The organism is Lactobacillus fornicalis, from assembly GCF_055362665.1.
In genome coordinates, this window is record NZ_JBLTIM010000005.1 from 57,672 (window position 1) to 115,342 (window position 57,671).

Here is a 57,671-nt window from a genome sequence, read left to right on the forward strand (position 1 = left end):
TCTTCCTCTCAATTTTATCAATAAATTGCAAAACAATTCCAGCTAAGCTAAAATACAAGCTTAGGAGGATTTTTCATGGCACGTAAAAAGAAGTCTAAATTTCAAAAGCTTACAATTGTAATGGCAGTATTAATGGCATTGATTACTCTCTTAGCCATTTTAATTCCTGTATTACAAGGCTTAAATATTTTCTAATAGTTTAAATAAAAAAGGTTGTTGCCAATTGCAACAACCTTTTTATTTATAATAATTCATTTTTATTGCAAAAGGATATTCTCGACCCAAAAGATTAAATAAAGGATAGCTCAAGCTTGCTAAAATCAAAGCTAAAATAGCATTAGCAATCATCCCCCATAGAACTTGGGAAAAAGAGATAGAAATCGTACTTGCAATTGTCAAAATAAACCAAAAGAATGCATCAAAAAGCAAATAACAAATAACAATTACTGGAACTCTAACCACAAAAACATCAGGTAATATACGGGTAACCTTTTGACATAGCCATGAAACTAATGTTAGTCCAACTGTATAAGGTCCAATAAAGCCTAGATAATAAATATCCGCTATCAATCCTATAAAAAAGGCTAAAATAATTTCATTATTGTTATTTTCGTCAATTAAGCTACATGCCGCTACAGCAATAACAACTAACCAAAAACTGGCGCTCACTCCACTTAGCCCTAATAACGAATGAGCATAAATACTAGCAACACCATCAATAATTAACGCACCAAATTCTGCAATCGCAATATACCATCTTGATAACTTAGATCTAGAATTCATTATTCTGAGACCTTTCTTTCAACTACAGACACAACTGAGGCATCTCCAATAGAACCAGCTGGTTTAATTTCAATTAAATCAGACAATCCAAATGAATCTCTAGTAGTTTTTGCAACAGTACCTACTAATAGCCCCTTTGGAGAACGCCCACCTAAGCCACTAGTATAAACTTTAGCACCCTTCTTGAGCTTTTTACTATCAACAACTTGCGTGAAATACAAAGAATTTGTGTCATCACTATTAACAGTAATAATACCATGGACTTTTTTACCATTAGCAGCATCAGCTTCAACACTAAATCTATTGGCTGATTTATCAGTGGTAGTAATCAATTCAACTTTTGACGTTGCTGAATTAACCTCGAGTATTCTCCCAATTACACCACCACCAGACATAACTGCCTGATTTTTCTTAATACCACTACTTGAACCTTTATCAATAATTAAAATATCTGACCAAGTATCAGGTGAACGTGAAATCACTGAGGCATTAACTATAGTGTAAGTTGTTAATGTATTTTTTAAGTTGAGAGCTGATTTAAGTTGCTTATTTTCTGCTTCTAAACTTGAATTTCGTGCTTTGGTTTGAGCCAAGTTAGATACTTGGCTTTTTAAATGATCATTTTCTTTTTGCATATTAATAATACTATTGATATTACTAATGCCATCAGATGCTAAAGAAACTGGCCAATTAACTACTCGACTAGCAACTGAAATAATATCATTACCCATTTTTTGGAAGAACAGTGGACTATTCCGTTTACTTCTTAAACTAACTGTAATTCCTAAAATAATAACAACTAGCAAAGTAGTCAAAAAACTAACAAGTATCTTTTTATTTTGTAAAAACTTCTTCATTAATCTAATTTCTTCAATTTCATAAAATAAAAACCGGCTTTCGCCGATTCATTATTTATGTGCTCTCCGCATTACTTCAATATTCTTCAAAGATTCACCAGTCCCAATGGCTACACAGTCAAGTGGATCTTGAGCAATAAATACAGGAACCTTAGTAGCTTCTGAAATAACTTCTGAAAGGTTCTTAAGTAAAGCACCACCACCAGTTAAAACAATACCGTGGTCAATAACATCAGCTGCAATTTCAGGAGAAGTTTCTTCTAAAGTTTCTTTGATTGCAACAATAATATCTTGAACTACTTCTTGAATAGCTTCTGCTACATCAACTGCATTAACATCAACAGATTTAGGTAATCCAGTAATTAAATCTCGACCTCTAATGTTCATAGATTCAATTTCCTTTGCCTTTTCAACAGAAGCAGAGCCAATTTGAATCTTAATATCTTCAGCAGTTCTTTCACCAATTAAGAGATTAAACTTTTGGTGAATATAGCTTGAAATTGAGCTATTGAATTTATCCCCAGCTTGGCGAGTTGAACGACTTGATACGATCCCACCTAAAGAAATAGTAGCAACATCAGTAGTTCCCCCACCAATGTCAACAACCATTGAACCTGTTGGATCCATAACTGGAAGTCCAGCACCAATAGCTGCTGCAAATGGTTCTTCAATTACATATGCTTCTCTTGCACCAGCAACACGGGCGGCATCAATTACTGCACGCTTTTCAACTTCAGTAACACCAGATGGAACACAAATCATAACTGCAGGCTTAGAATTACCTACTGTCTTTTCCATAAAGTATTTAAGCATTGCAGCAGTTGTATCATAATCTGCAATAACCCCATCCTTCATTGGACGAATAGCTCTAATAGTACCCGGTGTTCTACCAATCATTTCCTTAGCTTCTGAACCAACAGAAATAACTTCACCAGTTTGGGTATTCTTGGCAACAACAGAAGGTTCACGTAAAACAATACCTTTACCTTCCATGTAAACTAATGTGTTAGCTGTACCAAGGTCAATCCCGATATTCTTTGATCCTAATCCAAACACGAATATCTCTCCTTAATAATTGTGGTCTCAATAAATCTTGAACTATTATAGCATATTAAACAAGGAAGCGGCCGGATTTAACGGGATTTTAATAACCCTTAAATTAATTGCTCCTCTTTAAAGCTTAAATAGCTTCGATCAGCAACAATAATGTGATCTAAAAAATTAATCCCCATCAAATCACTTGCTTTATTTATTTGTTTAGTAAATTCAATATCTTTTTGTGAAGGGTTGGCATCCCCACTAGGATGATTATGGGCTATTAAGATACCAACACTATTGTAAAATACTGCCCACCTAAATATGTCTCGTGGATGAACAACAGATCGATTAACCGTTCCTTGAAAAAGCAAACGCTCTCCTAGAACCTTATTTTTATTATCAAGATATATAACAACTAATTGCTCTTGTTCCACTCCTAAAAATCTGTCAATTAAATATTTTCCAACTTCATGACTGGAAACAAATTGAATTAACTTTCTAGTTCTAACTGCTTTTAATCTTTTTAATAAAGTTATCGTTCTGCTTAAAAGTTCATCATCTATCTGACAACTTGTCAAATAATCATAAATTTGTCCAAAATTTTCTAACTTTTTATTTAATAAAACATTATTAAGCTCAGCGAAGCTCTTAATTCCAGCTTCTTCAAGCAAAATAAAAATTTCATTTAATAATTCTTGATCTGTTTTTAATAAGTAGTGGTCCTTATCTGCAATCTGCATTAAATCGCTCCTTCCACTACTTATATACAAAATTTTAAGCGATTTTTTCTAAAAAATCCAAAAAGCTTGTACAGATTAAACTAGCATTCTTCTTATCCTTTAAACTAGGACTTTTCAAGTCTGGAATCATTATTCCCTGAATGCCAGCATCTTTACTAGCAGCAATGCCAGTTGATGAATCTTCAAAGATTATCAGCTCTTGTTTATTCAACTTTAATTCTTTTGCTGCTAATTCATAAATATCTCCAGCTGGCTTAGGGGCTAATTCAAATTTTTCAACATCATCATATGATAAATAAAAATCAAAATATGATTTAATGCCCGTTTTGGTAATAGCGTGTTCAATTACCCTTTTATAGTTACTTGATGCAATTGCAAGATGCAAGCCTCTGCTTTTAAACTCATCTAGAGCTTCCTGTACACCTTTTTGTAACTTTAACTTTCCCTCATCTGTCCATTGCCAAACCAAGTCATCTGTTCGCTTAATAAATGCATCACGTTCTATTTCACTAGCAAAATATTTATGATAAAAATTCTGCATATCTTTAGCCGTTGCACCTGTCAACTTTAGATATGAATCTTCTGGAATATCAAGTTTTGCTTCTTGAGCTGCTTGAATATTAGCTTGCCAATATAATTTTTCTGAATTGACTAATAATCCATCAAGGTCAAAAATCACACCCTTAATATTACCAACTAATCCTTTAACTTGCATCTATCTTCTCCTGAAAATTTAAAATCTGACTAACTAAATAAAATGAACCAGTTACAACAAGAGTATCATTTTCTTTCAAATTTTTCTTTAAATCAATATATGCTTGGATGGCATTTTTTCTATACTTATATTTTTCTAAAACTTCAGCTGGAAAGTCTGCTTTTTTAGCAGCCCGTGGATAATCAATTGTTGTTAGAGTTATTTTTTCATTGTGATTAAACAAAGTAAAAACCTCTGACAAATCTTTATCTTTCATCATAGTTATCAAAACATAAATTTGTCCTTTATTTTTCTCAGCATTAACAAAATCAATCAAATTATTCATTGCTTGCATGTTATGAGCTCCATCCAAAATTATTGTTGGTTTAGTTTTAATTATCTGATAGCGCCCCGGAATTTTCGTCAAATTAATTATTTTTTCAATTTCAGTTGGTAAAATTGATAAATTAAGTAAGCTCAAGACCTGACAAGCTATTGCTATATCAAATCCTTCTACTAGGGGACGTGATTCAAATTGATATATCCCCATCTTTGTGTGAACTAGCAATTTATTTTCTGCACTCATAACCGAAAAATCTTTATTCAATTGGTACATTGGAGCTGATTTTACTTGGGCTTCTTTTTGAATTATGGGAAGTATACTCTCAGGTACATTACCTAAAACTACTGGTCGCTTATCTTTTATTATTCCAGCTTTTTCAAAAGCAATATCTTGCAGCGTGGGGCCAATAATCTTTTCATGATCCAAACCAACTGTTGTAATAACACTTACTTCAGGAATTATGACATTTGTTTTATCATGACGGGCGCCGATTCCTACTTCAATTACAGCATAATTACAACGTTTTTTTGCAAAATACCAAAACGCTAAAGCGACCTCATACTCGAATGTTACTAACTCAATTTTAAGTTTTTGCAAAATTTGATAGATATAATTAGCCCCAACTAAAAGATCTTCAATTGAAATATTTTGGCTATTTAATTGGATTCGTTCATTAAATTCGCGAATATATGGTGAGACAAAAAGGCCAGTCTTTTGACCGGCCTTTTCTAGTAAATTACTAATGTAATAGCACGTAGAACCTTTACCATTAGTGCCTGTAACATGAACTGTCTTCACCTTATCTTGTGGATTATCCATTTCTGCCAAAACCTGCTTAATATAACTTAAATCACTTTTTTTATGCAAACGTGGTAACGCATAGAGATAATTTAAAAAATCAGATAAAGTATTAAATTTATTCACATTAACGACTTTCTTTTAATTCTTGCATCCGTGCTTTAACAGCTTCAAGTTGACTTTCATAATCAGCTTGTTTTTCCTTTTCCTTAGCAATTACTGCTTCGGGTGCATTCTTGACAAATCCTTCATTTGAAAGTTTCTTGCTTGCACGCATAACTTCGCCTTCGAGGCGCTTAGCTTCTTTTTCCATTTTAGCTAATTCTTCATCTAAATCAACAATATCAGCCAATGGAACGAAGATTTGAGCTCCTGGAATAACGGCAGTCTTAGCTAATTTTGGAGCTGAAACTTGAGTTGATACTTCCATATTCTTAGGATGTAAGAAGTTTTGGACGTATTCTGCATTATCCTCTAAAATCTTCTTATCTTCTGCTTTATCAAGTTGAATCAAAATATCAATTGAGCTTGACATTGGTGCATTAACTTCCATTCGAATATTTCTTACAGCCTTAATAACTTCAATCATGAAGTTCATTTGGTTATCAGCATCATTGTTTTCAAATTCAGTATGAGTTACAGGATAACTTGCAACTGAGATACTCTTGCCTTCATGTGGCATTGATAACCATAGCTTTTCAGTTACAAATGGCATAATTGGGTGCATCAAACGCAAAATTTGATCTAAAATCCAAATTAAGTTTTCTTGCTTTCTAGCCTTTAAATCTTCGTCATCACCATTTAAGGCAACCTTAGAGATTTCAATGTACCAATCACAGAAGTCATTCCAAATGAAGTTGTACATTTCTCTGCCAGCTTCACCAAATTGGAATTCATCAAATAAGCGGTTTACTTCTTTAACAGTGTGGTTCAAACGGTCGAAAATCCACTTATCAGCCAAATCAAATTTGGCAACATCCGGCATATGAGCAGGCTTAGCATCACTAGGTAAGTTCATGATTACGAATCTTGAAGCATTCCAGATTTTATTGATAAAGTTCCAAGCTGAGTCCATCTTAGTGTAGCTGAAACGAGTATCTTGACCAGGTGCTGTTCCGTTAAGCAAGAACCAACGCAAGGCATCAGCACCATATTTATCAATTACATCCATTGGGTCAATCCCGTTACCCAAAGACTTACTCATCTTACGTCCTTGTTCATCACGAATTAAACCGTGAAGCACAACATGGTCAAATGGCTTTTGCTTAGTAAAGTGCAAACTTTGGAAAATCATTCTAGATACCCAGAAGAAAATGATGTCATAACCAGTTACTAATGCATTAGTTGGGAAGTAACGCTTGAAATCTGCTGCGTTTTCATCAGGCCAACCTAAAGTTGAAAATGGCCAAAGAGCTGAACTAAACCAAGTATCAAGCACATCTTCATCTTGACGCCAATTTTCAATATCTTTAGGAGCTTCTTCACCAACATACATTTCGCCAGTTTCTTTATTGTACCAAGCTGGAATTCGGTGCCCCCACCATAATTGACGAGAAATTACCCAGTCATGAACATTTTCCATCCATTGTTCAAAAGTTTGGCTAAATCTTTCTGGAACGAAGTCAATCTTGCCAGCAGTCTTTTGATTTTCAAGTGCTTTTTCAGCAAGTGGCTTCATTTTAACAAACCATTGAGTTGAAAGACGTGGTTCAACTTGAACGCCACTTCTTTCAGAGTGACCCACTGAGTGAACGATTGGTTCAACTTTAATTAAGTAGCCTTCTTTTTCCAAGTCCTTAACTAATGCTTCACGGCAATCAAATCGGTCCATTCCTGCATACTTACCACATTCTTCATTCATGGTACCATTAGCATTCATAACATTGATGCGTTTAAGGTCATGCCGGTTACCCACTAAGAAGTCATTAGGGTCATGAGCTGGTGTAATTTTAACCAACCCAGTACCAAATTCTGGATCAACATGTTGATCTTCAATAATTGGAATGTGACGACCAACAAGTGGCAAGATTAATTCTTTACCAACTATGTCCTTGTATCTTTCATCCCCAGGGGCAACAGCAACAGCAACGTCACCAAACATAGTTTCTGGACGAGTGGTTGCAATTTCTACAAAACCACTACCATCTGCAAATGGATACTTAACATGGTAAAAGGCTCCCTTATCATCTTGGTGAATAACTTCAATATCACTTAAAGCAGTTTCAAGTTTCGGATCCCAGTTAATGATATATTGACCGCGATAAATCAAGCCTTCATTGTAAAGTTGAACGAAGACTTTTCTTACAGCCTTTGAAAGCCCCTTATCTAAAGTGAAACGTTCACGACTGTAATCAAGTGACAAACCTAATTTTGCCCATTGAGACTTGATAATATTTGCATATTCATCTTTCCAGTCCCAAACTTGCTTAACAAACTTTTCTCTACCCATTTGATGACGGTCTAAGCCTTGCTTACGCAATTTTGCTTCAACCTTTGCTTGCATTGCAATTCCTGCATGATCCATTCCTGGCAAGTAGAGCGTATCATAGCCTTGCATCCGCTTGAGTCGAATTAAAGTATCTTGAATAGATGTATCCCAAGCATGCCCCAAATGAAGCTTACCTGTTACATTTGGTGGCGGAATCACAATAGAATATGGGTGAGCTTTTTTATCACCAGATGGCTTAAATAAATCTTCATCAAGCCAAGTTTGATATCTACCTTCTTCAACCTCATTAGGGTTGTATTTTGGCGCTAAATTTGTCATTTTTACCTCCATAAAAAAAGTCCTAGACAAAAGTCTAGGACGATTAACTGACCGCGGTACCACCTATATTAAGTATAGAAAAAATTTCCATACTTCTCTTTAAGCGATAACGGTGCTAATCCGGATAAACTTACTTAATTTCAATCTACCAGCTGACCAAGCTACCCGAAATCCTCTGGCCTCTCAGAATTAATGGCTGTTCTCTGTAAACGAAGATTCTCCTCTTGGCTATGCTGTTTTATAAAAGAAAGTATAACATAAAAATTCACTACTAACTATCTTTTAATGCAGATATCTCTGCTTTAGTTAATTTCCGATACTTCCCTAATAATAAATTTTCATCTAAGCTCAAATTTCCCATACTTATTCGTTTGAGCCTTACTACACCTAAATCAAACAAACCAAACATTCGTTTAATTTGGTGGAATTTTCCTTCATGAATTGTAATAAAGCCTTGCTTTTTATTACTTTTATCAATCTTTAATTGAGATGGACTAACTTTTGTACCATCAGCTAAAGTGACTCCCTTAGCAAAGTTGACAATCAACTCATCAGATACCTCATAATCTAACTCAACAAAATAAGTCTTAGCAACGTGTTTTTTGGGACTAAGTAAATTGTGGTTAAGTTGACCATCATTAGTAAGCAACAATAACCCTGTAGTATCTTTATCTAGACGTCCTACAGGGCTTAACCCTTGATAGCGATCCTTATGCTCGATTAAATCAAGTACAGTCTTTTGTTGTGGGTCCTCGGTTGCGGTAATTACTCCCGCTGGCTTATTTAACATAAAATAATGAAATTGTTCATAAGCTATAGTTTCATCAGCTACTTTAACTATATCTGTATCAGCAACTTGTTGTTTTGCCTGCTTAACCAGTTGACCATTTACAGTAACTTTTTTTGCCTTAATTAAATCATGAACCTCTTTTCGAGATCCAACTTTCATATTCGCTAAATACTTATCAATTCGCATTAAAGTAAATCCTGATCTGCTGTTTGATCATCAATAAACTTTTCATTAGGCTTAATTGTGCTAATTTCAATACCTTCCATTGCTCTTTGCAAAAGCCCTTCAACATCTAAACGTTTTTCATATTCGATTGCTTTTTCAATCTTAGGTTTAGTTTTTGGACGTGGTGGGGCAAAAATAGTACAACAATCTTCAAAAGGCATTACTGAAAGATCAAAAGTTCCAATTTCTTCTGCCAAACGAATGATTTCTGTCTTATCCATCGTTGCAACAGGACGAATTACAGGAGTTGTTGTTACATTATTTATTGCTGCCATAGATTCTAGAGTTTGTGACGCAACTTGTCCAACTGATTCACCATTAAAAATTGCTAACCCTTTGCGCTTTTCTCGAATCATATCAGCTAAACGCAACATAAAGCGTCGTTGAATTGTCATCAAATACCCTTCTGGCAGCTTTTCTTTAATTGTTTCTTGAATTTCAGCAAAAGGAACCGCAATAAAAGTAATTTTTCCACAGTAATTTGCTAAAATACCTGTCAATTCTTTAGCTTTTGCTAAGGCTTTATCGCTAGTGTATGGTGGGCTGAAAAAGTGTACCATTTCAATATCAACGCCACGCTTTAAAGCAAGATATGATGCAACAGGCGAATCAATTCCCCCACTAAGCATCATTACTGCCTTACCAGCTGTACCTACTGGCATTCCACCTGGTCCATGTAATAATTGATTAGATATATAAACAGCATCCTGACGAACTTCTAAACGCAATACAACATCAGGATGTTTCATTTCAACCTTAGGATTTGGTAAGTTATCAAATAAATAATCTCCTACCATTAAGTTAAGTTGATTGGTGTCATATTCAAAACGATGATCCGCTCTTTTAGTATTTACCTTAAAAGTCATCCCAGATTTATAAACTGCCTGCATTATTTCAAGGGCAGTCTTTTTGATTGCTTCAAGGGTTTTCTCAGTTCTTATAACTGGTGAATAAGTTTGGATACCAAATACTTTCTTTAAGCGGCGATCAACTTCTTCAAATGAAGCGCCATTCAAGACAATATGCATTCGATCATGTTTGGGATAAATTTTTACATTTTCTAAATCCGCAAGAACTTTTTCTACGTTACCGGCCAAACGACCAATAAAATCCTTTCTATTCTTGCCTTTAGTTGATAATTCGCCATAACGAACCATAACTTCAGTATATTGCATTATTTACTCCTATCCTAAATGATTAACTTTAGCAAAATGACGATAAATTTCATCAAATACCTTAATAAATTTATCTGCTTCTTGCAAGGTATTACTTGCGTCAAAACTCAATCTAATTGAACTAGTTGCAACTTTTTCATCAACTTTCATACTTGCCAAAGTACTTGCTTCATCGCTAACTTTCGAAGCACAAGCACTTGTAGTAGATACATAAATTCCTTTTTGCTCTAAAGTGTGAACTAAAGTTTCTCCTCGAATTCCTAGCAATGAAAAAGTTAAAACATGGGGTGCAAAATTAGATTTTAAAGGTGAAAAAATTGTAATTCCTGGCTTATCAGCAAGATAATTATAAATTTTTTCTTTAACAGCATACTCACGTTCATAATTTTCTGCCTCTTTTTCACTAACCAAGCGCATTGCCTTGGCAGTAGCTGCAATTGCAGGAAGATTTTCAGTGCCAGACCGCAATCCCTTTTCCTGGCCTCCACCATCAATTAATGGAAGTAGCATTTTACCAGCTTTTTTATAAAGGATACCAACTCCTCTTGGAGCATGATATTTATGAGCTGACAAACTCATTAAATCAACTCTTGGACAAAATACCTGCTTCCAAATATTTTTTCCAAAAGCTTGAACATTGTCGACGTGAAAATGAATATTAGGGTAATTTTCTAACAACTCACCTGCTTCAATTATAGGCTGAATAGTACCTATTTCATTATTTACACCCATAATTGATACCAAGGTTGTATCGCTATCAAGACTATTCCTCAAATCATTGATATTAATTCGCCCTTCACTATCAACAGGAAGTCGTGTTACCCTATACCCCATATTTTCAAGGGCAGTAAAAGTATTGGCAACAGAAGCATGTTCAACACTGGTAGTTATAATATGTTTACCGAATTCTTTCTTAGTAAAAGCTGATTCTTTAATAGCTAAATTATTAGATTCTGAGCCACAACTAGTAAAAAAGATTTCATTAGGCTTTACATCTAACAAGCCTGCAATCTGCTTACGTGATGCTTCTAAAAGTTGATGAGCCCGATCTCCTAATTTATGTAAGCTTGAAGGATTCCCCCAGATATCTTCACTTACCTTATTGTAAGTTTCCAAAGCAGCAGGGAAAATTCTTGTAGTTGCACTATTATCAAAATAAATCACAATAATAATCTCCTCGAAAAAACGACCAAAATTTTGGTCGTTTGTCTAACTATTTGATTTTAGCTTAAAATTGCTAAATGAGCAATTTAATCGTCTTGCTCATCATCAGATGCACTCAGTTGTGAATAATATGCACTTTCAATTCTTTGATAACTTCCAGGTTCAACTTGTTCCATAGCAGTTGCAATGGTGTCCAAAGCATCTTTATAATTGTAAGCTCTACTATATAAATCCATCGTAGTTCTTCTTGCCTTAGCTACTTTTGGATTAGTTCGATATTTATTAGAATATTGAACTGTCAATTCAACCAAAGCTGCATAATTGATAATTTGATCGGCCTCTTTTTTTAAGCGATCAACATCATCTGATATCTGAATCATTTCTTCAGAAATCTTTTCCATATTAATTCTAACCTGGTTCAATTCTTGACTAGTATGAGAAATTTCATTAACAACCAAAGTGTACATCTGAATAAAACTATCTGGTTTTCCAGGTAAGTTTCTTCTTTGCAGGCGTCGATAGATTAATGCAACATCTTGCTTAAAGCCGGCAATAGATTCATTAGCCATCTTTTCAGCTTCGTAAAGTCCATCTACTTCATCTACTAGCTCTTTTTCACGCTTTTCAATCTTACTAATTCGTTCAAGTTGTTTTAACCAGCGCTCTTTAATTTCTGAATATACACCTTTTCCATCTGCCAAAGCTTGTACATCGTGATTATATTTTTCTTCCATTTGAGAGACTTCTTTTGATAAGTCCTTAGCTTCTTGAAGTTCACCATGTGTTAATTCATAACTTTGATCAATGTGCTCAAGTTTATCAATTAATTGATTCGAGCCGTTTTCTAAATGTGATAATAATCGTAATATCTTATCTTGATTTTGCTCGACAAATGGCCGAGCTGAATATTCTTTCGTAATAACGTCATATAAGCCATCTATCTTTTTAGCTAATTGAGCATTATTAGATTCTAATTCATTAATCTCTAACCGTGCTTCCAAATCCCGTGATTTTTCTAATAGTGTTTGTAATTTTTTGACTTCTTCTAAGAAATCAATTTCAGAAACTGCTAACTTATCAACTCTCATTTTCCGATAAGCACTGGTAAGTTCATCTAGTTGTTCAGGATAGACATCTTGAATAGCATTCTGGGCTTTCTTAATTCGCGGTAATAAGTCTTTTAAATGAGCTAAACGTTTGTCGATTTTTTCAAGAACACGCTTGCCTTCAACATAATCACCTTGAGCAGACAAGTTCTTAGCATTATTGAAATGTCTTTCTAATTCACTAAGTTCATCTTCAATTTTTTCCAAAGCAGGACCATAATAAAATGAAGCTGCAAGTACTTCTTTTCTAATATCCCGATAAATCTTAATTAAAGAATCATATTGCAACTTATTAGCCCGATTAGACTCTAACAATTGTCGAAAAACTTCTTTAGTTTTGTTTAAATCTTCCGATACTGAATCAATTGCAGAATCAATTGCCTTAATCTCTTTTCTTGCTCTTAATAAGTTATAGTGAGTATTTATTTCTTGGCACTGTTCGATTCTTTCATGTAAATCTGGAATTATCTTATCATTAGCCTTTTCATAAACTTTTTTCCAACTATTAAACGTTTTTAGGCTTTCACCAGCTAATTCCATTTGAGCAAGATTTTTAATATCAGCAGAAATGCCAAGATCTTCTAAATCGTTCAAATCTTGTTCAAAAAAAGATAAAATTTTACTTTGTCGGCGATTGAGCATCAACATACTTCCAGTTGTGGCAATCAACAAAACGACAATACTAATTATAATGAGTGATTGTATTGACGACATAATTTTCCTCCAAAACTACCATTAATTATAACAGACAACTTGATTTTTTCATTCATAAAAGATAGTTTTTAATGCTATTCCTTGCAAAAAAGTTTAAAAATCTCTATAATGGTCTTCGTGTAAAATATTTGCAGCGATAAGTTGGCAAGCTCGTCAACATCTGTGGACGTTTTAGTGAATTAGTAACTCGTGCTGCAATGAGCGAAAATTCAACTGCAGATGAACGAATGCAGAGCTTATTTCAGATATTTTACTCCATCAATATTTTTTATTTATTTAATGGAGGATTTTTTATGTCAAGATACACTGGCCCAAGTTGGAAACGTTCAAGACGTTTAGGTATTTCACTTTCAGGTACTGGTAAGGAATTAGCTCGTCGTAATTACGCACCAGGTGAACATGGTCCTAACAACCGTGGTCGTCTTTCAGAATATGGTATGCAATTACACGAAAAGCAAAAGCTTCGTTGGATGTTCGGTTTAAACGAACGTCAATTTAGAAACTTGTTCAACCGTGCTGGTAAGATTCGTCAAGGTGAACACGGTACTAACTTTATGGTATTGCTTGAACGTCGTTTGGACAACATCGTTTACCGTTTAGGTCTTGCAACTACTAGAGAACAAGCTCGTCAATTGGTAAACCACGGTCACATTTTAGTTGATGGCAAGCGTGTTGACATTCCTTCATACGAAGTAAAAGTTGGTCAAGAAATCAGCTTGAAGGAAAAGTCAAAGAACTTACAACAAGTTAAAGATGCTTTAGAAGCAGTTGTAAGTCGTCCATCATTTGTTTCATTTGATGAAAACAAATTAACTGGTAGCTTAGTTCGCTTACCAGAACGTGATGAAATGGAACCAGAAATCAACGAAGCCCTCGTTGTTGAATACTACAACAAACTTCTTTAATTTTTGGTTGCTTTTGGAAAAAGTCTTTCCTACTATTGTGTGGAAAGGCTTTTTCTTTTTCTCTAACAGGAGGTTGGTTATATGTCAGAAAATTTGAATGAACGCCTAGAGCAATCATCTCACGGTCCATTACAGACTAAACCAGATGAACGCCGACGGTATTTAGGAAGTTTGCGTGAACGTGTTTATTTAAAAATGACAATCACCGATTTAGAAAATCCAACAAGTCGTCAGATTTTCTTAAACCATATTAATGAATATAAAGATTATCAAATTTTAATAAATGGGAAAATGGATCAAAATGAAGCAATTGATCAAATAGAAGCTTCATGCGCAAAAGAAAATATTCCGTTTACCCTTATTTCAGATGAAAACGCACAAACCAATCCAGATTCAGCTGCGATTTTAGTTGTGGCTAAATCAGCAATAAACAAAGATAGGATTGCAATTAAACAAGTATATCCACCTGAATTTCCTAAAGAGCAATTAAACCAGCCGAAAAAAGAAAGTTTTTGGCATAAGCTATTTCATAGAGGTGATACTGAATGAAGCCACTTGCCTATCGAATGAGACCCCAAGACTTAACTGAGGTTGTTGGTCAAAGTCACCTTGTAGGTCCAGGGAAAATTATTCGCCGTATGGTTGAAGCCAAATTATTATCCTCAATGATTCTTTATGGACCACCGGGTATTGGAAAAACAAGTATCGCTTCAGCTATTGCAGGTTCAACTAAATATGCCTTTAGAATGTTAAATGCTGCTACTGATACCAAAAAAGATTTGCAACAAGTTGCTCTAGAGGCAAAAATGAGTGGAACTGTGATTTTGCTATTGGACGAAATTCATCGTCTGGATAAAACAAAGCAAGATTTTCTTCTTCCACTTTTAGAATCTGGTCAAATCGTATTAATAGGTGCTACAACTGAAAATCCCTATATTTCAATTTCACCGGCTATTCGCTCAAGGTGCCAAATTTTTGAACTACATCCTCTTTCTGCCACAGATGCCCAAAAAGCGATTCACCGCGCTTTAAACGATGAAGAACGAGGATTAGGGAAATACCATGTTCAATTACAAAAGGATGCTGAACAGCTATTAATTGAAAAAGGTAATGGTGATTTACGCGCTACACTAAATGCCCTAGAATTGGCAGTCTTATCAACATATGCTGAAAAAGGCAGAAATAAGGATCAACAGCTAATAATTACCCAGGAAATCATGGCTGATTCTATCCAAGTTAAAAGTCAAAATTTTGATGCAAATGGAGATGGCCATTACGATTTAGTATCTGCCTTTCAAAAATCAATCCGTGGTTCTGATACCGATGCTGCTTTACATTACTTAGCTAGGTTGATAGAGAGTGGCGATTTAATCTCAATTTGCAGACGTTTATTAGTCATTGCCTATGAAGATATTGGTTTAGCAAATCCTGCTGCTTGTCAACACGCAGCACTTGCTGTATGGACTGCTCAACAAATTGGCCTACCTGAAGCTAGAATTCCTTTGAGTAACGCTGTAATTGAATTATCACTCTCTCCAAAAAGTAACAGCGGAATTAGCGCAATTGATTCAGCATTAGATGTCATTCGCACCCAGAAAGTGTCCTCTATTCCTAATCATTTGAAAGATAGTCATTATTCAGGTGCTAAAAAGTTAGGACATGGAAATAACTACCTCTATCCTCATGACTATGCAAATGATTGGGTTGCTCAGCAATACTTACCCAGCTCATTAATTCATGATAGTTATTTTAGACCAAAGGGTAACTCAAAAATTGAATTAGCACTCAAAAATCAATATCAACGTCTAAAACAAATGCAAGAAAATGGATTGGATAATCACTGATATATCAAGTGTTGAAAGCGAGTACATTACTTGACTTTATTATAAATTCTGCTATTATAATAAGTGATTCGAGTTGATAGAATTAAAGTACAAAGTTGACCGATCAAACCTACGACGTGGAGGTCTGTAAATAACTACTGAATCGGAAAACTGCCATTGAGCAGGATCCATATTCACTGCGATACAGACCATATATACTTGCTATTAGCGGGATCAACAAGCGTCTTTACAGTTCGACAGTCAACTCGGATTTTTTTAGATTTTAACGGCGGTTCCTTTGGAGCCGCTTTTTTGATAGGATGATAGTTTATGATTATTAAAATAGCTGTTCTAATCTTTTTACTAATAGTTTTCTTTCTTGCATATTCTTTTATGGTCTAAAAGAAACACTAATTTTTTGATATTTGATAGCTCACAAAAAAATTATTCTTTCTGCATGACAGTTACTAGCCTCAGTTTAGGATTAATTACCCTGTTTGGAATATTTTTTCTCTTTCTAAACAATGTTTTATTAAATTTACTTACTATCTCATTGACTTGCTTAGTAATTTTATTTTTTGGAATAACAATAACTAAAAAATAATTTAAAAAGTAATCATATATTTTTAGTTTTTTGGTAAAATAAAGTTAAGAAAGAGGTGCTTATTATGTTAAAGCAATATTCACATATTCAAATTGCTGTTGATGGTTCAAAGGAAGCTGATTTAGCCTTTTCAAAAGCTGTTGCAATTGCTAAAAGAAACAACGCAAATTTAGAGATTTTACATGTTATTGATACTAGATCATTTCAAAATGTTTCTAGTTTTGATTCAGCAATGGTTGAACAAGTTTCAGCTGATGCCAAAAAGAAGTTAGAAGAATATTATGATCGCGCTGTAAAAGCTGGTATCAAAAATGTTCACTACTCTATTGAGTTTGGTTCTCCAAAAACAATCATCGCTCATGAGTTCCCACAAAAGCATCAAACAGACTTAATTGTACTAGGAGCAACTGGTCTTAATGCAGTTGAAAGGTTACTAATTGGCAGTGTAACTGAATACGTTACTAGAACAGCTGATTGTGACGTCATTGTTATTCGACAAAAATAATTTTTATAATTTAATAGAGAAAAAAGCTTTAAGTATGTAGCAACATACTTAAAGCTTTTTTAGAAGTCTCCTGCAGTTGAGAAGATATAATCTTTATTATGAAATTTCATTGATAAAATCAAGCCAATACCAATCATATTACCAATCAGGGCTGATCCACCTTGGGAAACAAATGGTAATGGAATACCTGTTAGTGGAAGCAAGTCTATACTCATTCCAATATTTTCAAAAACGTGGAATAAAATCATCATGATAATCCCAGTTGAAATATATGAGTAAAATGCATTTCTTGTATCGAAACTGATCATGACCATTTGAATTATTAAGTACAAATAAATCATTATTAATACAACGCCACCAACAAAACCGAAGCTTTCACCTAATACAGAGAAAACCATATCACTACTTCTTACAGGGACATAAACACTTGATTTCCCAAAACCAGAACCCAAAATTTGCCCCGATCCAATTGCCTTCATACTTTGCCATAATTGATATGCACCAGAGGAAGTATCACCTGAAGGATCAAGCCAAGAATTTATTCTTTCAAATTGATATGCTTTAAAGAAATGGCCTAAAAAGGCCTGTCCCCAACTTGTTGTAACCAGTAAGATTGTCGTTGTTCCTAGCACTGCAATCACAATAAAAGTTGGTACAATTATTTTCCAAGTTATCCCTGACACCAAAATAACACCGCCAACAATTGCGAAGAATACCAGCATTGTACCGAAGTCATTTTGTAATTTTAACAAAACAGCAATTGGCGCTAACCAGGCAAATATTTTCCCTAGAAGTAGCCAATCATTTCTCCATGTATGGCCATAATATTCATTATGATCTTTAACAATTCTAGCCAACATTAATATAAATGCTGGCTTCATTACTTCTGATGGTTGAAAAGTCAATGATCCCAATTTGAACCAACTTTTTGCACCATTATTAACAAAGCTACTTCGATCATAAAAAATTAAAACTAAAATTAAAAGTATTATACCTAATGCATAAGCATACGGTGCTATTTTAAAAAGTTGATCTGCATCAAATTGCATAATCACAATTACAAGTGCAATTGACAAAATATACCACACTGCCTGTCCAATCACTGCTTTAAAAGGAGTTCCCAATGTGGAGTCATTGCTTGCAGCTATCCATATTGCATAAAAACTGATTATTGCTAATAATGCAATTGCTCCAACAATTCCCCAAGCAACTCGATCGTAAATATCAGTTTTATTTTGTAGTTTTGCCATTAATTAATCACGACCCATTTTATTTTTCATGAAGGGCAAAGTAAGAAAGTAAGTCATTAATACTACTTTCCAAACTCTTTGAAAAAAGGACATTATTGCTCTTATTAGTAGTTGCGCGATAGCGACCTTCCACCTTTTCAATGATACCAATAGCCTTTTTGTTTGGAATAATAACTTCCCAACTAGGAATGGACTTTCCTTTAAGTTCATTTACTTCAATTGAAATATTTTCAAGCTTTTTAGACATAATTACTCCTATTTAGAATGAAACTTTTTGGCAATAATTGGATCCTCATATTTTTCGGGATGAGGATTTCGCCTTAAAGTAAAGTGGTCCGGAACTGGATCAACTCCACCACGAACAAAGGGATTGCAACGAATTATTCTCGCAATCCCCATTATTAAACCCTTTAACGGTCCATGCTTACGCAAACTATCAATCATATAACTTGAACATGTTGGATAGTACCGACAAGTTGGTGGTAAGATTGGCGAAATAAATTTTTGATAAGCTCGAACCAAAAAGATCAATAATTCTGACAATATTTTCTCCTAACGGCCCTGGTGCTTTTCAATATTTTTAAGTAATGCACCTGTACCTAAAGCAACCGCTTCAAGTGGGGAATCAGCCGTTAATACTGGAACTTGTAAATAATATGCAATTAATTTATCTAAGTTTGCAAGCAATGCTCCACCACCAGTAAGCATAATACCACGATCAATAATATCTGCGGAAAGTTCTGGTGGGGTTTGTTCCAATACTTCCTTAGTCGCCCGAACGATTGACATCAAGCCATCGTGTAATGATTCTTGAACTTCAATCGCTGAAATAGTGGTTTGCTTAGGAAGCCCTGCAACCATATCTCTACCTCGAACTGTAATTTTCTTTTCGGGATCTGGTTCAAATGCACTACCGATTTCGATTTTAATTTGTTCAGCTGTTCTAGAACCAATTAATAAGTTCCGATTATTTTTAATGTAACTTACAATTGCTTGATTCATCTTATCACCAGCCCAACGCAAGGACTTAGCAGTTACAATTTCACCCATTGATAAAACAGCAATATCTGTTGTTCCACCACCAATGTCAATAACCATATTTCCTTGTGGTTTAAAGATATCAAGTCCCGCTCCTACGGCTGCTACCTTAGGTTCAAAATCCAGGTAAACTCTTCCGCCACCTGATTTTTCAGCAGCTTGAATAATAGCCTTTTGTTCAATTGATGTTACACCAGTTGGAGCACAAATTAAAATGTTAGGCTTTGCCATAAAGCCCTTAACATTGAGCTTTTCAATGAAATAACTGAGCATTGCTTCAGTAATATCAAAATCTGCAATTACACCATTTTTTAATGGGCGAATAACTCTAATATTTCCTGGAGTTCTACCAACCATTTCATAAGCTTCAGTACCTACCGCCACTACTTCATTATTTTCAGTGTTAACTGCAACAACAGAAGGTTCATTTAAGACGATACCTTTACCTGATACGTTAATTAATACATTAGCTGTACCTAAATCAATTCCGATGTCTTTTGCCAATAGTATATCCTCCAATTTTATATCACGAAAAATTATACCATACTTGGCCTTATCTTGCCTGTCAGATTGCAATTGCTTTATTAATTATTAAAAAGATTAGTCAAAGTTAAAGAATAATCCATGAATGCAATAAAAAACTGCCCTACTAAATACCCTAAACCAAGTGCTAAAAAAATGTCCAAAATTTGTTCTTCAAAAATCTTTTTTATTTTAAATAGTTTACTTAAATCTAAACATTTAATTGCTTGAAAAGCTAAAGCAGTTGTTACGAAATAAATAAATAAACTTAAAAGTGCATGTAAACCCAATTGTTGCATAAACTTCTCCTTATAAAGAAAAAAGCAAACGCTTAGCGCTTGCTTTTCAATTATTTTTGTTGTGTACTTTGATGAACATTAATTCTGTTAACAGCACGCTTCAAAGCAACAGAAGCTCTTTCATATGAGCTTTCATTATGACTTGCTTTGGCTTCCTTTAAATGCTGCTCTGCACGCTTTTTAGCAGCTTCTGCACGTGACAAATCAATATTTCTAGCACGTTCAGCACTGTCAGCGATAATTGTTGCAACATTATTTGAAAAGTCGATATAGCCACCATTTACAGCAATATGATCAACACGATTGTTTAATTGCTTTCCTCTTTTTACTCTTACATCACCAATTACAAGAGGAGTTAAAAATGGAGTATGATTGTACATTACAGCTCTTTCTCCATCAATCGCTCTCATAACGACAATGCTTGATTTATGAGAATAAATTAAACCATCAGGAGTCACAACATTTACTGTCATTAACTTTTCAGATTCTGCCATAAAGCATCACCCTACTTTTCTGCTAATAAGGCCTTAGCTTCTGGGTCAGATGGTGTTACACCCATCTTTTCTGCCTTTTTGATGACATCTTCAATTGGTCCAACACCTCTAAATGCATCTTCAGGCAAGTCATCTAAATGACCATCCAAAATCATCTTAAAGCCTTTAATAGTTTCTTTTACAGGAACATATGAACCTGGAACACCAGTAAATGTTTCTGCAACAAAGAAGTTTTGTGAGAGGAAGAATTGAATCTTACGAGCACGCGCAACAATCATCTTTTCTTCGTCTGACAATTCATCCATACCTAAAACTGAGATAATATCTTGCAATTCATGGTAACGTTGCAAAACATGTTGCACACGTGTAGCAACTTCGTAGTGTTCTTCACCAACAACTTCTGGATCCAATGCACTTGATGTTGATTCAAGTGGGTCAACAGCTGGATAAATACCTTGTTCAACCAAACTACGTTCAAGATTAGTAGTTGCATCAAGGTGAGCAAAAGTAGTTGCTGGAGCAGGGTCAGTATAGTCATCAGCTGGAACATAAACAGCTTGAATTGAGGTTACAGATCCCTTCTTAGTAGAAGTAATTCTTTCTTGTAATTGCCCCATTTCAGTTGCTAGTGTTGGTTGATAACCAACGGCACTTGGCATACGACCAAGTAAGGCTGAAACTTCTGACCCAGCTTGAGTAAATCTAAAGATATTGTCAATGAACAAAAGAACATCTTGACCTTCAACATCTCTAAAGTATTCAGCGATTGTCAATCCAGTTAATGCAACACGCATTCTGGCACCAGGTGGCTCATTCATTTGACCGAAGACCATAGCAGTTTTATCTAAAACACCAGATGCCTTCATTTCAAAGTATAAGTCGTTCCCTTCACGGGTTCTTTCACCAACACCAGTAAATACTGAAATACCACCGTGTTCTTGGGCAATATTATGGATTAATTCTTGGATAATTGTAGTTTTACCAACACCAGCACCACCAAATAATCCAACTTTACCACCACGAACATATGGTTCAAGGAGGTCAATAACCTTAATACCAGTTTCAAGGATTTCACGGCTAGTAGTTAATTCAGAATACTTAGGAGCTTCCTTGTGGATGCTATCACGACGATGATCAGCAGGGAACTTAGGGCCATTATCAATTGGATCACCTAGGACATTAAATACACGTCCCAAAGTATCGTCACCAACAGGTACGGAAATTGGAGCACCTGTATCAACGACCTTCATTCCACGTCTTAAACCGTCGGTAGATTCCATAGAAATGGTTCTTAACACACCATCTCCAAGCTCAAGTGTTACTTCAAGTGTAATGGTTTCATCATCTGACTTAATAACATGCAAAGCATTGTTAATATCAGGTAAGTTTTTGTCAATTGGGAATTGTACGTCAACAACAGGTCCAACGACTTGAACGATTTCACCTTCACTCACAATATCTACCTCCTTTTCTTATTATTCTAAGGCGTTTGCACCACCAATAATTTCACTTAATTCAGTGGTGATTTGCGCTTGTCTTGCACGGTTCATTTGCGTAGTTAATCTAGAAACTAAATCACTTGCATTATCAGAAGCACTTTGCATTGCTGTCATCGAACTTGCATGTTCAGCAGTCTTCGCATCCAAAATGGCACCATAAATTGTTGAACGCGCAAATTGTGGTAACAATGCTTTCAAAGCAGTATCAATATCTGGATCGATATCATATTCAAGCTTTGCATGTGCTTCAGCTTCCTCACTACCAATATCCAAGTCAGAAATTGGTAGCATTTTTTCAACACGGAAAGCAGATGATAAAGAATTAACGTGGTGAGTATAACAAACATAAAGTTCATCATAGACACCATTTAAGTACATCTTAATTGCGGTTGAAACAATTGGTAAAACTTCATTAAATGATGGTACATCACTTATCCCAGAATTTTCATAAACAACATTCATGTTATTTTTCTTGAAAAATTGGGCTCCAACTCGACCAACTGCTAAAACTTTAACATCTTTATTTTCTGCTTTGGAATCTTCAAACAAGCCCATCATGTTCTTAATTACTGTTGAATTATAAGAACCAACTAATCCACGATCCCCAGTAATTACTAGATATCCTGTAGATTTGATTTCTGGTCTTGCTTGAATTAAATCAGAAACAATCCCTAAACCAAATACATTTGTGTAATCGAGTTTAGCAAGATTTTTAGAATTAACAGGAACATTTTCACTCTTTAAGTGGTCGACAATTTGAGCACTCATTAAATGAGAAACTGTCTTTTTCAAAGTGTCATTATAAAGAGTATAGCCCTTATCTTTCTTTTCTGTCTGATTAAGCTTTGCTGCAGAAACCATCCGCATTGCTTGTGTAATTTTTCCAGTTTGCTTAACTGACGCAATTTTTTTCTTTAATTCAAGTAAAGAAGCAGGCATAAATTACCTCCTAGTTCTTACTTGTTGGTGTGAAGCCTTCATTAAAGCTCTTAATAGCTTCATTCATTTCGTCTTCATCTGGCAAATCTCCAGTTTCACGAATTGTTTTAAGCAAGTCAGCATGGCTTGATTCAAAGTTAGAATCAAGTTCATGTTCATATCTTGCAACATCTTCAACTGGAATAGAGTCAAGGAAGCCGTGAGTTAAAGCATAAAGAATCAAAACTTGCTTTTCAACAGGAAGTGGTTCATGTAATGGTTGCTTTAAGACTTCAACAATTCTACGTCCACGATTAAGTTTAGCTTGAGTAGCTTGGTCTAAATCGCTACCGAATTGAGCAAAGCTTTCAAGTTCTCTAAATGAAGCAAGGTCAACACGCAAAGTACCTGCAACCTTCTTCATAGCTTTAATTTGCGCACTACCACCAACACGAGAAACTGATGCACCGGCATCAATAGCTGGACGAGTACCTGCAAAGAATAAATCACTTTGAAGGAAAATCTGCCCATCTGTAATAGAAATTACGTTAGTTGGAATATATGCAGAAATATCTCCCGCCTCAGTTTGAATAAATGGTAATGCTGTTAGAGAACCTCCACCAAGCTTATCACTAAGCTTGGCACTACGTTCAAGCAATCTTGAGTGAATATAGAAAACATCACCAGGGTATGCTTCACGACCAGGCGGTCTACGGATTAACAATGAAAGTTCACGGTAAGCAACGGCTTGTTTTGAAAGGTCATCAAAGACAATCAAAACATCCTTACCATTGTACATAAACTCTTCTCCCATTGCTGTACCAGCATAAGGAGCAATGTAAAGTAATGGTGCAGGAGCACTTGGTCCTGCTTCAACTACAATTGTATAATCCATAGCGCCAAAACGCTTTAATGTTTCTACTTGACTTCTAATTGTTGATTCTTTTTGACCAATCGCAACATAGATACAAATAACATCTTGTCCCTTTTGATTCAAAATAGTATCAATTGCCAAGCTAGTTTTACCAGTTTTACGGTCACCAATGATTAACTCACGCTGACCTCTACCAATTGGAACCAAGGCATCGATAGCCTTAATACCAGTTTGAAGTGGTTGGTTAACTGATTGACGATCCATAACGCCAGGAGCTTTAGATTCAATTGGACGTGTCTTATCGGTCTTAATTTCACCTAAACCATCAACAGGTTGACCTAAAGGATTAACAACTCGACCAATTAAGGCTTCCCCAACTGGGACTTCCATAATTCGGCCAGTTCTTTTAACTCGGTCACCTTCTCTAATGTTGTCGTATTTACCTAAAATGATAATCCCAACATCATTAGTTTCTAGGTTTTGGGCAATACCGTAAGAGCCGTTTTCGAATTCAAGTAACTCATTAGCCAAAACATTATTTAAACCATGTGCTCTGGCAATACCGTCACCGACATAGGTAATGACACCTACTTCGTCGATATCGAGTTTGTCATCGAAGTGTTCAAGTTGTTTCTTGATCAATGAGCTAATTTCTTCCGCTTTGATGCTCAATGGTTTCACCTCTTTTAAATATTTTCAACTAATTGTGCACGAATTTTCTTTAACTTGTTTTTTACACTGCCATCAATTATATAATCTTCAACTTCCAAAATAACCCCTCCAATAATTGAAGGATCAACTTGGTTAGTTAATTTTAATTCTTTAAGATCATATTTTTCAGCATAAGCTTGACCAAGTTTATGTAATTGCTCGTCATCTAACTTAACAGCACTAATAACTTTTCCAAAAGCTATATTATTAAGCTTGTTATAGCGCATATTAAATTGATTAACAATATCAGGTAGTACTGCAAATCGACCATAGTCAAGTAATAATTCTAAAAACTGCTGTAGTTCTTGTGAAAAATCAGCACTAATATTTTTTAATAGTTGCTTTTTTTCTTCCATACTGTAAACAGGTGAAGATAAAAACTCACTCAAACGAGGATTATCTAAAATTGCAGTCTTTAAAACTTGCAATTCACTGTAAACATTGTCTAAAGAATTATTATCTTGACAATAGCCGAATAGGGCAGCACCATAGCGTGCACTGATTTCTTCTCTACTTAATGCCATTATTTATTCAACCCCTTAATAAATTGGTCGACTAAATCTTTTTGATCTGCAGCAGATAAGTTCTTAGCAATAACCTTTTCTGCGATTTGAACTGAAATATCAGCAACTTGTGCTTGTGCTTCGTTCAAAGCATCATTCTTAGCTTGAATCGCATCAGCTTTCGCCTTTTCACGGATATTTTTAGCTTCTTCGTTAGCTTGGTTCAAAATATCCTTTCCAGCTGCTTCAGCATTAGTTTTTGCAGTAGAGAGAATTTGCGTAGCTTCTTGTCTAGAACTCTTTAATTGTTCTTCACGTTCACCAGCCAAAATTTCGGCTTTTTTCCGTTCATCTGCAGCTTTATCTATATCTTCAATCACTTGTTGACGACGTTTTTCCATCATATCAGTGACTGGACCCCAAGCAAAATGCTTAACAGCCAATAATAATATTGCAAATAAAATCAGGTAATATATGGTGTCTCCCAAATAAAGATCAGACTTTTCAGCGGCAAACAAAATGTTAGTCATATACTGCCCTTCTCTCTAAATAAATTCCTTTTAACAGATTAACCTAAGAAGAAGATCAAGAAGGCAATAACAACTGCCAAAATAGGAACAGCTTCAATCAAACCAACACCGATAAACATAGTTGAGCGTAATTCAGATGCGCTTTCTGGTTGACGAGCCATACCTTGGATGGTTGTACTGATAACCTTACCGTTACCGTATGATGCAGCAAGGGCTGCTAAACCTGCGGCGATAGCAACAGCTAAAAACTTCATAAAATAACCTCCGAATATAAACTATTCTTGTGTAACCTTCTTACCAATATAAACCATAGAAAGAGTTACAAATACATATGCTTGGATAGAGCCAATGAAGACTGAGAAACCTTGCCAAATAATGGTCAAAGGTGCTGATAAAATAATGGTTCCAATTCCAAAACTATGGGCGAAATCATTACCAATCAATGTAAGCAAAACTTCACCAGCATAAATATTACCGTAAAGACGTAACGACAATGTTAAGAAGTTAGTGAATTCTTCCATTACGTTAATTGGCAAGAAGAATGGCAATGGTCGAGCATAATTCTTCAAATAGCCAAATGTTCCAAACTTCTGAACACCAAAGTTATAAGATAACAGTAATGTCATCATTGCCATTGTCATGGTAATAGTTGGATCAGCTGTTGGTGATTTAAACAACATCAATCCATTCATATCTTTGACTTCTAGGAATAAACCTAATTGGTTTAACCACCAAATGAATAGGAATAAGACAAATGCATAAAGTGATAAATGTTTTTGAGCATCTTCATCTTCAACATTGCTTTTCACAATTCCATCAGTGAAATCAATAATGTATTCAAGAACGTTTTGCTTTTTACCTGGTCGCAATTCAACTTTTCTTGCTAACCAAAAGCACATTCCAAATACAATTAAAGCTACCAAAGTCCCACCTAGTATGTTACTAACATTAAAGGTAAGACCAAATAGCCTGAGTATTTCGGGTTTCTCCATAACTTCGTGACCTCCTTTCCTGTGCTGAATACCTCAAACACGGTATTCATGATACCACCAATTCACTCTCTTTGTAAAAAGATGAAAGCGTATTAACTTAAAAAAATGTTATACATATTTAATCTATTTGTTTATTTGGTACCAAATAAACGATCTCCGGCATCCCCTAACCCTGGGAAAATATAACCATTATCCATTAATTTTTCATCTTCAGCTGCAGCATAAATATCTACATCTGGATGAGCTTCTTGAATATTTTTTACACCTTCAGGTGCTGCAACTAAAACCGCCAAGCGAATATTTTTAGCGCCACGTTTTTTAAGAGCATCAATCGCCATATTCGCAGAACCGCCAGTTGCAAGCATTGGATCCACAATTATTACATCACGCTCTTCAATATCTTGTGGCATTTTGAAGAAATATTCATGTGGCTTCAATGTTTCTTCATCACGATACATACCAATGTGGCCAACTTTAGCTGATGGAATCATTTGTAAAACCCCATCAACCATACCTAAGCCAGCTCTTAAAATTGGTACAATAACTAACTTCTTACCAGCAAGTTCTTTTTGGGTTGTCTTGCCAATAGGAGTTTCAATTTCCACATTTTTCAGTGGTAAATCACGGGTCATTTCGTAAACCATTAAGCCACCAATTTCACCAACGATTTGTCTAAATTCGTTAGTACCAGTGTCTTTTTTACGAATGATGGTTAACTTGTGTTGAATCAATGGGTGATTCAAAACTGTAAATTTTCCCATATTAGCCTCCTAAAATAAAATACCAATATCAGTATTATTTTATAAAAAAAAGCTAAAGGTTTAAACCTTTAGCTTTGAATTATTTTTAATTTTTATAGTGATGACCTGCTGCTGCCTTATTTAAACGATTCATATAGGCCAAACTTTGCTCGCCTTCATCAAAGCCTTGAACATAAATCGTCTTGATACTTGCTTCATCATCAAAAAATCGCAATGCACTAAATAAGTTGTGATCAGCATCTTTTAAGTCTTTACCTAAGCTAAATTTATTTTCAGCTGGTAAATCTAATGTATCTAGCACGCTATCAAGAGCTGCTACTGCAGTGTCACTCGTGTAACTAATTTTAGAAAAGTCCTTAACATCATCTACAACCCATACTGGAGCACTTGGAGCATAATGGCGATATTTCATCCCAGGTGCTTTAGGAATTGTCTTATCAGAAACCTTACCAGTATTGATCAGAACTTTTTCTCCTAAAACTTTACTTAATTCCTCAGGAGTAATTTGACCTGGCCGTAAAACAATTGGAGTTTCAACTGACAAATCAATAATTGTTGATTCAAGACCTACTTCAGTTGCACCGCCATCAATAATCGCACTAATTTTTCCTTTTAAATCATGATAAACATGTTCAGCAGTTGTTGGTGAAGGTTTAGTAGAAGTATTAGCTGATGGACCAACAATTGGATAACCTAACTTAGAAATTAATTCATGAGTTAATTCATCGTCAGGACATCTAAAAGCAGCAGTTTTTAAGCCACCTGTCACTACAGTCGGCAAACTACCTTCTTTAACTAATAAAAGTAAAGTTAATGGGCCTGGCCAAAAATGCTTAATTAACTTTTCAGCCCGTTCCGGAATAAACTTAGCATATTGCTTCATCATATCTTCATCACTAACTGTAACAATTAGTGGATTATCACTAGGGCGTCCTTTAGCTTTATAAACATTTTTAACGCTTTCTTCTTTGGTAGCAATTGCACCTAAACCATAAACTGTTTCCGTAGGAAAAGCAACCAATTCACCATTTTTTAGAAATTCAACAGCTTGATCTATTTGATCTTTCTTTAAAATTTGTGTTTCCATTATTTTTGCCACTTTCCATATACCATTCTTGGTTTACCGGCCAAATCATCTTTAAATTCAACCTTAAAATCAGGCAATTCTTCTGTAAATAATTTTGCTAAATCATCTTTTTCACTAAATCCAAATTCCAAGAAGAATTGACCTTCATCAGTTAAATGTTCACGAACTTGTTTAGCAAATCTACGATAAAATTCTAGGCCATCTTTTCCACCAAAAAGAGCTTCTTCAGGTTCATTTTGCAAGACGTTGCTGTCCATCAGATTTTTTTCTTCTGGTCGAATATATGGCGGATTTGAAATAATTAAATCAAACTTCTCTAGACCAATTAATACATTAGCTTTGCGAACAGTAACATCAAGATCAAAAGTTAAGAAATTTTCTTCACAAGTTCTTAATGCAGAGTCGGAAATATCACTTGCATATAAAGTTAAATCCTTTATTCCTTTTTTACTTGCTTCTTTAGCTAGTGCTACCATAATTGCCCCTGAGCCTGTACCAAGATCTAAAATTCTCATTCCATCATGTAAATGGTCCAAAGCCCATTCAACCAATTCTTCAGTTTCAAATCGGGGAATTAAAACGCCTCTTTGCACCATAATCTTATAACCTAAAAACCAAGCATATCCCAGAATATATTGTGGGGAGACATTTCTAGCTAATTTTTTGAAGTCTTTTTGAAGTTGCTTTTCTAATTTGCTACTTGCCTCAGAATCTTGCTTTAATTGAAATTCACTAGGCGTCAGTCCTGCTCGCTCTGAAATCAGGTAAGAAATATCTTCTATACTAGCTTCTGGTGCTCGCATTTGACCTAACTGAACTAATTGTTTTAATGTCTTAGGCATTATCTTCTGCCAACTCCTCTAATTGCTTAGTTTGGTAGTGAACGATTAATGCAGAGATAATTTCATCAAGTTCACCATTCATAATTCGATCTAATTTATTTAAAGTCAAACCAATTCTATGATCTGTTACTCGATTTTGAGGGTAATTATATGTTCTAATTCTTTCTGAACGATCCCCAGTACCAACCGCGTTCTTACGTTTTTCATCATAGCTAGCTTGGTTTTGACTTTCATAGTAGTCATAAACACGTGACTTCAAAATTTCCATAGCCTTTGCCCGGTTTTGTTGTTGTGATCTCTGGTCTTGCATTGCTACAACAATACCTGTTGGAAGGTGGGTCATACGAACGGCACTAGAAGTTTTGTTAATGTGCTGACCACCTGCACCACTTGAACGATAGACATCAACTCTAATATCTTTTGGATCTAAGTCAATATCTACTTGTTCATATTCAGGCATAACGGCAACTGTTGCAGTTGAAGTATGAACACGACCTTGTGATTCAGTTACTGGGATTCTTTGAACACGGTGAGCACCATTTTCATATTTTAATTTTGAATAAACCTTATCACCAGTAATCATAATAGCAACGTGCTTATAACCACCTACTTCAGTAGTTTCTTCATCAATCACAGAAATCTTCCAACCTTGTGTTTCCGCATATTTTTCATACATTCTAAGTAAGTCACCAGCAAATAATGAAGCTTCATCCCCACCAGCTGCTCCGCGGATTTCCATGATAATATCTTTATCATCATTAGGGTCTTTTGGAAGCATCAAAATTTTAATTTCTTCTTCAAGTTCAGCAACTTCTTTTTCTAAGTCACTATTTTCTTCTTTAGCCATTTCGACTAAATCTTCATCAGATTCATTTTCAATGATTTCTTTATTATCAGAAATAGTCTTTTGATCTTCTTGATATTTGCGATATTTTTGGACAACTTCACGCATATCTGCTTCTTCTTTTGAAATTTCCATATAACGTTTAGTGTCATTAATAACTTCTGGATCAGCCATCAATTCTTGAATTTCTTCATAACGTGCTACTAATCCTTCTAGTTGAGCCATTACCTTATCCATTTAATTCTTCCCTTCTTCTAGTAGTAAACTTCGCTTAATCTTCTCTTTTTTGGCCAGGATGATTATAGTGAAAACGGCAAACTGGGTAGTATGATTCATCGCCACCAATTTGTAATTGTGCTCCCTCATATACTGCTTTACCATCTTGAACACGAATTACCATCGTTGCTTTACGACCACAATAATGACAAATTGTTTTCATCTCTTCTATTTTATCAGCATAAAGAAGTAAATACTGACTTCCTTCAAATAAATTATTTTGAAAGTCGTTTTTTAATCCAAAAGTCATTACTGGAATATGTAACTCATCAACTATTTTGGCACATTCCAAAACATGATGCTTATATAAAAATTGGGCTTCATCAATTAAAACACAGGCAATTGCCCCATCACCATTTGCAATATCCTTTTCATTCTGCTTTTTTACATAATTAAAGATATTCATATCATCTTCAATTGGTGTAGCTTTGCTATTTAGACCCACTCTTGAAGCAATAATGCCCTTGCCACTGCGGTCATCTTTACCACTAGTCATTAAAGCGATTTTTCGCCCTTGCATTTGATAATTATGAGCAACCTTTAAAATTTCAATTGTTTTACCACTACTCATAGTTCCATAACAAAAAAATAATTGTGCCATCTTTTTTCCCCTTCGAAAAAGTTCCTCTAATAGTATAGAGGAAAATTTAAATTTGTGCAGTCTAAGCTTTTAACTATCGTTTTACATCGATTCATATGATATAGTAAAAAATAGTTTGAAATAAGAGGGATTAAAGACATGAATCTAAAATCTGGTATTGCAAAACTTTCTGGAAAGTCATCACATTGGGTTTTACACAACATTTTTAAAGGTGGGACAAGTTTCCCGGGGAAACTTGCGATGAGAATCGACCCTAATATTTTAGCAAATCTTGCTAAAGATTATGAAACAATTATTGTAACTGGAACTAATGGAAAAACCATGACAACAGCTTTAATTGTTAATGCTTTAAAAGAAAAATATGGTGAAATTTTAACTAATCCATCTGGTTCTAATATGCAGCAAGGTATTGTTACAGCCTTTTTAAGTCATAAAGCAAAACGCCATGGCCGTAAATTAGCTGTTTTAGAAGTTGACGAAGCTAATGTTAAACGCGTAACTGAACTACTTCATCCTAAAGCGTATGTCTTAACTAATATTTTTCGTGACCAAATGGATCGCTATGGTGAAATTTATACTACATATGACAAGATCATTGATGGTATTAAATTAGCTCCTGATGCAGTGGTAATTGCAAATGGTGACGCAAGCATCTTTTCTTCAGTTGAACTACCAAATAAAAAAATCTTTTATGGATTTGAAACAAAGGCTGATGAAGCTCAAAACGACTTTAAGGCCAGTGTAAATACTGATGGAGTTCTATGTCCAAAATGTAATCATATCATCCATTATCATGCAATCAGTTATGCTAATTTAGGCGATTATTTCTGTCCTAATTGTGGATTTAAGCGTCCAAATCTTAGCTATAGGCTAAAAGAAATTACAGAAAGAACTCCTAATTCAATTAAATTCAGAATTGAAAATACTGAATTTGCAATTGGGATTGGTGGTACTTACAACATCTACAACGCACTAGCTGCATTCAGTGTAGCTCGTGAATTTGATGTTAGCGAAGCTGAAATTGCAAATGCCTTTGCCAAAAATAAACGAATTTTTGGGCGCCAAGAACTAATTTCTTATGCCGATAAAGAAATTAATTTAATCTTGGTTAAAAACCCTGTTGGATTAAATGAAGTATTAAGCCTGTTAAATACTGAAAAAAGCGACTATACTTTAGCCACACTACTTAATGCTCATCATGCTGACGGAATTGACACTAGCTGGATTTGGGACGCTGATTATGAAGGCTTAGATAAAAGTAAAGTTAAACAAGTTCTTGTTGGTGGTGAACGTCATCATGATATGGGATTCAGACTTGAAGTTGCTGGCTTTGATCCAGGAACTATGGAAGTTACTCCTGATGATAATACCTTGCTTACAAGAATTAAAGAAGCACCAACCAAAAAAGTTTATATCTTAGCTACTTATACAGCAATGCTAGCTTTACGTAGCACACTATATGATCAAAAGATTTTAAAAAATAAAATCAATTAAAAAATAAGTCATCACCTAGCGTGATGGCTTATTTATTTTCTGCTAAAAAGCTGTCTACAATTCTTTGGCGCATAGTTAAAAAGATTTGATTATGGCCAGTTGGATGAACACGATTAGTTAAAACAATCATTGCCGTTTGCTTTCGACGATCAATTAAAATAAAAGTTCCAGTAAAACCTGTATGAAAAATTAATGGATGTTGATCATTAGGATCAAATACTAAGTCCCACCCCCAAGAACGAGGATGAACTTTTTTTGAATTGGATTTAATTGCAAAAAGTTCACTTGTTAATTCTTGACTAAATGGCAAAAGATTATTTCTTCCCAAATAACCAAAAGTCAATTTTATTAAATCATCAATATTGGCAAATAATCCCGCTGAAGCGCAATGTTTACCCAACACTCGCGCTTTAGGATCATGTACAATACCCTGCAATAATTTTCCATCTACTACTGCCGTGGGAACACAATCTTCTACTGCCGGCTTAAAGGTAGTATGTTGTAAACCAGCTGGTTTAATGACTTCATCCATAATGATATCTTGAACATTCTTATGATAAATTTGTTCTAAAACTAATCCTAGTAAAATAAAATTAGTATCGGCATATCTCATTTTGGTTTCAAATTCATCAGTAACTGGCAAATTTTTTATTGCTTCTAATAAGTCACTAGCTGGCAATTGATCTCGATTTTCAATCCAGCCTCTAATGCCACTTATATGCGTTAATAAGTGAAATAGACGAACAGGCTGGTTTTGGAATTCAGGCAAAAAATCACCAAGTGGTTCATTGAAGTTTAATTTTCCCTCTTGATATAACTTCAAAAAGACGTTGGTTGTCCCCAAGACCTTTGTTAAACTAGCTAAATCATATTCTGCATAAGGACTTAATTGCTTAATACTAGGATAAATTTCACTAAAACCAATTGTTGATTTAAACACTTGATTATTTTTAATAAATGCATAATTGACACCTGGAACGATCCGTTCTGATACCATACTTTCAATTAAATATTGTGTTCGAAAGAAATCACTCATATACTATCACCTTTATTTAGAATACGTTGTTTTAGATTTTAAAACAACTTGACAGCATTATAAAATATGAGGATAATTAAGACTGTTGAAATTGCCCGTTGGTCAAATGGTTAAGACGTCGCCCTCTCAAGGCGGAGTTGCGAGTTCGATTCTCGTACGGGCGATTAACTGGGATATAGCCAAATTGGTAAGGCAGTGGATTCTGGTTCCATAATGTTTCGGTTCGAGCCCGAATATCCCAATCACTAGTGCTGTTGTGTCAGTCTTGTGAGAAGCTGACATGAGATAAGGGCAGCACTTTGTGCAATTATTGTACAGAAAACAGAAGCACAAGCTTCTGTTTTTTTTACAAAGAATTTATTTTTATAGTTAAAAAGGCGACCTTTTCTTAGGCCACCTTTTTTTAGCTGTTACTATCAAATTATTGTTATCTTAATGGCATCCATTGCCATCTTTGCCACAACAGTGGTATATCAGACCCACAACAGCTTCAGCAAGCATCCCTCCTGCCATCCAGGCCATTGCATACATCATCCATTTCATCATATGTGCCATATCTGTAAATGAAAGGTATGTATAAAAGGCGGTAATACCATAAACTACTACCCAGACAATTTTCCATAAAAGGCGAGCATTCAAAATGCTTGCGCTGTGAGTCATTTTATTTTCCATGAGTAATACTTCCTCTCTATACTCTATAATCAAATTATATGTATAAATTTGTATTAAAGAAAGCGATTACACGTTTTTTAATTTTTAAATTTTAGTTTACTTTTGTAAACAATTGCCAGTAACAAATCATAATCAAAATAGCAATAAAAGTCACAAAGATAAATGCTACTTCACATCCCTGTGCCATTAGGAATGCTTCACTTCCATGACTTGTGCTTTGTGAAAAAGAAATGATTGCTGCCAAGACACTTGTCCCAATTGAACCAGCAAATTGTTGTCCTGTTTGCATAATAGCAGTAGCATCTGCATGTAATTGTTTGGGTGAACTTTCAATACCTAATGTCAAAGTGTTATTAAATGCCATTCTCATTCCACAAGTAAGCAAACTATAAATTATACCTACTAGCCATGGATTTAATTTCATACCCAAAATCGCTAATAAAATTACCGCTATAAGCAAAAATGTTCCGCCTAAGTACAATGGTAACTTAGCACCCTTTTCATCATATAAATGGCCAAAATAAGGCGTCATTAAGGAAAAAATTACGCTACCAGGTAATAACATTAATCCCCCAGCTAAAGTTGAAGCTCCATTTACAATTTGAACATAATTAGGTAAGACAAAGCTAACTCCAATATTGATGAATTGAATTAAGAAAAAGGCCAACATTGCATATACAAAGGCCGCATCTTTAAAAATTGCCAGGTTTATCAAAGTCTTTTGACTATTTTTAGATAAATGAATAAACAGCCACATACTTAAAATAGCAAAAACTAAATATAGAAAAAATTGAAAGTTAAATCCACTACTTAAATGATTAATCATAAGTGTAAAATCAACCATAAACAAACTTATGACAATGTAACGCACCCAATCAAAACTAGGATGACTAACTTCATGATATTTCCCTATAACTCGTAATCCAATTAAAATCACAATAATTGCTAAAAGGCTTGAAATCGAAAAAATTACTCGCCAATTGAAATAATATGCAATTATTCCGCCAAAGCTTGGCCCTAAACTTGGTGCCATTGCTAAAACCAAGCCAGCTAAGCCCATATAAAAGCCGATTTCTTCTCGTGGCATTAATTCTGTTACCAAATTAAACATTAAAGGTGTCGCCAAGCCCGCACCACAGCTTGAAATAATCCGCCCTAAAAGCATAATTTCAAAATTACTACTAAATAAACACAATAAAGAACCAATTAAGAAGCTACCACTTGCAAATAAGAAAATAGCTCTCGCTGTAAAACGTTTATTTAAATATGAAGATGAAATCATTAAAATAGCAATTGCTAATAAATAACCAGTTGTCGTCCATTGAATTGTATCAAGACTAACTTTAAAGTCTTTCATCATTTCCGGAAAAGTTACATTTAAACTTGTTTCCGTTAATATCCCTAAAAAAGCTAAGACGGCCACCATCAAAATTGCAGTCATATTTTTTCTCTGTGTGTTCACAAAATACCCCTTTTCCAATAAAAAAGAGTAGAAGCATAGCTCCTACTCAAAGTAATATAGCATTACCGACTCAGATAAAAATTATTCTAACAAATTATAGACGCTTAGTTAAGTCATCATGTAATTCTTCGTAACCTGGCTTGTTAAGCAAACCAAACATGTTACGCTTGTATTCTTCAACACCAGGTTGGTTGAATGGGTTAATACCATTGAGGTAACCTGAAATACCAACAGCTAATTCAAAGAAGTAAATAAGGTAACCTAAAGTTAATTCCTTTTGATCTGGAATGTTAACAGTCATAACTGGTACGCCACCGTCAGTGTGTGCTAAAACAACACCTTCATATGCACGGTCATTTACGTAATTCATGGTCTTGCCAGCTAAAAAGTTAAGTTGATCAAGGTTTTCCTTGTCGCTAGGAATTTCAACGTCAAAACGTGGATTTTCAACTCTAACAACAGTTTCCATCAAGTTACGACGACCTTCTTGGATATATTGACCAAGTGAGTGCAAATCAGTTGAAAAGTTAGCACTTGATGGATAAATGCCCTTTTGATCCTTACCTTCAGATTCACCCATTAATTGCTTCCACCATTCACCAAACATTCTCAAAGTTGGCTCATAGTTTTCAAGTAATTCAGTGGTGTAACCTTTTCTGTATAAAATGTTACGAAGAGCTGCATATTGGTATGGTGAATCCTTGGTTACATCAGTATCAGTGTAATCTTCACGAGCCTTAGCAGCACCTTCCATTAACTTATCAATATCACCACCAGCAACAGCGATTGGTAATAAACCAACAGCACTTAAAACGCTGAAACGTCCACCTAAGTCATCAGGCACAACAAATTCCTCATAGCCTTCAGCATCTGCTTCAGTCTTAAGAGCACCCTTAGCACGGTCAGTAGTTGCATAAATTCGCTTGTTTGCTTCTTCTTTACCGTACTTTTCAATCAACTTAGCCTTTAAAATTCTAAATGCGATTGATGGTTCAGTAGTAGTACCAGACTTAGAAATAACATTAATACTAAAGTCCTTATCTCCTACCCAATTAATCAAATCAGCAAGGTATGAACCAGAAATAGAATTACCACAAAATACTACTGTTGGATAACCATTGTCTTCTTTGCCATAGAATGCACTGTTCAAAAATTCAATAGCAGCTTGAGCACCAAGGTATGAACCACCGATACCAATTCCAATTAAAACTTCAGAATCTGATTGAATTTTCTTAGCTGCCTTTTTAATGCGAGCAAATTCGTCCTTGTCATAATTAACTGGCAAATCAAGCCCACCTCTAAAGTCGTTACCTGCGCCAGTACCTTGACGAAGTTCTGAATCTGCGGCATTAACCATAGCTTGCATTTCTTTTAATTCATTGTCGTGAACAAAAGGAGCCAACTTACTTGAATCAAAATGAACTAAACTCATATATCGTAACTTCCTTTTTATAAAATTTTACTAACACTTCTATTTTAGCAATCTTAATATGTGAAAACTACTACAAAGTTTTTGAATGCGCAACTTTTTTTATAAAAATATATGCTAAATATCCTAAAATAGCTCCAATAGTATTAAAAAAGACATCATCAATATCACTTACACCAGTATTTAAACCAAATTGCATAGTTTCAATAAAAAGTGACAAACACATTCCAGCTATTGCTGTTTGCAAAAAGCAGGTTCTTTTTTTAATTAAATTTGGAAATAAAAGTCCAAAAGGCATAAAGCATAAAATATTACCAAAGCAATTATAAATAAAATCAAATAACGTTACACCCTGAGTTAATTTCCAGGTTTCCTTTAAGAAAATCAAATTAATATCGCTCAGTGGACGATTCCAGTTAAAGGCTAATTGCCAAGGAAAATAGCTTTCACGAAAAGTTGTTGTTGCTAATAAAAACATCACATAAAAAGTAAATATCCAAACTAAGCTTTCTGAGAAGTGACTACGTCTTTTTCTAACTAACAAAAGCCACAGCAAACGTAAAAATGCAAAAATCAAAAAATAAAAGATTGATTTATCTAAACTAATCATGACAAGTTTTACTAGGGCAAAATGGTTGATATTTTTAGCCAAATGTTTTGCTAAAAAGCTGTATAACGGTCCTAAAAAAATCATCATTCATTAGTCCTTTCCTCTTTATTATTACCATTATACATATAAACACTCTGTCTAATTATTAAGAAAGTTACAAAAGATTGTCGAATCATGCGGAAACCTTTAAAATATTACCTATTAAGGAGTATCTATCGTGAGAAAAATTCAAGAGTTTAATTTCACCTGGATTCAAAAAAGAACTGGCTTTTTAGCCCTTCTAACAATCCTATATACAATTAAATACATCTTCGCTGGCTATGTTGACTTCAACTTAGGGTTAAGTGACCCTTACCAGCATTTTATAATGTGGACCAGTCCAATCGCCACTAGCATATTATTGTTAAGCTTAGCTTTATACATTAAAAAGCCTCTTGCTTCCTACATAACAATGTTAGTAATCGACTTTATTAATACGGCTTTGCTTTTTGCCAATATTATCTACTATCGACAGTTTACTGACTTTTTGACAATCAAGACAATTGCCAATACTAGCAAAGTTTCTCAAGGACTTGGAAAGAGCGCCGTTTCTTTGCTTCATTTTGATGATATTTTTATTTGGTTAGACTTGATAATTATTATTCTGTTATTAATTTTCAAAATCATCAAAATTGATCAAAAGAAATATAGTTTTTCTAACTCTTTTGCAGTTACTAGTTTTGCCTGCTTTTTATTAGGACTTAACTTCTTCTTATCAGAAACTAGTCGCCCTCGTCTTTTGAGAAATACATTCGACCGGGTATATGTCGTAAAATATTTGGGCATCACTAGTTATACCGCTTATGATGCTGTTAAATCTTTACAATCTGGTACTAATTCCAAAACAGCTAATGCAGAAGAATTAAATAAGATTTTAGCCTTTACTAAGAAAAATTATGCCAGCCCTAATATTCAATATTTTGGTAAGGCAAAGGGTAAAAATGTTATTATTATTCACCTTGAAAGCTTTCAGCAGTTTTTAATTAATCTGAAAGTTAATGGTAAAGAAGTAACGCCATTCTTAAATTCACTTTATAAAGATAAAAATACTCTTTCATATGAGAATTTTTACAATCAAGTTGGTTTAGGGCGGACAAGTGATGCTGAAAACATGCTTGAAACTGGAACTTACGGGATTTCTGATGGATCGTTATTTACTAGCCTAGGATCTAATAACACCTTCCAAGCTGCTCCACAGATTTTAAGGCAATCTGGATATACGTCTGCTGTTTTCCATGGAAATATTGCTACTTTCTGGAATAGAAATGATGTATACAAAAATATGGGCTATAATTATTTCTTCTACAAAAATTACTATTCCAGCAATAAAGAAGACTCAAGTGGTTATGGTATCAAGGATAAACTTTTATTTGCAGAAAGTATTAAGTACTTAGAACAGATGCAGCAGCCATTCTACACTAAGTTCATTACTGTAACTAATCATATTCCGTTTGATTTAGATGATGAAGATAAAGACCCAGACTTTAAGACAACAAATACCAGTGATGCAACTGTTAATGGCTATTTCTTAACTGCTCACTATCTTGATTCTGCATTAAAAGAATTTTTTGATTATTTAAAGAAATCCGGTCTTTATAAAAACTCAATGATTGTCATCTACGGCGATCACTATGGCTTATCTAGTTCTGACTATAATGCTATTTCTAGCGTCTTAGGTAAAACAAGTGATTGGACAAGCTATGATACAGCTCAATTCCAAACAGTTCCATTTATGATTCATATGGATGGCTTAAAAGGCGGGATAAAGAAAGAATATGCAGGTGAGATTGATGTTTTACCTACAATTCTTCACTTGCTTGGCGTAAATACCAAAGACTATATTCAGTTTGGTACAGATATGTTAAGCAAAGAGCATAAACAAATTGTCGTTTTTCGAAATGGAACAATTGTCACTCCAAAATATACAATTATTAATGGTAAGGCAACAAGTGGTAATGTCTATGATACAAAAACAGGTAAATTAATCAAAACATTTACTAATACACAAAAGAAAGAATTACGAAAATTAGTAAAATACGAAAGTGAAAGTTTACATTATTCCGATACCTTGAATAATCGAGATTTGCTTCGTTTTTACACTCCAAAAGGCTTTATCCCAGTCACTCCAACACAATTTAATTACATAACTGAATTTCAACAAATGATTAAGTTAAGAGAGCAATTAGGGAAAGCTTCTACTTCACTATATAGTCAGCACAAAGGAACAACAACTAATCTCTATCAAACTGATGCGCCAGAACTTAAAGGACGCACCACTGAGATTACTACTGTCCCAGAAAGTATTTCTGGTTCTGCTAGTTCAAGTAGTTCAAGCTCAACAAGTTCCAGTAATCAGTCTTCTTCAAGTAGTAAATAAATAAAAGTGGTCAAGTACATTAAACGTACTTGACCACTTTTTAGTTATAAACTATTTTTTCTCAAAATATTGTCCCTTATTAACTTCAAAATACTTTTTGAAACGACCAATATAGTTATGGAACATATACTTCATCAACAGCATTCTCATAAATGAACGATCATGTTCATAAAATACTGTAGTGCCATATTTACCAGCTTCAATCAAACTAGTTGCCTCATGCTTAGCTTCATTATCAACTGCATATTCTGTAAAAATCTTCTTAGGAACACCTAACCATAATACGTGGTCATTGTTGTTCTTATTTGCATAAACAGTTTCACGATTAGCTAAGTCATCTTCAACATAATCATCAATATACCATCTAGCTAAATTGCAATTATTCATAGTTACATAAAAACTTGAACGGCCTTGACGCAAGTTTATTTCAAAGAATTTAAACTTACCATCACGTTCATCATATTTAATATCAAAATTAGCCATACCAGTGTAATTAATCTTCTCAAGGAAGCTTTGCACTTGATCATATAAATCTTGATTAAATTCTGGCAAAATCGCCATATAGTTACCAATAGATTGAGGAGTTGGATCCTCAAGTAAAGGATGTCCCAAACACATCATTTTTACTTTATGATTCTTATCAACATATGCATTAAGAACACGCATATGTGAGTCATCACCGGGAATAAAATCTTGCAAAATCAAATCTGCTTTGTAGCCATGAGTATAAATCTTAGTCACAATGTCCTTTAATTCTGCTTCTGATTTCAAAGTAAAAGTCTTCTTACGACCTTCAAATTGGCAATCAAGCCAGGAAACTGGATCTTCAGGCTTCAATTCAACAGGATAATTAAATGGAATTGTCAAATAATTACCAGCCTTATATTCATCCATTGTAATAATCTTGGTACCTGGATAAGGAAGCCCATATTTTTCAGCATATTCATAAAAGCCTTCCTTAGAAATCAACTTCTTCAAAAGGTCATATTCAATATAAGGTACAATGAAAGCTTCTGAAAGTTCAGCCTTATGCTTGGCCAAAAGTTCAGCATACCCATCACCACAAGCAATTAAAATAACCGGTTCTTCATGATTTTTATATTCTTCAATTTTCTTCTTCATGACATTCATGAATTCAGGATCTTCACTAAAACCGGGATATATTTTAACATCGACAATCTTAGAATACTTGGTAGCAGCTAATGGACTACCTGCCCAAGCTTCAACTTTAATTCCATAGGCTTCATGAAATGAGCGAGCCATTCCGTATACATTAATATCACTACCAAGTAAAATTGGCGTAAATTTCTTTGTCATTATCTAAATACTTCCTTTTGTCAAAATTATCACCAAATAGGTAATAACATACCTAATTATTTTAAAACAGTGCAATGTATATGTGAACAGTTGAACAGCGTTTTTAAAGAATATTTATGTAACAAAAATCCCCAGTTTGGAGAAATAACCAAAACTGAGGATTTTAATTAAAAGTGTGAAAGAAATTAATCTTCCTTACGCTTCTTAACTAAACCTAATGCTGCTAGGCCTAATGCAAGAATTCCTAAACCTACTTCACTTGCAACAGATTCATGAGAACCAGTTTGTGGTAAACGATCAGCATTAGTGCCGAGCTTTACTGTGTTTTTCTTAACAGTTGGTTTTGCAGGAGATTCTTTTCCATCAAGCTTTTGAAGCGCTGCATTCAATTTAGCAAGTGCTGCATCAACATCAGCTTGAGTAGCATTTTTATCAGCTAAAACTGCTTCTGCTTTAGCTAATGTTTCATCGTATGCCTTCTTGTTGACAGCACTACCATTTGTATAAGCTACTGAAGTGTGAATTTGATCTTTCTTAGCCATTTCTTTCTTCAAATTATCTTTATTAACTGAAGCAGAAGTAACTGGAGTTTCAGTAGGCTTTTCAACAATAGTTTGGGCAGGTATGAGTTCCTTTTGTGTTCCATCTTCAAAGGTAATGATTGTTCTACCATTATCCTTAACTTCGACATCAGAAATGTGCTTATCGCTATTTGATTTCTTGATATTTTCAGCTACTTGATTCTTTTCGCAGTCTGTTAACTTATCTGGGTCCGAAACTTCTACCTTGTCAAATACATTTAAACTTTGTTCTGCTTGGGTATCATCGAATCTTAAAGCTTCTCCTGAAGTATGGTCTGGATACGTGATTGTTTCACTTCTATCTAATTCCTTTTGAGTTCCATCTTCGAATGTCACAATTGTTCGACCATTATCCTTAACTTCTACATCGGCAATATGCTTGTCGCTATTAGCATTCTTGATATTTTCAGCTACTTGGTTCTTTTCGCTATCTGTTAACTTATCTGGGTCTTGAACTTTTACTTTGTCGAATGCATTTAAACTTTGGTCTGCTTGAGCATCATCAAAGGTTAAGGCTTCACCTGAAGTGTGGTCTGGGTAGGTGATGGTTTCACTTCTATCCAATTCCTTTTGTGTTCCATCTTCGAAGGTCACAATTGTTTGACCATTGTCCTTAACTTCTACATCAGAAATGTGCTTGTCGCTATTTGCCTTCCTGATGTTTTCAGCTACTTGGTTCTTTTCACTGTCTGTTAAGTTATCTGGATCACTGACTGAAACTTTATCGAAGTTGTTCAAACTTTGGTCTGCTTGAGCATCATTAAATGTCAAAGCTTCACCTGAAGTGTGGTCTGGATAAGTGATGGTTTCACTTCTATCCAATTCCTTTTGTGTTCCATCTTCAAATGTCACAATTGTCCGACCGTTATCCTTAACTTCTACATCAGAAATGTGCTTATCGCTATTTGCATTCTTGATGTTTTCAGCTACTTGAGTCTTTTCGCTGTCTGTTAAGTTATCTGGGTCATTAACTGGAACTTTATCGAAGTTGTTCAAACTTTGGTCTGCTTGAGCATCATTAAATGTCAAAGCTTCACCTGAAGTGTGGTCTGAATAAGTGATGGTTTCACTTCTATCCAATTCCTTTTGTGTGCCATCTTCAAATGTCACAATTGTCCGACCGTTATCCTTAACTTCTACGTTTGCAATGTGCTTATCGCTATTTGATTTCTTGATGTTTTCAGCTACTTGAGTCTTTTCGCTGTCTGTTAAGTTATCTGGGTCATTAACTGGAACTTTATCGAAGTTGTTCAAACTTTGGTCTGCTTGAGCATCATCAAAGGTTAAAGCTTCACCTGATGTATGGTCTGGATAAGTGATGGTTTCACTTCTATCCAATTCTTTTTGAGTTCCATCTTCAAAGGTAATGATTGTTCTACCATTATCCTTAACATCAACACTTGCAATGTGTTTATCACTATTTGCATTCTTGATGTTTGAAACCACTTGTTGCTTTTCATTGTCTGTTAATTTATCTGGATCTTGGACCGGAGTCTTGCTAAAGCTATTAAGTTCTGCGTCTGCATCCCCAGTATTAGTTAGTGGATCAACCATTGCAGTGTCTTTAACATTTTCTTCACCTTTGATAACAGTATGTGACCCATCTCCGTATGTTACTGTGGCATTTCCTTGATCATCTACATTAATATCAGTTGCAGATGGATTATCTTTTTGGACTTGAGCTTTAATTGCTTGTTGTTCATCTTTGCTAAAGCTGTCTGGATTATGAATTTCAGTCTTAGTTTCAGGAGCCTTAGTATCACGAGCCTGACTATTGTTAATTGCATCAAGTGCAGCATCTAAAGCCTTTTTAGCATTATCAACTGACTCTTGACTAGCATTTTCATCTGCATCAATATCCTTAGCATTCTTTAATGCAGTCTCTAAGTCTGATTTTTGCTTATCACTTGCCATTTGGTAAGTATCTAAGTCCTTAATTGCATCAGCTACAGTAATTGAACCTTCAAGCTCAGACTTATCAGTAGCCTTGCCATCTAATGCACGAGCAGCATCATTAAGTTTTTGAGTTGCATCGTCAATTTCAGCTTGAGTTGCGGTGTCTTTTTCTTGGCCATTTAAGATTGAATCAGCCTTAGCTAAGGCATCATTAAAGGCTTGCTTCTTGTCAGCACTAGCATTGAAGTAACTTGAAGAATTCTTAAGTCCTTGTGCTGCTTCATCAGAGGTTTGTAAAGCAGTCTTATCAACATCAGTAACAGTGTCAGAAGCGTCAAGGCTCGCCTTTGAACCATCATTGAAGAGAATTGTAGCATTACCCTCTGTATCAACATCAACAATCTTAACATTTGAGTTAGCAGAAGTAATTGCACTCTTAACAGCACTAATTTCATCATCAATCAAAGCTGTCTTGTGAGCTGCTGGAACTGGAGTCTTAGCTGGCATCTTAACATTAGAAGCATCTGTTTTACCACTAAAGGCCTCAAAAGCTTGATCAAGCTTAGCTTTAGCTGCATCAACATTAGTTTGAGTTGCACTTGGATCAGCATCTTGTCCTTCAGCTTCAGATAATGCTTCACTCAAAGCTTCACGTTGTGCATCACTTGCATTATTGTAAACATCTGTGTTTTGCAAATCCTTTGCAAGAGCAATCGATTCTTCAAGTGGTTTCTTATTAGTTGCTTTACCATCAAGATTAGAAATCGCTTGTTCAAGAGCAGACTTAGCATTATCAACGTCAGTTTGACTAGCGGTGTCCTTCTTATTGCCAGTTAAGATTGCTTCGGCATCTGCTAATGCCTTATCAAAAGCAGTCTTCTTATCATCGCTTGCATTGAAGTATGATGAAGTGTCTTTTGCACTATCAGCTAAATCTTTTTGAGTTTGCAATTCAGACTTGTCGACATCCTTGATAGTTTCATTAGCAGTGTAAGTCTTCTTAGAACCATCGTTGAAGATGACATTTGCTTCAGCTGTTAAAGGATCAACAGTAACAGACTTAACTTGGCCATCATTTGCCTCCCTAATTGCTTGTTCAATTGCAGCTTCTTCTTCAGAAGTTAAAGCATTCTTATGAGCTGCTGGAACTGGAGTCTTAGCTGGATTATGAGCTTTACTTGCATCGTTATCTCCACTAATTGCGCTTAAAGCAGCATTAAGGGCTTGTTGAGCTTTATTAACATCAGCTTGAGTAGCATTTGGATCTTGATCTTGCTTGTTAGCTTCAGTTAATGCCTTATCAAATGCCTTTCATCACTTGCATTATTGTAAGTGTCACCAGCATCCTTGAATCCATTAGCTAAATCAATTGAACTTTCAAGGTCTGTCTTATCAGTCTTTTGACCAGTTAAGGCTTGCTTAGCATTGGCAATATTTGCTCTTGCAGCATCAACTTCATCCTTGGTTGCTGTTGGATTATCAAGAACTGCTTGACCATCAGCAATTGCGTCATTATATGCCTTTTGAGCATCGTCACTTGCGTTGTAGTATGCTGATGTCTTTTCAACAGAAGGCTTTTCGTTGACATCGTTTTGCAAGCCGCTCTTGTCAACGTCAGTCACTGTCTTGTCTGAGCCAATTACACCCTTTGATCCATCCTTGAAAGTTACAGTTGCGTTACCAGTGTCATCGACTGAAACAGTAAATTCTGCATCAGGAGTCTTGGCCTTGATTGCGTCAGTAACATTGTCCTTAACTGATTGCTTTTCAGTATTAGTTAAAGCAGACTTATTACCAACTTGAGTCTTTTCAACAGTAACATCAAGCTTGTCAGCCGCACTCTTGGCAGAATCTGCTAAAGCTGCTTTGGCATTGTTAATTGCTTCTGTTGCATCATCAATTGCCTTTTGAGTTGAAGTTGGGTTGTCAAATACTTTTCGACCTGCTTCTACCGCTTGCTTGTAGTTGTTTTGAGTTTCAGTTGAAGCGTTAGTAAAGTCACTTCCACCTTCAACCGTTGGAGCTTCATCAATTGCTGATTTAAGTTTGCTCTTATCAGTATCAGTAACTGTTTCTGATGCCGAAACAGTAGCCTTTGAACCATCCTTAAATGTAACTGTTGCGCTACCATCATTGTTTACATCAACTGTTACATTTTCGCCAGGGTTCTTAGCATCAATTGCACTCTTAACATTACTTTGGACTTGACTCTTTTCATCGTCAGTCAAGTTCGTCTTATCACCAACAGGAGTCTTAGTAATGTCAGTAATTACCTTACCTTTGGCAGCATTAATTGACTTAGTTACTTTATCAAGAGCTGTGTTGATTGCACTTGCTGCATCATCAATTTGCTTTTGGCTTGAACCCGCATTATCAAAGACACTTTGACCATCTTGTACTGCCTTCTTCAATTCTTCTTGTGCAGTTGTTGAAGCGTTAGTAAAGTCACTACCCTTAATTGCCGCATTACCGTTATCGAGTGCTGTCTTCAAAACAGTCTTGTTAGTGTCTTGCGTAGTTGCACTTGCTGGAATAGTTACTTTTCCACCATTAGCCAAAGTTACTGTGGCACTACCATCGCTGTTTACTTCAACTCCCTTATTGCCAGGGTTAGCGTCGTTAACCGCCTTTTCAATTTCATTCTTTTCATCATCATTTATATCACGGCCGCGGCCAACAGGGGTCTTAACACTAGGGTTATTAGCAGATGCTGAATTAATGCTTGTTTGAAGAGCGCTAATTGCCTTCTTCAAGTTGGCATCTGAAGTATCAACATCAGCTTGTGAGAACTTACCTGCTTCTTTTTCTTTTGCGTCAGCTAATGCTTTTTCAAAGTTAGAACGAGCTTCATCACTAGCCTTTTGGTAGTTAGTAGTATCAGCCTGCAACTTATCAGCAGTAGCGATATCTTGACGTAATTCATCCTTGTTAACGTCCTTGATTGTTTGATCAGGAGTCAAAGTAACACTTGATCCATCTATCAAGACAATAGTTGCACTTCCATCTGCGTTAACTGTGCTCTTAGACTTGTCAATGTTATCGTTCTTAGCTGCAATCTTATCTAAGATAGCTTGCTTTTCTGCTTCACTTACATTGCTTGGATCAACAACTGGCGTCTTGTCAAAGCTGAAGTCAAAGTTAAGTCTTGCATTAGTTGAACTTAAAACTAATCCTTTAACTGCATCTTGAATTGCCTTAGTTGCAGCATCAATTTGTTCTTGAGTAGCTGTAGTATTTTGGTTAACTTCTTTACCCTTGGCAATTGCATCATCATATACTTTTCTAGCTTCATCACTAGCACGTTGGTAAATTTGAATTGGAGTCTTGTCTTCAGAATCTTGCAATGTGACAGTTTGGGTATTCTTAACTGCACTTTCATTGTTCAATTCCTTAACCAAGCTACTCTTGTCAGTACCCTTCAATGTATATTCAGGTGCAATTGTAGCATTGGAACCGTCGTTAAAGGTTACAGTAGCAGTTCCCTTATCGTCTACAGAAACTGTAGTGTCAGGGTTACCCTTTTCAACTGCCTTCTTGACAGCTGCTTGTTCATCACTTGTTAAAGCATCCTTATTACCAACAGCAGTCTTATCAATATTGGTATTTACCTTACTTTGGGCAGCATTTGCGGAATCTTCCATTGCCTTCTTGGCATTTTCAATTGCGTCAGCTGCATCATCAATCGCCTTTTGACTAGCCTTATCATTATCAAAGACTGTTTGTCCAGCACTAACTGCTTTATCGTAAGCTTCTTTAGTAGCAGTTGATGCCTTATCGTGAATTGCCTTAGTTGCATCTGTCTTAGAATCATCTAAGTCATTCTTCAAACGAGTCTTATTAGTATCTGTTGTGGTCTTTGAAGCTGGAATTGTCGCCTTTGAACCATCGTTAAATTCGACAGTTACTTCTCCACTCTTAGGATCAACAGTTACACTCTTAACATCATTATCCTTGTTGGCATCTTCTACAGCTTTCTTAATAGAATCTTGTTCTTCGCTAGTTAAGTTAGTCTTATCACCTACTGGAGTAGCCTTGACATTACTATTAACTTTGCTTTGAGCGGCATTGGCAGAAGTAGTTAAAGCTTGCTTTGCCTTGTCAATGTTATCTCTTGCAGTATTAACTTCTACTTGAGTAGCATTGGCATTATTCAAAACATCTTGGCCAGCCTTGATTGCATCTTCGTAAGTCTTACGTGCATCATCACTTGCGTTCTTGTAGTCATCACTTTGACGAACATTATCTGCATCGCTTACGCGACTTTGAAGCTCTTGCTTGTTAGTTGCTTGTCCATCAAGCTTGCCATACGCATCATCAATTGCCTTTTTAGCTGCTTGGTAATCGGCTAAAGTAGCATTTTCACTTGCTAAAGTACTTTCTGCATCAGTTAAAGCCTTATCGTAGTTAGCTTTTGGAGTTTGGGTAGCATTGTAGTACTTGGGGTCAGTAGTCTTGCCTGCTAGACCAGTGTCATGAGCAGTTTGAAGAGCTGCTTTAGCCTTCAATCTTTCTTCACCATTCAAGGCAGCTTTATCAGTGGCTTCTTGATTAATTAAAGCAGTAACTTGATCACTATTTAAATCATCCCCAGTTGGAGCAACAGTTGCACTTACCTTATCACTAGTAGTGTCATATACACTCTTCAATGCTGGGTCAGCGTAGTTGTAATTATCAGTTGCCTTAGTATCAGAAACTGTAGCAGCAACAGTCTTTAATTGCCCCATCTTATCGTTCAAATCACTATTAGTGCTTTGAGCGGTAGTCAATTCAGCTGGACTAGTTGCGTCACTAATCCGCTTTTGAGCAGTAGCTTTTTGAGCATTGTTCAAGTTTGGATAGTTTGCATCAAAGTCATCTAATGCTTTTTGCTTATCAGCATCAAACTTAGTTTGACCATTCAAAGCTTTAGCCGCATTATCAAGTTCTGTTTGAGCTTCTTGAACTGCTTGGGCATCAGTAGTTACAACACCTGTGCTTGAGCCATTTTCTTTATCAAGCAATGTCTTCACTTTATCAAGAGCATCAGTGTATGCTTTTTGCTTATCTTCATCTGCATTAGTGTACTTAAGTGAAGCCTTGATTTGGTCAGCCTTAGTGTAATTTTCATCAGCTGCCAAAGTCCCCATATTAGTGTTGGTATTCTTAGCAGCATTAACAGCAGCTGTTACATCAGCAACTGTTTTAGCATTTGCGACAGCTTTCTTAGCAGTTTGCATTTGAGCGTTGTTTAAATTAGTCAAGCCTGATAAATCAGTAGCTGCATTAGTCTTTGCTTCACTAAGCTTAGTAGTGCCGTTTAAAGCACTAGCTGCATCATCAAGGTTCTTCTTAAGAGTTGCAACGTGAGCAGAATCAGCACTTGCACCAACACTTTCACCAGTTGACTTAGCTAATACATCATCAGCTGCTTTCTTAGCTGCATCATAAGCATCCTTCAATGTTTGATCAGCATTTAAGTATGGATCTGCTGTAGTATCTAAGTTTAGGTTAGTATCGTCATGCAATGACTTCATATTGTCATCAGTTGATTTGGCATTAGTCTCTGCAATTGTTACATCATCAATAGACTGAGCATTTTCTACTGCACTAATTGCTGAAGCTTTTTGTGCATTGTTAATATTTTGTAAGTCGCCAATTGCTGCTTTGGCATTATTTTTAGCAGCTGTTAAGTTATTGTCGCCATTGAGTGCTGCATATGCATCATCAACTTTTTGCTTAGCTGTTTTAACTGCATCTGGGTCAGTAGTTACATTCCCCGTTGAAGTACCTTTTGACTTATCAAGTAAATCTTGAGCTGCTTGTACTGCATCATTGTATGCTTTTTGCTTATCAGAATCAGCATTCTTGTAGTTGCTGCTTTGCTTGATGCTATCGGCATTAGCATAGTTTTTATCATCTGCTAAGTCACCCATGTTAGTGTTGGTATTCTTAGCAGCGTTAACAGCAGCAGTTACATCAGCAACTGTTTTAGCATTATCAACTGCATCTTGAGCAGTCTTTCTTTGAGCATCATTAAGCTTAGTCAAACCTGACAAATCAGTTGCTGCATTGTTTTTAGCATCACTAAGTTTCTTAGCACCGTTTAGTGCACTAGCCGCATTATCTAATGCATCCTTAATATCTTGAACATGCTTAGGATCTTCACTTGCACCAACGCTTTGACCAGTTGATTTAACTAAAATTGCATCTGCAGCCTTCTTGGCATTATCATATGCAGTCTTCAAATCTGAATCAGCATTTAAGTATGGATCCTTGGTAGTGTCAACGTTTAAATTGTCGTCGTCACTCAATGACTTCATGTTATTGTCAGTTGTTTGAGCATTATTTTGTGCAGTAGTAACGTCGGCAACAGTTTGAGCAACAGAAACTGCATTTTTAGCAGCTGTCTTTTGTGCATCATTCAAGTTTTGCATGTTGTCAATTGCAGTGTTGGCATTAGTTTTAGCATTAGTCAAGCCATCGAGATTTGCAATAGCTTGGTCTAACGCTGCCTTTGCTTGATCCACTTCAGATTGAGTAGCATTTTGCTTGTTATTAACTGTTTCAGCATCTGCTAAAGCTTGATCTAATGCTGACTTCTTATCAGAACTTGATTGGTCATAAGTGCCATTACTTTTTGCTGTATTAGCATTAGCAATTGAAGTTTGTAAATCAGCTTTATTAGTTTCTTTGCCATCTAAATTGCCCTTAGCAGTTTCAATAGCCTTAGTTGCATCATCAACTTGCTGTTGAGTTGCATTAGGATCTGCCAAAACTGCCTTACCTGCAGTAATTGCTTCATCATACGCATTTTGCTTAGTACTGTCAGCATTGTAGTAGGCTGCGGTACCTTGAGTTGTAGGTTGAGCATCAACGGCCTTTTGCAAAGCATCTTTTGAAATAGTAATTACATTTAAAGTTACTGGTACAGAAATGTCAGAAGTGCCTGTTGTCCAAGAATTTGCACTACCATTTACAGTTGCTACTAAATTACCTTGTTGCTTACCAACAGTACCGGTTGATGGTGCTGAATTATACCAAGACCACTTAGTTACTGAACTACTTACTTCATCATAGTTACTTACATATTTCTTAGCAAAAGCTGCAGCGTCAGAAATATTGGTATCTTTTTGAATATCAGTAGATACTGCATTAGGACGTTTGTAAACTGTAATAGTGACATATTTAGTATTACCATATTGGGTACTAAATGAAGTTACAGCTAAAAAGCCACTCGTTCCAGTTGAGTCATTATTTACAGTTACATTATCGTTTTGTAATGCATATGCTTGGTCATTTGTTCCCTTAGCAGTATATGCAAAGAAGTTAAACTTCAATCCACTACTTGGAATTGTTACTCCACTTAAGGATTTACCAGCAATGACCGTACCACTACCCAATTTCGTTGTACCTCTGACAGCAAATCCAGTAGTATCACTTGATGAGAATGTATATGGCTTACCATCTGCAGTAACAATGTTTACAGGGATAGAAACAACATAGTAATCGTTATCACTTAAATTAGATTGCTTGGATCCGTACACTCCTTCAGCACTTCCTGCATCTTTGTTAGTGATAAGTGCGTCAGATGGCATGTTTAGAGCTGCATTATCTAAAGCACCTTTAGCATCATCGACTTGTTGTTGAGTTGCATTAGGATCAGCTAAAATATCCTTACCATTTTGTAATGCTTTATCAAATACTGCTTGAACATCTTTGCTTGAAGAGTCATATGCAGTTTTTGTTAAGCCTGGGTATGTATCAACAGCTTTTTGTAAAGCTGATTTATCTACATTTTGAGACAGTAATGCTTTAGTGTTAATAATTTTTGCAGTTGCATCATCTACATCCGTTTGATATGCCAAATCATTACTTAAAACTGATTTACCGGCCTCTACAGCATCATCGTATGCTTTTTGCTTTTCAGCGCTAGCTTTCTTGTATGCATCTGATTCATGAGTAGCTTCCTGATCATCAACTGCAGCTTTTAACTTAGAGAAGTCTACATTAGTAATAACTTCCTTATCAGCCATTAACATTTGTTGAATATAGTCTTCATCAGAAGTGTAATTACTATCTTGAGTCAATCCCGCCTTAACTAAGCTGTTTGAAGTTGTCCCATCTTTAGGATCAAGCTCATTATTAACAATTGCATTAGAATAACCAGTTACAGTTTGCAACATCTTAGTAATATTGTTGACTAAATTACCTCCACCACCATAAGCAACATTTGGTGTGTAATCAACATATTTGGTAAAACTTGCTTCATTATCATATGACTTAGAATCTTTAACAACAGAATAATAAATTCTATTGGAACGATTCATTGAAGCATAGTCCATACCTAATAAACTATTAGCTGATGTTTTCAAAACCAATCCTAAAGTAGAATTATAGCCCGTATTACCATCATATTGGAACATATAGCTTCGATCTACACCATTTGCTAATTGCCAATTAGTCAAGTCCATGTAGGTTAATACTTGCTTATTACCGGTATTTTGTTGAACAAATGGTGATGAGTTAGACAAACCAAACATATATTGGAAATTAGTTACTTTTGAAACATTCCAATTTTTAAAATTATCACCAGTTGTATACATCAGATTTTTACTAGTCTGAGAGCCGGTTCTACCAGTATCTACTAAGTGATAAATTCCAGGAGCATCCCAGAAAGTGCCAGACATATCCGTAACATTTGAAGTATTCCATTTGGATACATCAAGACCGCTTAAAGATAAGGTTCCTCTAAACATATTTTGAATACTCGTTACATTACTAGTATTCCATCCTGATACATCAAGTGATTTAAGAGCAAAATCATTTTGGAACATCCCTGCCATTTTGGTTACATTACCAGTATTCCAACTGGAAACATCAAGATTAGTAAGGCTTTCATTACCATAAAACATGGCAGTCATATCTTTGACTTGCGAAGTATTCCAGGTACTAACATTTAAAGTTTTTAGATTGGTTAAGCCAGAAAACATAAATGTCGTATCAGTTAAGCCAGTCGTGTCAAGACTTGATGCATCAATTGCTGTTACCCACGTATTAGTTTTGCTAGTATCCATCTGAATAGCAATCTGACCATTTGACTTTTTAACAACACTATATGGTGAAAATGCTCCAACCCATATTCCCTTGGATGTATCGTAAGTCAATTCCTTAGCAACTGTATCAGCACTTAATTTTTTATAATCACCGATTGTTAAAGCAATCTTGCCTAAACTTGAACCATCAGTATTTCTTGAAAAGACAATAGTATGAGTATTATGGTTGTTAGCAATTTGACGAATTGCATCCCATGTAATTGATACACGAGTTGCCGCATTTAACTTACCTGCCACTTTAAAGTCATAGGCATTCGGAATGACAACAGTTGAGTCATTACCCATATATTTGGTAATAACAATACCTGTCTTATCAGTTGTGGTATACCAATTAAATTTCTTAGCATCTACATTGTTGATATCAATGTTTGTTTGATTAGTTGTATTTGAATTAGTTGCTGGAACTGCATCATTACTTGCTCGATCTTCTTGAGCCACATTTTCGCTAGTCAACTCATTAGTACTCTTATTTGTAGTTGATGAGTTGCTACTTTCATTGTTTGCTGAACTTGTGGCATTTTGACTAGTAGATGAACTAGACACAACTTCAATAGTTTCACTACTATTCAAGGTTTTAACAGTTTGACCATCACTTAACGTTACATGTGCAGTACCGTCATTATCTACAATCACTGATTTTACATCGGAATTAACAGCTTTAATTGCTGAAATTACAGCTGCTTTTTCACTATCAGTTAAGTTGTTAGCATCAGCTACTTGAGTTTTCGCAGGTGACACTAAAGTCTGATTAGAAGTTGAACTCGAAGAACTTTCTTGAGAACTAGTTGAACTACTTGCTGTTGAATCAGCTTGAGAACTAGTTGCCGAACTTGAAGTTGAACTCTCTGTTGAGCTTTGACCATTAGTTTCCGCTGCGTGAGTTATTGCTGTATTGGTCCCCAAATATAAAGTTGTAGAAAGTAGTACAGATGCTAATCCTAGCGTGGTTTTACGCAAAGAAAAGTGCTGCCTACCATTAGCATGTTTTAAATCATATTGTTTTCTATTTTTTTTAGAAAGCATAACAATTTCCCCCGTTACAAATCTCCAACTAAAATATACATAACTCAAATAAAACCGGTTATGCATCTTGGCACATCGGTTTAAATCAGTTATTTATCCTAATTTGCCTAAAGTGTATAAGAAATCGGTATCATTAGTCAAAGGATAAACGTTAAAATAATTTAGCAGGGGTGTTACCCCCCCCGATTTGTAATAAAAATCGTTATTTAATTTACTATGGAAAAGCTTGTTATTTAGCTATTAGTTATTAAAGCAATTTATCAATTTCATAAAATTTATAAGAATGTGTTATTTATGCAACAAAGTAAAATAATAAGAGATTTTCGTTTATTATAAACAATAGTTTAATGTTTTATTTTATACTTTGTGAAAATTATTAAGAATTGGTAAAGGTATTTACCCAAAATAAAAACAGGAGTTATTTATCAAAACTCCTGTTTTATTTAAGTGCTATTATAAATGGTTATAAATTAACACTTTAAGTAACTATAGCTTCTCTTATCAGTCTTCTTTACTAAATTCTTCAAAACCTTTATCAAAGAAAGTAACTGAAAAAGTCGAACCAACGCCTGGTGTAGAATCTACTGAAATTTTACCACCATGTTGTTTAATTAAAGATAGAACAATTGCTAATCCTAAACCAGATTCACCTTTTCCACCTAGTTTGGCTCTAGAGGGATCTGCTTTATAGAATCGTTCAAAAATATACTTAGTTTGGTCTTCACTCATCCCAATACCAGTATCATTAACAAAAATTTCTGTCCCATGCTTTAATCGCTTAGCACTAACTGTAATTACACCATTTTGGGTAAATTTAATGGCATTTTGAACTAGGTTAACCATAATGTGGGTAAACCGATCATGATCTGCATAGACTGGTAACTTTTCTGGAATCTCAAGCTTAATAACATCATTTTCTTTTTCAGCATTAGTTTTAAGTTGAGTCTTTAAATCATTCAATGGTACTGCTGCATCAAAGTTTGTCTTAATCAAACTAATCTGATTATTTCTAATCTTTTCGTAGTCTAAATTTTCATTTACTAGTCTAATCAAGCGGTTAGTTTCACGATGCATTAATTGATAAGACTTCGGTTTCGAATCTTCAGGAATTGCATCATACTCTAACCCTTCCAAAATACCATTAATAGTCGTTAATGGCGTTCTCATTTCATGAGCAGCATCAGCCATAAATTGATCACGTCTGCGTTCTTGCGCCTTGACTGCTTCAGCTGATTTCTTTAAAGCCTTAACCATTGAGTTAAAATCACTAGCCAAATCATCTATTTCATCATGGTCTTGATGATTAATTTGTACATTTAAATCTCCTGCAGCAACCTTCTTAGTTGCTTTGGATAAGCGCTTTATCTTAACTAAGCTATAGTAAGAAATCAAATAACTCAAAATCAGACTAACAATTAGTGTAACAACAAATGCACTAATTAAATTTCGCTTAGCCAAGTTTACTGGTTGTTCGACATTTTTTACACGTGCCCCAATCCATACAGCACCAACCATCTTACTGCCATTAAACCAAGGGATAATCACACTAGTATAGGCATCTTTACTTGAAAAGTAAGTTTCCTTCTGATCATGATCATTCTTTATTCGAACTTCATTGCCTGATTTTAAAGTGTTCCAAATATTTTTTGGTAATTTAACCTTCGGTCCCATTTTAGGATAAAGTTGTTTATTTTTACCATTAAATACACGAATCTGTAAATCATCAGACTGCATTACTATTTGTAATTTAGTTAAAAAATGACTATCTATTAAGTCATTACTACTTGAATTATTTAAACCATCAGGACCTTGTTCTGTCGCCAATTCTCCTAAAGAACTAGCATAACCTTCAAGACGCTGATAAGTATTTTGATACGCCTGATTAGAGGCAAAATTTATTACGGAAAAACCAACAATTGCTGTTGAGGTCAAAATAATGGCCAAAAAAGCAAGCATGTGTTGATAAATTAACTTCATTTGTTCACCTGTGAGTCATCAAATTTATAACCGACTCCCCAAACGGTTTGAATAATCTGTGGCCCAACTTCTTCTAACTTTTGACGCAACTTTTTGATATGTGCATCAACAGTTCTTTCTTCTCCATAATATTCATAGCCCCATACTAGCTCAAGCAGTTTATCTCTTGAAAAAACTTGCTTAGGCTTTTGAGCCATTGTATAAAGTAAGTCAAATTCCTTTGGTGTTAATCCATCGATTTGTTTATCTAAGAAATAAACTTCACGACGAATCTTAGAAATTTTCAAAGTATTAGTTACAATATCGAAATCGCCCTTAGCTTTTCTATCCTCATCATTATTTTCTAAAGCAGCTCTCCGATGTAATGCCTTAATTCTAGCAATTAAGGCAATAGGACTAAAAGGCTTGGTAACGTAATTATCAGCCCCGATTTCTAATCCTAACACTTGATCTGACTCACTATCGCGAGCTGTAAGCATAATAATAGGAACGCTTTCAGAAATAGCTCTAACTTCCTTAGCAACCTGAATACCGTCTTTTTTGGGTAAATTTAAGTCAAGCGTAATCATATCATAATAATCTGGACGCTCCTTAAACTTATCCACTGCTTCAAGACCATCACGGGCAATATCAACGTTCCATTGTTCCTTTTTAAAGAACAATTCCATCATTTCGGCAACCGATGAATCATCTTCCACCATTAAAATATTTAATTCCATTATAAATCCCTAAATCCTTTAACTTTTTGGCGTTTAACTTCATCTGGCTTTACATAATCATGTGGTAATTCATGTCTCTTTTGCAAAAATTTTTGTAGACTTTTTTCAGTTAGTGCAAAAGGAATGATAATAAAAATCACAAAAGTTAACAGCCAAACTAAAAAATATTTATCTCCGCCTAAGAAATGTATTGCTAGTCCAAGTAAAAACTGCACTAAACCAACAAGAAAATTATACCTAGCTCCCATTTTTTGCGCAAATTGGAAGCTATCTTTATTAGTTTGGGCTAAATATGAAAGATAGCCATATAAGCGATCTGGGCGCTTGGCCGGAACTAAAAACCAAAGCAAACCGACAATCATCATAATTAAACCACAAGCAACATAGATCATACTACTTCATCCTTTATTTTTTTATAGGTGCTGAAGTAATCATACTAAGCTTTCCAGAAAATGTGAAATCATAACTACCAGTTGGCAAGATAAAGTTATCGCCAAGTTTTAACTCATACTCTTTATCAGGCAAACATAATTTTCCTGAACCAGAAATGACAGAAAATAGTTGGTATGGCCAATTCATTGTGAATTTTACTTTTCCATCAAGGTCAATTTTAGCAAGATAAAAATGCGGAGAAACAGGCTTATTCAAAAGTGTTGTGATTATTGCATCCCCACTTTTTTCTTTTTTGATATCTAGTTTTGGATCCTTGTGAGGAACTGTTGTTACATCAATTGACTTTTGAGTGTGAAGTTCCCGCTTTTGTCCCGTCTTTTGATCTACTCGATCATAATCATATAAGCGATATGTCACATCACTTGATTGTTGAGTTTCAATTACAACAATCCCCTTAGTTAAAGCATGAATTGTACCAGCTG

General features: G+C 35.1%; 48 protein-coding genes, 2 tRNA genes and 1 pseudogene (1 of these 51 only partly in view). 9 read left to right on the plus strand and 42 right to left on the minus strand.

Annotated elements, in window-relative coordinates; translation table 11 throughout:
• The first annotated feature begins 75 nt into the window (after positions 1-75).
• Positions 76-195: a DUF4044 domain-containing protein gene (locus ACNDLV_RS01360; RefSeq protein ID WP_006586547.1), complete on the plus strand. Its 120-nt coding sequence runs from the start codon at positions 76-78 to the stop codon at positions 193-195.
• 42 nt (positions 196-237) lie between these two features.
• Here the strand turns inward: ACNDLV_RS01360 and mreD are convergent, their stop codons facing one another.
• From mreD to ezrA, 11 genes are all read right to left on the minus strand, one after another.
• Positions 238-783: a rod shape-determining protein MreD gene (mreD, locus tag ACNDLV_RS01365; protein WP_006586546.1), complete on the minus strand. Its 546-nt coding sequence runs from the start codon at positions 781-783 to the stop codon at positions 238-240.
• Positions 783-1,640: a rod shape-determining protein MreC gene (gene mreC, locus ACNDLV_RS01370; protein WP_006586545.1), complete on the minus strand. Its 858-nt coding sequence runs from the start codon at positions 1,638-1,640 to the stop codon at positions 783-785. Before mreC ends, mreD begins: the two co-directional genes overlap by 1 nt.
• Before the next feature lie 51 nt (positions 1,641-1,691).
• On the minus strand, positions 1,692-2,696 hold the full coding sequence (locus ACNDLV_RS01375) for a rod shape-determining protein (RefSeq protein WP_006586544.1): 1,005 nt from the start codon (positions 2,694-2,696) through the stop codon (positions 1,692-1,694).
• Positions 2,697-2,794: 98 nt separating this feature from the next.
• Positions 2,795-3,418 carry a JAB domain-containing protein gene (locus tag ACNDLV_RS01380; RefSeq protein ID WP_006586543.1) on the minus strand — a complete coding sequence of 208 codons (624 nt, stop codon included), beginning with the start codon at positions 3,416-3,418 and terminating at the stop codon, positions 2,795-2,797.
• A gap of 34 nt (positions 3,419-3,452) precedes the next feature.
• Complete coding sequence (locus ACNDLV_RS01385) at positions 3,453-4,133, minus strand: HAD family hydrolase (RefSeq protein ID WP_006586542.1); 681 nt, start codon at positions 4,131-4,133, stop codon at positions 3,453-3,455.
• The gene (locus ACNDLV_RS01390) at positions 4,123-5,379 is read right to left on the minus strand and encodes a bifunctional folylpolyglutamate synthase/dihydrofolate synthase (protein ID WP_006586541.1); all 1,257 of its coding nucleotides are present in this window, start codon (positions 5,377-5,379) and stop codon (positions 4,123-4,125) included. The genes ACNDLV_RS01385 and ACNDLV_RS01390 overlap by 11 nt, the downstream gene beginning before the upstream one ends.
• 1 nt (position 5,380) lies before the next feature.
• Positions 5,381-8,020, minus strand: a complete 2,640-nt coding sequence (locus tag ACNDLV_RS01395; protein WP_006587181.1) for a valine--tRNA ligase — start codon at positions 8,018-8,020, stop codon at positions 5,381-5,383.
• A gap of 271 nt (positions 8,021-8,291) precedes the next feature.
• Positions 8,292-8,996, minus strand: a complete 705-nt coding sequence (locus ACNDLV_RS01400; RefSeq protein WP_006586539.1) for a pseudouridine synthase — start codon at positions 8,994-8,996, stop codon at positions 8,292-8,294.
• On the minus strand, positions 8,996-10,210 hold the full coding sequence (gene thiI / locus ACNDLV_RS01405) for a tRNA uracil 4-sulfurtransferase ThiI (RefSeq protein ID WP_006586538.1): 1,215 nt from the start codon (positions 10,208-10,210) through the stop codon (positions 8,996-8,998). The genes ACNDLV_RS01400 and thiI overlap by 1 nt, the downstream gene beginning before the upstream one ends.
• A gap of 9 nt (positions 10,211-10,219) precedes the next feature.
• The gene (locus ACNDLV_RS01410; protein ID WP_006586537.1) at positions 10,220-11,374 is read right to left on the minus strand and encodes a cysteine desulfurase family protein; all 1,155 of its coding nucleotides are present in this window, start codon (positions 11,372-11,374) and stop codon (positions 10,220-10,222) included.
• An 86-nt stretch (positions 11,375-11,460) separates the two neighbouring features.
• Positions 11,461-13,194 (minus strand): septation ring formation regulator EzrA, encoded by a 1,734-nt coding sequence (ezrA, locus tag ACNDLV_RS01415; RefSeq protein ID WP_006586536.1) that lies wholly within the window; start codon positions 13,192-13,194, stop codon positions 11,461-11,463.
• Positions 13,195-13,487: 293 nt separating this feature from the next.
• Between ezrA and rpsD the strand changes: the two genes are divergently transcribed.
• From rpsD to ACNDLV_RS01435, 4 genes are all read left to right on the plus strand, one after another.
• Entirely contained in the window at positions 13,488-14,099 is a 612-nt protein-coding gene (rpsD, locus tag ACNDLV_RS01420; RefSeq protein ID WP_006584510.1) for a 30S ribosomal protein S4, read from the plus strand.
• A gap of 81 nt (positions 14,100-14,180) precedes the next feature.
• Positions 14,181-14,648, plus strand: a complete 468-nt coding sequence (locus ACNDLV_RS01425) for a YueI family protein (protein ID WP_006586534.1) — start codon at positions 14,181-14,183, stop codon at positions 14,646-14,648.
• Positions 14,645-15,943, plus strand: a complete 1,299-nt coding sequence (locus ACNDLV_RS01430; RefSeq protein ID WP_006586533.1) for a replication-associated recombination protein A — start codon at positions 14,645-14,647, stop codon at positions 15,941-15,943. Before ACNDLV_RS01425 ends, ACNDLV_RS01430 begins: the two co-directional genes overlap by 4 nt.
• 647 nt (positions 15,944-16,590) lie before the next feature.
• The gene (locus tag ACNDLV_RS01435) at positions 16,591-17,031 is read left to right on the plus strand and encodes a universal stress protein (protein ID WP_006586532.1); all 441 of its coding nucleotides are present in this window, start codon (positions 16,591-16,593) and stop codon (positions 17,029-17,031) included.
• A gap of 59 nt (positions 17,032-17,090) precedes the next feature.
• On the opposite strand, the gene ACNDLV_RS01440 is transcribed toward ACNDLV_RS01435, so the two are convergent.
• The 18 genes from ACNDLV_RS01440 to ACNDLV_RS01525 all read right to left on the minus strand — a co-directional run bounded on the left by ACNDLV_RS01440 (position 17,091) and on the right by ACNDLV_RS01525 (position 31,072).
• Positions 17,091-18,281, minus strand: a complete 1,191-nt coding sequence (locus tag ACNDLV_RS01440; RefSeq protein ID WP_048588166.1) for an FtsW/RodA/SpoVE family cell cycle protein — start codon at positions 18,279-18,281, stop codon at positions 17,091-17,093.
• A gap of 19 nt (positions 18,282-18,300) precedes the next feature.
• Complete coding sequence (locus tag ACNDLV_RS01445; RefSeq protein ID WP_006586530.1) at positions 18,301-18,528, minus strand: DUF2969 domain-containing protein; 228 nt, start codon at positions 18,526-18,528, stop codon at positions 18,301-18,303.
• 8 nt (positions 18,529-18,536) lie between these two features.
• Positions 18,537-18,824, minus strand: coding sequence for a membrane protein insertion efficiency factor YidD (gene yidD / locus ACNDLV_RS01450; RefSeq protein WP_006586529.1), 288 nt, complete (start codon positions 18,822-18,824; stop codon positions 18,537-18,539).
• Positions 18,825-18,833: 9 nt separating this feature from the next.
• Positions 18,834-19,823, minus strand: a complete 990-nt coding sequence (locus tag ACNDLV_RS01455) for a rod shape-determining protein (protein ID WP_006587177.1) — start codon at positions 19,821-19,823, stop codon at positions 18,834-18,836.
• Positions 19,824-19,903: 80 nt separating this feature from the next.
• Positions 19,904-20,140 (minus strand): DUF1146 family protein, encoded by a 237-nt coding sequence (locus tag ACNDLV_RS01460; protein WP_006586527.1) that lies wholly within the window; start codon positions 20,138-20,140, stop codon positions 19,904-19,906.
• A gap of 50 nt (positions 20,141-20,190) precedes the next feature.
• Positions 20,191-20,634 (minus strand): F0F1 ATP synthase subunit epsilon, encoded by a 444-nt coding sequence (locus ACNDLV_RS01465; protein WP_006586526.1) that lies wholly within the window; start codon positions 20,632-20,634, stop codon positions 20,191-20,193.
• An 11-nt stretch (positions 20,635-20,645) separates the two neighbouring features.
• The gene (gene atpD / locus ACNDLV_RS01470; RefSeq protein ID WP_006587176.1) at positions 20,646-22,088 is read right to left on the minus strand and encodes a F0F1 ATP synthase subunit beta; all 1,443 of its coding nucleotides are present in this window, start codon (positions 22,086-22,088) and stop codon (positions 20,646-20,648) included.
• 21 nt (positions 22,089-22,109) lie between these two features.
• On the minus strand, positions 22,110-23,072 hold the full coding sequence (locus tag ACNDLV_RS01475; protein ID WP_006586524.1) for a F0F1 ATP synthase subunit gamma: 963 nt from the start codon (positions 23,070-23,072) through the stop codon (positions 22,110-22,112).
• 10 nt (positions 23,073-23,082) lie between these two features.
• Positions 23,083-24,597, minus strand: coding sequence for a F0F1 ATP synthase subunit alpha (gene atpA / locus ACNDLV_RS01480; RefSeq protein ID WP_006587175.1), 1,515 nt, complete (start codon positions 24,595-24,597; stop codon positions 23,083-23,085).
• Between the two features lie 14 nt (positions 24,598-24,611).
• The gene (locus ACNDLV_RS01485; RefSeq protein ID WP_006586522.1) at positions 24,612-25,160 is read right to left on the minus strand and encodes a F0F1 ATP synthase subunit delta; all 549 of its coding nucleotides are present in this window, start codon (positions 25,158-25,160) and stop codon (positions 24,612-24,614) included.
• A complete protein-coding gene (gene atpF / locus ACNDLV_RS01490; protein ID WP_006586521.1) occupies positions 25,160-25,669 on the minus strand; it encodes a F0F1 ATP synthase subunit B in 510 nt (169 codons plus the stop codon). The genes ACNDLV_RS01485 and atpF overlap by 1 nt, the downstream gene beginning before the upstream one ends.
• A gap of 38 nt (positions 25,670-25,707) precedes the next feature.
• Positions 25,708-25,923, minus strand: coding sequence for a F0F1 ATP synthase subunit C (gene atpE, locus ACNDLV_RS01495; protein ID WP_006584495.1), 216 nt, complete (start codon positions 25,921-25,923; stop codon positions 25,708-25,710).
• 21 nt (positions 25,924-25,944) lie between these two features.
• Positions 25,945-26,661, minus strand: a complete 717-nt coding sequence (atpB, locus tag ACNDLV_RS01500) for a F0F1 ATP synthase subunit A (protein WP_006586520.1) — start codon at positions 26,659-26,661, stop codon at positions 25,945-25,947.
• A gap of 131 nt (positions 26,662-26,792) precedes the next feature.
• Entirely contained in the window at positions 26,793-27,422 is a 630-nt protein-coding gene (gene upp / locus ACNDLV_RS01505) for a uracil phosphoribosyltransferase (protein WP_006586519.1), read from the minus strand.
• Between the two features lie 85 nt (positions 27,423-27,507).
• Entirely contained in the window at positions 27,508-28,509 is a 1,002-nt protein-coding gene (locus tag ACNDLV_RS01510; RefSeq protein ID WP_006587174.1) for an L-threonylcarbamoyladenylate synthase, read from the minus strand.
• A complete protein-coding gene (gene prmC / locus ACNDLV_RS01515) occupies positions 28,509-29,351 on the minus strand; it encodes a peptide chain release factor N(5)-glutamine methyltransferase (protein WP_006586517.1) in 843 nt (280 codons plus the stop codon). The genes ACNDLV_RS01510 and prmC overlap by 1 nt, the downstream gene beginning before the upstream one ends.
• Complete coding sequence (gene prfA, locus ACNDLV_RS01520; protein WP_006586516.1) at positions 29,344-30,432, minus strand: peptide chain release factor 1; 1,089 nt, start codon at positions 30,430-30,432, stop codon at positions 29,344-29,346. Before prfA ends, prmC begins: the two co-directional genes overlap by 8 nt.
• 34 nt (positions 30,433-30,466) lie before the next feature.
• Complete coding sequence (locus ACNDLV_RS01525) at positions 30,467-31,072, minus strand: thymidine kinase (RefSeq protein WP_006586515.1); 606 nt, start codon at positions 31,070-31,072, stop codon at positions 30,467-30,469.
• Positions 31,073-31,210: 138 nt separating this feature from the next.
• Here ACNDLV_RS01525 and ACNDLV_RS01530 point away from each other — a divergent pair, with 138 nt between their 5' ends.
• Positions 31,211-32,566 carry a Mur ligase family protein gene (locus ACNDLV_RS01530; protein ID WP_006586514.1) on the plus strand — a complete coding sequence of 452 codons (1,356 nt, stop codon included), beginning with the start codon at positions 31,211-31,213 and terminating at the stop codon, positions 32,564-32,566.
• A 28-nt stretch (positions 32,567-32,594) separates the two neighbouring features.
• On the opposite strand, the gene ACNDLV_RS01535 is transcribed toward ACNDLV_RS01530, so the two are convergent.
• Positions 32,595-33,602 carry a serine hydrolase domain-containing protein gene (locus tag ACNDLV_RS01535; protein WP_006586513.1) on the minus strand — a complete coding sequence of 336 codons (1,008 nt, stop codon included), beginning with the start codon at positions 33,600-33,602 and terminating at the stop codon, positions 32,595-32,597.
• Positions 33,603-33,694: 92 nt separating this feature from the next.
• Between ACNDLV_RS01535 and ACNDLV_RS01540 the strand changes: the two genes are divergently transcribed.
• Positions 33,695-33,766 (plus strand) — tRNA-Glu (locus ACNDLV_RS01540).
• 5 nt (positions 33,767-33,771) lie between these two features.
• A tRNA-Gln gene (locus ACNDLV_RS01545) sits at positions 33,772-33,844 on the plus strand.
• Positions 33,845-34,034: 190 nt separating this feature from the next.
• Here ACNDLV_RS01545 and ACNDLV_RS01550 read toward each other — a convergent pair.
• The 4 genes from ACNDLV_RS01550 to ACNDLV_RS01565 form a co-directional block, all read right to left on the minus strand.
• Complete coding sequence (locus ACNDLV_RS01550; RefSeq protein WP_006586512.1) at positions 34,035-34,274, minus strand: hypothetical protein; 240 nt, start codon at positions 34,272-34,274, stop codon at positions 34,035-34,037.
• Between the two features lie 91 nt (positions 34,275-34,365).
• A complete protein-coding gene (locus ACNDLV_RS01555) occupies positions 34,366-35,736 on the minus strand; it encodes an MFS transporter (RefSeq protein WP_006586511.1) in 1,371 nt (456 codons plus the stop codon).
• Between the two features lie 94 nt (positions 35,737-35,830).
• A complete protein-coding gene (locus ACNDLV_RS01560) occupies positions 35,831-37,168 on the minus strand; it encodes a glucose-6-phosphate isomerase (protein ID WP_006587171.1) in 1,338 nt (445 codons plus the stop codon).
• Positions 37,169-37,238: 70 nt separating this feature from the next.
• Positions 37,239-37,859, minus strand: coding sequence for a VanZ family protein (locus ACNDLV_RS01565; RefSeq protein WP_006587170.1), 621 nt, complete (start codon positions 37,857-37,859; stop codon positions 37,239-37,241).
• Between the two features lie 133 nt (positions 37,860-37,992).
• Here ACNDLV_RS01565 and ACNDLV_RS01570 point away from each other — a divergent pair, with 133 nt between their 5' ends.
• Positions 37,993-40,191, plus strand: coding sequence for an LTA synthase family protein (locus ACNDLV_RS01570; protein WP_006586508.1), 2,199 nt, complete (start codon positions 37,993-37,995; stop codon positions 40,189-40,191).
• Positions 40,192-40,242: 51 nt separating this feature from the next.
• On the opposite strand, the gene ACNDLV_RS01575 is transcribed toward ACNDLV_RS01570, so the two are convergent.
• From ACNDLV_RS01575 to manA, 8 genes and pseudogenes are all read right to left on the minus strand, one after another.
• Complete coding sequence (locus ACNDLV_RS01575; protein WP_006586507.1) at positions 40,243-41,508, minus strand: carboxylate--amine ligase; 1,266 nt, start codon at positions 41,506-41,508, stop codon at positions 40,243-40,245.
• 185 nt (positions 41,509-41,693) lie between these two features.
• The gene (locus ACNDLV_RS01580) at positions 41,694-44,936 is read right to left on the minus strand and encodes a MiiA motif-containing surface protein (protein WP_498882919.1); all 3,243 of its coding nucleotides are present in this window, start codon (positions 44,934-44,936) and stop codon (positions 41,694-41,696) included.
• Positions 44,937-45,011: 75 nt separating this feature from the next.
• Positions 45,012-45,185, minus strand: a pseudogene (locus ACNDLV_RS01585) (hypothetical protein); the annotation flags it as partial.
• A gap of 89 nt (positions 45,186-45,274) precedes the next feature.
• Positions 45,275-54,100 carry a BspA family leucine-rich repeat surface protein gene (locus ACNDLV_RS01590; RefSeq protein ID WP_006587167.1) on the minus strand — a complete coding sequence of 2,942 codons (8,826 nt, stop codon included), beginning with the start codon at positions 54,098-54,100 and terminating at the stop codon, positions 45,275-45,277.
• A gap of 501 nt (positions 54,101-54,601) precedes the next feature.
• A complete protein-coding gene (locus ACNDLV_RS01595) occupies positions 54,602-56,077 on the minus strand; it encodes an ATP-binding protein (RefSeq protein WP_006587166.1) in 1,476 nt (491 codons plus the stop codon).
• Entirely contained in the window at positions 56,074-56,796 is a 723-nt protein-coding gene (locus ACNDLV_RS01600) for a response regulator transcription factor (protein WP_006586498.1), read from the minus strand. Before ACNDLV_RS01600 ends, ACNDLV_RS01595 begins: the two co-directional genes overlap by 4 nt.
• The gene (locus ACNDLV_RS01605) at positions 56,796-57,188 is read right to left on the minus strand and encodes an SdpI family protein (RefSeq protein WP_006586497.1); all 393 of its coding nucleotides are present in this window, start codon (positions 57,186-57,188) and stop codon (positions 56,796-56,798) included. Before ACNDLV_RS01605 ends, ACNDLV_RS01600 begins: the two co-directional genes overlap by 1 nt.
• Positions 57,189-57,201: 13 nt before the next feature.
• A protein-coding gene (gene manA / locus ACNDLV_RS01610) for a mannose-6-phosphate isomerase, class I (RefSeq protein ID WP_006586496.1) crosses the window boundary here: on the minus strand, positions 57,202-57,671 show its end. 493 nt of this gene lie beyond the right edge of the window; only the last 470 of its 963 coding nucleotides appear in the window; its start codon lies off the right edge, out of view; its stop codon occupies positions 57,202-57,204.

Bases quoted from the DNA above. Each gene is read 5' to 3' on its own strand.
- ACNDLV_RS01360 (WP_006586547.1), top strand. From the start codon at position 76: ATGGCACGTAAAAAGAAGTCTAAATTTCAAAAGCTTACAATTGTAATG.
- mreD (WP_006586546.1), bottom strand. From the start codon at position 783: ATGAATTCTAGATCTAAGTTATCAAGATGGTATATTGCGATTGCAGAA.
- mreC (WP_006586545.1), bottom strand. From the start codon at position 1,640: ATGAAGAAGTTTTTACAAAATAAAAAGATACTTGTTAGTTTTTTGACT.
- ACNDLV_RS01380 (WP_006586543.1), bottom strand. From the start codon at position 3,418: ATGCAGATTGCAGATAAGGACCACTACTTATTAAAAACAGATCAAGAA.
- ACNDLV_RS01385 (WP_006586542.1), bottom strand. From the start codon at position 4,133: ATGCAAGTTAAAGGATTAGTTGGTAATATTAAGGGTGTGATTTTTGAC.
- ACNDLV_RS01395 (WP_006587181.1), bottom strand. From the start codon at position 8,020: ATGACAAATTTAGCGCCAAAATACAACCCTAATGAGGTTGAAGAAGGT.
- ACNDLV_RS01400 (WP_006586539.1), bottom strand. From the start codon at position 8,996: ATGCGAATTGATAAGTATTTAGCGAATATGAAAGTTGGATCTCGAAAA.
- thiI (WP_006586538.1), bottom strand. From the start codon at position 10,210: ATGCAATATACTGAAGTTATGGTTCGTTATGGCGAATTATCAACTAAA.
- ezrA (WP_006586536.1), bottom strand. From the start codon at position 13,194: ATGTCGTCAATACAATCACTCATTATAATTAGTATTGTCGTTTTGTTG.
- rpsD (WP_006584510.1), top strand. From the start codon at position 13,488: ATGTCAAGATACACTGGCCCAAGTTGGAAACGTTCAAGACGTTTAGGT.
- ACNDLV_RS01425 (WP_006586534.1), top strand. From the start codon at position 14,181: ATGTCAGAAAATTTGAATGAACGCCTAGAGCAATCATCTCACGGTCCA.
- ACNDLV_RS01430 (WP_006586533.1), top strand. From the start codon at position 14,645: ATGAAGCCACTTGCCTATCGAATGAGACCCCAAGACTTAACTGAGGTT.
- ACNDLV_RS01435 (WP_006586532.1), top strand. From the start codon at position 16,591: ATGTTAAAGCAATATTCACATATTCAAATTGCTGTTGATGGTTCAAAG.
- ACNDLV_RS01440 (WP_048588166.1), bottom strand. From the start codon at position 18,281: ATGGCAAAACTACAAAATAAAACTGATATTTACGATCGAGTTGCTTGG.
- ACNDLV_RS01445 (WP_006586530.1), bottom strand. From the start codon at position 18,528: ATGTCTAAAAAGCTTGAAAATATTTCAATTGAAGTAAATGAACTTAAA.
- ACNDLV_RS01460 (WP_006586527.1), bottom strand. From the start codon at position 20,140: ATGCAACAATTGGGTTTACATGCACTTTTAAGTTTATTTATTTATTTC.
- ACNDLV_RS01465 (WP_006586526.1), bottom strand. From the start codon at position 20,634: ATGGCAGAATCTGAAAAGTTAATGACAGTAAATGTTGTGACTCCTGAT.
- ACNDLV_RS01475 (WP_006586524.1), bottom strand. From the start codon at position 23,072: ATGCCTGCTTCTTTACTTGAATTAAAGAAAAAAATTGCGTCAGTTAAG.
- ACNDLV_RS01485 (WP_006586522.1), bottom strand. From the start codon at position 25,160: ATGGCATTAAGTAGAGAAGAAATCAGTGCACGCTATGGTGCTGCCCTA.
- atpF (WP_006586521.1), bottom strand. From the start codon at position 25,669: ATGACTAACATTTTGTTTGCCGCTGAAAAGTCTGATCTTTATTTGGGA.
- atpE (WP_006584495.1), bottom strand. From the start codon at position 25,923: ATGAAGTTTTTAGCTGTTGCTATCGCCGCAGGTTTAGCAGCCCTTGCT.
- atpB (WP_006586520.1), bottom strand. From the start codon at position 26,661: ATGGAGAAACCCGAAATACTCAGGCTATTTGGTCTTACCTTTAATGTT.
- upp (WP_006586519.1), bottom strand. From the start codon at position 27,422: ATGGGAAAATTTACAGTTTTGAATCACCCATTGATTCAACACAAGTTA.
- ACNDLV_RS01510 (WP_006587174.1), bottom strand. From the start codon at position 28,509: ATGGAAACACAAATTTTAAAGAAAGATCAAATAGATCAAGCTGTTGAA.
- prmC (WP_006586517.1), bottom strand. From the start codon at position 29,351: ATGCCTAAGACATTAAAACAATTAGTTCAGTTAGGTCAAATGCGAGCA.
- prfA (WP_006586516.1), bottom strand. From the start codon at position 30,432: ATGGATAAGGTAATGGCTCAACTAGAAGGATTAGTAGCACGTTATGAA.
- ACNDLV_RS01525 (WP_006586515.1), bottom strand. From the start codon at position 31,072: ATGGCACAATTATTTTTTTGTTATGGAACTATGAGTAGTGGTAAAACA.
- ACNDLV_RS01530 (WP_006586514.1), top strand. From the start codon at position 31,211: ATGAATCTAAAATCTGGTATTGCAAAACTTTCTGGAAAGTCATCACAT.
- ACNDLV_RS01535 (WP_006586513.1), bottom strand. From the start codon at position 33,602: ATGAGTGATTTCTTTCGAACACAATATTTAATTGAAAGTATGGTATCA.
- ACNDLV_RS01550 (WP_006586512.1), bottom strand. From the start codon at position 34,274: ATGGAAAATAAAATGACTCACAGCGCAAGCATTTTGAATGCTCGCCTT.
- ACNDLV_RS01560 (WP_006587171.1), bottom strand. From the start codon at position 37,168: ATGAGTTTAGTTCATTTTGATTCAAGTAAGTTGGCTCCTTTTGTTCAC.
- ACNDLV_RS01565 (WP_006587170.1), bottom strand. From the start codon at position 37,859: ATGATTTTTTTAGGACCGTTATACAGCTTTTTAGCAAAACATTTGGCT.
- ACNDLV_RS01575 (WP_006586507.1), bottom strand. From the start codon at position 41,508: ATGACAAAGAAATTTACGCCAATTTTACTTGGTAGTGATATTAATGTA.
- ACNDLV_RS01590 (WP_006587167.1), bottom strand. From the start codon at position 54,100: ATGCTTTCTAAAAAAAATAGAAAACAATATGATTTAAAACATGCTAAT.
- ACNDLV_RS01595 (WP_006587166.1), bottom strand. From the start codon at position 56,077: ATGAAGTTAATTTATCAACACATGCTTGCTTTTTTGGCCATTATTTTG.
- ACNDLV_RS01600 (WP_006586498.1), bottom strand. From the start codon at position 56,796: ATGGAATTAAATATTTTAATGGTGGAAGATGATTCATCGGTTGCCGAA.
- ACNDLV_RS01605 (WP_006586497.1), bottom strand. From the start codon at position 57,188: ATGATCTATGTTGCTTGTGGTTTAATTATGATGATTGTCGGTTTGCTT.